35 protein-coding genes and 1 tRNA gene (1 of these 36 cut by a window edge) are annotated in these 40,854 nt (G+C 51.3%); 15 read left to right on the plus strand and 21 right to left on the minus strand.

The window, feature by feature from the left end; translation table 11 throughout:
- Both ABFD83_15095 and ABFD83_15100 read right to left on the minus strand, forming a co-directional pair.
- On the minus strand, window positions 1-46 hold the 5' portion of the coding sequence (locus tag ABFD83_15095; GenBank protein MEN6358398.1) for a hypothetical protein. The gene continues 383 nt to the left of window position 1, outside the view; only the first 46 of its 429 coding nucleotides appear in the window; it begins with the start codon at window positions 44-46; the stop codon falls past the left edge of the window.
- A complete protein-coding gene (locus tag ABFD83_15100) occupies window positions 43-552 on the minus strand; it encodes a CBS domain-containing protein (protein ID MEN6358399.1) in 510 nt (169 codons plus the stop codon). The genes ABFD83_15095 and ABFD83_15100 overlap by 4 nt, the downstream gene beginning before the upstream one ends.
- A 216-nt stretch (window positions 553-768) precedes the next feature.
- On the opposite strand from ABFD83_15100, the gene ABFD83_15105 reads away from it, so the two are divergent.
- Window positions 769-2,133: a phosphomannomutase/phosphoglucomutase gene (locus ABFD83_15105; protein ID MEN6358400.1), complete on the plus strand. Its 1,365-nt coding sequence runs from the start codon at window positions 769-771 to the stop codon at window positions 2,131-2,133.
- Between the two features lie 61 nt (window positions 2,134-2,194).
- On the opposite strand, the gene ABFD83_15110 is transcribed toward ABFD83_15105, so the two are convergent.
- On the minus strand, window positions 2,195-2,386 hold the full coding sequence (locus tag ABFD83_15110; protein MEN6358401.1) for a ferredoxin: 192 nt from the start codon (window positions 2,384-2,386) through the stop codon (window positions 2,195-2,197).
- 19 nt (window positions 2,387-2,405) lie between these two features.
- Entirely contained in the window at window positions 2,406-3,461 is a 1,056-nt protein-coding gene (gene selD / locus ABFD83_15115; protein ID MEN6358402.1) for a selenide, water dikinase SelD, read from the minus strand.
- A 243-nt stretch (window positions 3,462-3,704) separates the two neighbouring features.
- Between selD and ABFD83_15120 the strand changes: the two genes are divergently transcribed.
- Both ABFD83_15120 and ABFD83_15125 read left to right on the plus strand, forming a co-directional pair.
- Window positions 3,705-4,712 (plus strand): HD domain-containing phosphohydrolase, encoded by a 1,008-nt coding sequence (locus tag ABFD83_15120; protein ID MEN6358403.1) that lies wholly within the window; start codon window positions 3,705-3,707, stop codon window positions 4,710-4,712.
- Window positions 4,713-4,928: 216 nt separating this feature from the next.
- Window positions 4,929-7,130, plus strand: a complete 2,202-nt coding sequence (locus ABFD83_15125; GenBank protein ID MEN6358404.1) for an alpha-amylase family protein — start codon at window positions 4,929-4,931, stop codon at window positions 7,128-7,130.
- Between the two features lie 70 nt (window positions 7,131-7,200).
- Here the strand turns inward: ABFD83_15125 and ABFD83_15130 are convergent, their stop codons facing one another.
- The 9 genes from ABFD83_15130 to ABFD83_15170 all read right to left on the minus strand — a co-directional run bounded on the left by ABFD83_15130 (window position 7,201) and on the right by ABFD83_15170 (window position 17,949).
- Window positions 7,201-7,779 (minus strand): hypothetical protein, encoded by a 579-nt coding sequence (locus ABFD83_15130; protein ID MEN6358405.1) that lies wholly within the window; start codon window positions 7,777-7,779, stop codon window positions 7,201-7,203.
- 321 nt (window positions 7,780-8,100) lie between these two features.
- A complete protein-coding gene (locus ABFD83_15135) occupies window positions 8,101-8,883 on the minus strand; it encodes a hypothetical protein (GenBank protein MEN6358406.1) in 783 nt (260 codons plus the stop codon).
- 52 nt (window positions 8,884-8,935) lie between these two features.
- The gene (locus ABFD83_15140) at window positions 8,936-9,676 is read right to left on the minus strand and encodes a C39 family peptidase (GenBank protein MEN6358407.1); all 741 of its coding nucleotides are present in this window, start codon (window positions 9,674-9,676) and stop codon (window positions 8,936-8,938) included.
- 204 nt (window positions 9,677-9,880) lie between these two features.
- Window positions 9,881-10,285, minus strand: coding sequence for an STAS domain-containing protein (locus ABFD83_15145; GenBank protein ID MEN6358408.1), 405 nt, complete (start codon window positions 10,283-10,285; stop codon window positions 9,881-9,883).
- Between the two features lie 53 nt (window positions 10,286-10,338).
- A complete protein-coding gene (locus tag ABFD83_15150) occupies window positions 10,339-10,935 on the minus strand; it encodes a methyltransferase (protein MEN6358409.1) in 597 nt (198 codons plus the stop codon).
- A gap of 111 nt (window positions 10,936-11,046) precedes the next feature.
- Window positions 11,047-14,550 carry an efflux RND transporter permease subunit gene (locus tag ABFD83_15155; protein MEN6358410.1) on the minus strand — a complete coding sequence of 1,168 codons (3,504 nt, stop codon included), beginning with the start codon at window positions 14,548-14,550 and terminating at the stop codon, window positions 11,047-11,049.
- A 170-nt stretch (window positions 14,551-14,720) separates the two neighbouring features.
- Window positions 14,721-16,178 carry an efflux RND transporter periplasmic adaptor subunit gene (locus ABFD83_15160; protein MEN6358411.1) on the minus strand — a complete coding sequence of 486 codons (1,458 nt, stop codon included), beginning with the start codon at window positions 16,176-16,178 and terminating at the stop codon, window positions 14,721-14,723.
- Window positions 16,179-16,229: 51 nt separating this feature from the next.
- Window positions 16,230-17,633, minus strand: a complete 1,404-nt coding sequence (locus ABFD83_15165) for a TolC family protein (protein ID MEN6358412.1) — start codon at window positions 17,631-17,633, stop codon at window positions 16,230-16,232.
- Between the two features lie 49 nt (window positions 17,634-17,682).
- On the minus strand, window positions 17,683-17,949 hold the full coding sequence (locus ABFD83_15170) for an AbrB/MazE/SpoVT family DNA-binding domain-containing protein (protein MEN6358413.1): 267 nt from the start codon (window positions 17,947-17,949) through the stop codon (window positions 17,683-17,685).
- Between the two features lie 287 nt (window positions 17,950-18,236).
- Between ABFD83_15170 and ABFD83_15175 the strand changes: the two genes are divergently transcribed.
- Together ABFD83_15175 and ABFD83_15180 are read left to right on the plus strand one after the other, a co-directional pair.
- A complete protein-coding gene (locus ABFD83_15175) occupies window positions 18,237-19,523 on the plus strand; it encodes an IS66 family transposase (GenBank protein ID MEN6358414.1) in 1,287 nt (428 codons plus the stop codon).
- Between the two features lie 81 nt (window positions 19,524-19,604).
- Window positions 19,605-21,731 carry an O-antigen ligase family protein gene (locus ABFD83_15180; GenBank protein ID MEN6358415.1) on the plus strand — a complete coding sequence of 709 codons (2,127 nt, stop codon included), beginning with the start codon at window positions 19,605-19,607 and terminating at the stop codon, window positions 21,729-21,731.
- On the opposite strand, the gene ABFD83_15185 is transcribed toward ABFD83_15180, so the two are convergent.
- Entirely contained in the window at window positions 21,732-22,253 is a 522-nt protein-coding gene (locus tag ABFD83_15185; protein ID MEN6358416.1) for a glycerol-3-phosphate acyltransferase, read from the minus strand.
- A 135-nt stretch (window positions 22,254-22,388) separates the two neighbouring features.
- Here ABFD83_15185 and ABFD83_15190 point away from each other — a divergent pair, with 135 nt between their 5' ends.
- The 5 genes from ABFD83_15190 (at window position 22,389) to ABFD83_15210 (ending at window position 25,517) form a co-directional block, all read left to right on the plus strand.
- Window positions 22,389-23,282: a dihydrodipicolinate synthase family protein gene (locus ABFD83_15190; protein ID MEN6358417.1), complete on the plus strand. Its 894-nt coding sequence runs from the start codon at window positions 22,389-22,391 to the stop codon at window positions 23,280-23,282.
- Between the two features lie 12 nt (window positions 23,283-23,294).
- Window positions 23,295-23,762: a hypothetical protein gene (locus ABFD83_15195; protein ID MEN6358418.1), complete on the plus strand. Its 468-nt coding sequence runs from the start codon at window positions 23,295-23,297 to the stop codon at window positions 23,760-23,762.
- A complete protein-coding gene (locus tag ABFD83_15200) occupies window positions 23,759-24,199 on the plus strand; it encodes a hypothetical protein (protein ID MEN6358419.1) in 441 nt (146 codons plus the stop codon). Before ABFD83_15195 ends, ABFD83_15200 begins: the two co-directional genes overlap by 4 nt.
- A complete protein-coding gene (locus ABFD83_15205) occupies window positions 24,196-25,347 on the plus strand; it encodes an amidohydrolase family protein (protein MEN6358420.1) in 1,152 nt (383 codons plus the stop codon). Before ABFD83_15200 ends, ABFD83_15205 begins: the two co-directional genes overlap by 4 nt.
- A 94-nt stretch (window positions 25,348-25,441) precedes the next feature.
- Window positions 25,442-25,517: transfer RNA gene (locus ABFD83_15210), tRNA-Gln, on the plus strand.
- Between the two features lie 144 nt (window positions 25,518-25,661).
- Here ABFD83_15210 and ABFD83_15215 read toward each other — a convergent pair.
- The 4 genes from ABFD83_15215 to ABFD83_15230 form a co-directional block, all read right to left on the minus strand.
- Window positions 25,662-26,882 (minus strand): hypothetical protein, encoded by a 1,221-nt coding sequence (locus ABFD83_15215; GenBank protein ID MEN6358421.1) that lies wholly within the window; start codon window positions 26,880-26,882, stop codon window positions 25,662-25,664.
- Between the two features lie 31 nt (window positions 26,883-26,913).
- Entirely contained in the window at window positions 26,914-28,404 is a 1,491-nt protein-coding gene (locus ABFD83_15220) for a fucose isomerase (GenBank protein MEN6358422.1), read from the minus strand.
- Window positions 28,398-29,963: a xylulokinase gene (gene xylB / locus ABFD83_15225; GenBank protein ID MEN6358423.1), complete on the minus strand. Its 1,566-nt coding sequence runs from the start codon at window positions 29,961-29,963 to the stop codon at window positions 28,398-28,400. Before xylB ends, ABFD83_15220 begins: the two co-directional genes overlap by 7 nt.
- A gap of 67 nt (window positions 29,964-30,030) precedes the next feature.
- On the minus strand, window positions 30,031-30,399 hold the full coding sequence (locus ABFD83_15230; protein MEN6358424.1) for a HEPN domain-containing protein: 369 nt from the start codon (window positions 30,397-30,399) through the stop codon (window positions 30,031-30,033).
- A 223-nt stretch (window positions 30,400-30,622) separates the two neighbouring features.
- Between ABFD83_15230 and ABFD83_15235 the strand changes: the two genes are divergently transcribed.
- Together ABFD83_15235 and ABFD83_15240 are read left to right on the plus strand one after the other, a co-directional pair.
- Entirely contained in the window at window positions 30,623-33,640 is a 3,018-nt protein-coding gene (locus ABFD83_15235) for an extracellular solute-binding protein (protein ID MEN6358425.1), read from the plus strand.
- Window positions 33,641-33,650: 10 nt separating this feature from the next.
- On the plus strand, window positions 33,651-35,663 hold the full coding sequence (locus ABFD83_15240; GenBank protein MEN6358426.1) for a carbohydrate ABC transporter permease: 2,013 nt from the start codon (window positions 33,651-33,653) through the stop codon (window positions 35,661-35,663).
- A 56-nt stretch (window positions 35,664-35,719) separates the two neighbouring features.
- On the opposite strand, the gene ABFD83_15245 is transcribed toward ABFD83_15240, so the two are convergent.
- A complete protein-coding gene (locus ABFD83_15245) occupies window positions 35,720-36,010 on the minus strand; it encodes a GlsB/YeaQ/YmgE family stress response membrane protein (protein MEN6358427.1) in 291 nt (96 codons plus the stop codon).
- Between the two features lie 179 nt (window positions 36,011-36,189).
- Between ABFD83_15245 and ABFD83_15250 the strand changes: the two genes are divergently transcribed.
- The 3 genes from ABFD83_15250 to ABFD83_15260 are packed head-to-tail and all read left to right on the plus strand — an operon-like array spanning window position 36,190 to window position 38,766.
- Window positions 36,190-37,173: an ATP-binding cassette domain-containing protein gene (locus ABFD83_15250; GenBank protein ID MEN6358428.1), complete on the plus strand. Its 984-nt coding sequence runs from the start codon at window positions 36,190-36,192 to the stop codon at window positions 37,171-37,173.
- Window positions 37,170-37,961, plus strand: coding sequence for an ABC-2 family transporter protein (locus ABFD83_15255; GenBank protein MEN6358429.1), 792 nt, complete (start codon window positions 37,170-37,172; stop codon window positions 37,959-37,961). The genes ABFD83_15250 and ABFD83_15255 overlap by 4 nt, the downstream gene beginning before the upstream one ends.
- Before the next feature lies 1 nt (window position 37,962).
- Complete coding sequence (locus ABFD83_15260; GenBank protein ID MEN6358430.1) at window positions 37,963-38,766, plus strand: ABC-2 family transporter protein; 804 nt, start codon at window positions 37,963-37,965, stop codon at window positions 38,764-38,766.
- Window positions 38,767-38,835: 69 nt separating this feature from the next.
- Here the strand turns inward: ABFD83_15260 and ABFD83_15265 are convergent, their stop codons facing one another.
- Together ABFD83_15265 and ABFD83_15270 are read right to left on the minus strand one after the other, a co-directional pair.
- Window positions 38,836-39,843, minus strand: a complete 1,008-nt coding sequence (locus ABFD83_15265) for a lipoprotein (GenBank protein ID MEN6358431.1) — start codon at window positions 39,841-39,843, stop codon at window positions 38,836-38,838.
- A gap of 27 nt (window positions 39,844-39,870) precedes the next feature.
- Window positions 39,871-40,641 (minus strand): FliA/WhiG family RNA polymerase sigma factor, encoded by a 771-nt coding sequence (locus ABFD83_15270; GenBank protein MEN6358432.1) that lies wholly within the window; start codon window positions 40,639-40,641, stop codon window positions 39,871-39,873.
- Window positions 40,642-40,854 lie beyond the last annotated feature (213 nt).

Below are 40,854 nucleotides of genomic sequence, written 5' to 3' on the forward strand. Positions count from 1 at the left end.
TACTGCCGGGATCTATTGCAAGGACGGTTTTTACTTCGCCGCTCATAGTTCTATAAGCTGACCTTTTCGCGGTTTGCCGGGACATGCGTCGAAGCCGTTTGACTCCTTTGCCAACGCTTGTATGATATCTTTCCGGCTTACAATACCGACCACTTTGCGCTCACGCAGAATAGGGACTCTGTTTACCGCATGCTCGATCATCTCGCGCGCAATGTCGCTTACAATCGAGTCCTCCATGAAAGTAAGCACCTTTCGGGTCATGGCATCCTCGACAAGTTTGGCCTGCGAGCGCCGATATGCCTCCTCCACTCCATCGGGATGCGGCGCGAACAGGCTGTTCTTGTACGCCACGGCGTCCGGCAGAGAAATCTGACCCTTGAGAAGCAGGTCGCTCTCGGTAATGATCCCCTGAAGATGGCCATCGGAATCAACTACCGGCAGGCCACTGATATTGTTGCAGGCCATCAGCCTGAGAGCCTCTTCTATAGAAGAGCCTTTACGAACCGTAATGACATCTCGCGTCATTATATCTTTTGCAGTGAGATTGAGCATTTACTTCTCCAAATGTTAAGACTACCCGTCTAGTATACCATGCCGCTGTCCGGCCGGAACCCTCGGCTTTCATGATGAGAACAAAGGTATCTACGTTCAGTTACTTGAACCGGCAATTTGTCGGTCTGACCTCAAATCGCCGGATTGGAACAGCAATGTCTTTAGCCACCGCTGCCGACATGGTATAATCTTTTGGCTTTGCAAGGAGGTTAGCAGATGACGCTTGGACACAAGGATATAAAAAAGGGTATTTTCAAAGCATACGATATCAGAGGGCTATACCCAAAGGAGATTGATGACGAGGATGCATATCGCATTGCAAGGGCTTTCGTTTCAGCCCTGAATTGCAAGAGGGTTGTGATAGGCCATGACATGCGTGAGTCCGCCGAGACATTTGAGGCTGCGACAATTAGAGGCCTGATCGACCAGGGCGCGGATGTCGTGCCGGTCGGCCTTACTTCTACGCCGATGTACTATTTTGCGGTCAATCATCTAAACGCCGACGCGGGGGTTATGTGCACGGCATCGCACAACCCGGCTGAATATAACGGCTATAAAATGACAGGCAAGGGAGCAGTCCCCAGCATTGCAATCATAAGCAACGAGGACCTTTGGAAGCTGGCATGTGAAGGCAACTTCGCCGAGCCGGCAAAAAAAGGCACCGTTCTTGCTCAGGAAAATGTTCTCGATGAATATACGGAAGCCGTGCTCAACAATACCGGAATCCGCAGTTTCGGAAACCTAAAACTGGTGATCGACTGCGCTAACGGTATGGGCGGCTATATATTGCCCGAGATTATGAAGAAGGTCGGCAGCGAACCCATAAAGCTCTACTGGAGGCTGGACGGAAGCTTCCCCAACCATGAGGCAAACCCGCTCAAGACGGAGACGCTGCTTGCGCTGCGCGACCGAGTGGTGGATGAAAAGGCCGATATTGGGATAGCGTTCGATGGCGACGGCGACCGTGTGGCGTTCGTTGACGAAAAGGGACAAATCATTTCCGGCGACTTTGTCACTGCTCTGATCGCACGCGAGATGCTTAAGAAAAAGCCAGGCGCGGAGATTCTCTATGATCTCAGGTCGAGCTGGATAGTGCCTGAAGAGATAGAAAAAGCGGGCGGCAAGGCAACAGAGTGCAGAGTCGGCCATGGCCTTATCAAGAAGCAGATGCGCGAGGAAGGCGGATACTTTGCCGGAGAGCTATCGAGTCACTACTATTTCAGTGATTTCTATACTACCGATAACGGCGACTTGGCGATGCTCAATATGCTCAAACTGTTGCTCGAAGAGGGCAAGCCCATGTCCGAGGTCGTAGCTCCATTAAGAAAATATTATCACAGTGGAGAGATTAACTCCGAAGTGAAAGATATCCCCGCTGTGCTGGCTCGCCTTAAGGCAAAATATGGCCCGGTCGCAAAGCGGGTGACCGAGATAGACGGCTACAAAGCCGAGTTTGACAACTGGTGGTTTAATGTCCGGCCGTCCAACACCGAACCTCTGATCAGGCTCAACCTTGAAGCCAAAACCAGAGAGCAGATGGAAGAGAAGGTCAAAGAACTGCTGGGCGAGATCAGAAGTTAGACAAAATACATTTAAGCATTGGTGCTGCCCAAAATATTACGGGCAGCATCAAGCTTTTTGATCATTCTTCAATTGTAATGGCGTCCACCGGACAGTCCTCGCACGCTTGGCGGCATTTTTCCTCTGCCTCCGGCGGGACTGGGTCGACTTTGACATGCGCAAGGCCATCATCGCCCATCTCAAAGACTTCAGGACATATATCGACGCACGTTCCGTCACCAATGCATTCTTCTGTTATAACACGTGCTTTCATACGCTGAGTCCTCCATCGATTATTCGACGATATGAATTCTGCAGTCCGAATCAGGTATGATTTCGCCAATAACGGCTGCATCCGAAACATCGGCTGCATGTAGCGCGTCAAGCATATCATCCGCCTTATCAGGCGAGACGCTGATCAAAAGGCCGCCGGATGTCTGAGGGTCGGCTAGAGTAAGCTGCCGGCGCTCGCCCAAATCATTCTCCCACTCAAGGCAGCAGCCCTGATTCAGAAAATCAAGGTTTCTGTAAGTGCCGCCCGGCACCATATCCTCATCCAGCAGACCCTGTATGCCGTCTATTAAGGGAACTTTGCTATAACAAAGGCGCGCACCCACGCAACTTGCGGCAGTCATCTCATGAAGGTGTCCGAGGAGGCTGAACCCGGTGACATCAGTGCACGCATGGCAGCCTATGCGCTTCGCCACTTCCGACGCTGTGCCGTTAAACCTGGTCATGACATCTATGCCGCGGGCCATTACTTCATCGGAGGCGGCATTGTGTTTGACAGCCGTAGTGATGATCCCCACTCCTATCGGCTTTGTCAGAATAAGTTTGTCTCCAACCTTTGCGCCTTTGTTCGTCATGACCTCGTTTGGATTTATCAGACCCATCACGCAGAGGCCGTATTTCGGTTCGGGGTCATCGACAGAGTGGCCACCGATTATGCTGACACCCGCCGCCGTCGCCTGGTCCGCCCCGCCCTTAAGAATAAGCTCCAGCTTGTCCAGAGAGCGCGTGCGGCCGGGATAGGCCACAATGTTGAGCGCGACGACAGGCCTGCCGCCCATAGCGTAGATATCGGAGACGGCGTTTGTCGCGGCGATCCTGCCGAACTCATACGGGTCGTCAACAATCGGTGTGAAGAAGTCCAGGGTGAGGACGGCTGCGATGTCGTCCGTTATCTTATAGACCGCAGCATCGTCCGATGTGCCCAGGTCCACCAGCACATTCGGGTCACTGACCAGCGGCATTTGTTTCAATATTTGAGCCAACTGCAGAGGGGCGAGCTTACAGGCGCAGCCAGCTCCATGCGAAAGAGAAGTCAGTTTGAAATCATCATTGCACATACGGTTGGTATCCTTCCTGTTTAATGACGGTTTAGTTATATTACCGCAACACCGGACTGTTGGCAATGCGCAGCAAGTGAGGCAATCGAGACAAAAGCCAAATCCCAAAAGCAGCAAAATCACGGCCTATTTGCCTAAACAAACAAGAAAAAGATAAATATGCTGTGACTGTCTGTGGAATTGCATACGACTCTCCAATAATCAAAATGGCTGACGCCCACAATAGATTATTGAGGAAAAAGAATGATATACACTGGCAACCTCTCTTCCGCCCACGTTCTCGTAGTCGATGATGATCAGGAGATATCGAATTTGCTCTCAGATAAGCTGAGAAGTTATGGCTATGAGGTAAGCACTGCTGATGACTCAAAATCCGCAATTGAAATGGTTAAGACACACGGTTATGATCTGATTCTTTGCGATCTCTACCTGCACGGAATCACAGGGCTGCAATTTGCCAAAACAGTAAATCGAATACATCCTCATGTGCCGGTGATAATGATCACGGCATTCGGTGATATAAATGCATCTCGAGAGGCTCTCGCAGCCGGCGCATCAGATTTTTTGACCAAGCCCATAGAAATGCTCAAACTTCCTATCGTAATCGAGAACAATCTCCAGCGCAAGGAAGTTGAAGCAAAAAGACTATCAGATGAGCGTGCGGATGTGCTGTTTAAGGCAATCAAGGCACTGGCTGCGGCAATCGACGCAAAATCCAGCTACACAATCAGCCGCTCTGCAAATATGGCCGAACTCTGCCTTGAGATTGGTCGAGAGATGGGATTTACCGAGGACAGGCTTAATACGCTCGAACTAGCTGCTTATATCCACGATGTCGGCAAAATCAGCACGCCGGACTCAGTGCTTGCAAAAACCGGCAAGCTCTCGGATGATGAATGGGTCGACATACTCAAGCATCCCGGAATGGGCGCTGACTTTTTGGCCGGAATAGACGAACTTGCCGAGGTTGCCGCCATAGTCAGGCACCACCACGAACATGTGGATGGTTCCGGTTATCCGGACGGACTGATGGGCGATGCAATTCCTCTGCTTGCCAGAGTCCTTTCTATTGCCGACTCATATGAAGCAATGATAAGCGAAAGACCTTATCGATCCGCTATGACCTGGCATAACGCACTGCAGGAGATATGCAAAAACTCCGGTAAGCAGTTCGACCCGGATGTTGTAGAGGCCACGGTAAGAGTTATAGAAAGAAAACAAGGTGGGCAAGACCAGCAGAAAGCGGCATAAATATCGCAAACAATTTGAATTGAGTGCAAAAATCCTCAGCACTGCAATTGGCTCAATTTGTGGGCTCACATTCTATGTGGACCGGGATAATAATCTCGGTCCATTTTGCCGTTTATTACGGCTTGTTTTTCGGGACTATATGAACGTTTTTCGGTTGCGCCCTGAGTTATGAACTGATATGCTGAGTTTTGGAATCAATCCGGAGGGTAATGCATAATGAACGAGTTGAAATGGCATCAACGTCCGGTCCGCATGATGCGTCTGGACTATTTTGGCGATGCTTTGAGCAGGATCAAGGATACGGACTTTGACGAACTGGCTCGCAGCAAACGCGATGAATGGCACGCTAACTGTGAGTGGATTGTTGGCACTCCGGGTATGGCTCCCGGTCTAGGATATCAGATTACCTTCAACTCACCTAAGTTTGAAAAATACCCTCCTCTTGGTGATTTCGACTTTGTGCGAGAGTATCTGCCATATGCAAAAAAATACGGCATTAACCTGATAGCATACATGAACATGCATTGGTTCGCATATGATTTTGCTGACCTCCACTCGGATTGGGAGCAGAAAACAGCAGACTGCGCATCATACGGCAGGCAGTTTCCTCTATACGGCAGCGGCTCCACATTCTGCGTAAACAGCTCCTGGAGAGACTGGGCGTTTGAGCTTATCCGTGAGGCCATGGCCACCGGCATTGACGGTGTTTTTCTTGATGGTCCGATATTCTTCCCCGGATGCTGTTATTGCGAGAGCTGCCGGGAGCAATTCTCATCTGAATATAAAACCGATATTCCGACCGTGGAGGATTGGTCCAACCCTGATTGGATACGCTTTGTTGGATTCCGCTCACGCTCACTTGCAAGGTTTCTGAAAGACTGCAGACAGGCCGTAAGGTCGGTAAACCCGGACGGAGTGGTTTTTCTGAATGCGGGCAGTTGGCAGGCCGGGACTTGGAGGTTCGCGCGCAGTATCGACAGCGTGGGCGATTTTGAAGACTTCAACGGCGCGGAGGCGTTTTTCCACCCCGGGCCTCACGAGCAGATGCTGCTGCCCTGGGCGGCAACTGCAAAATACATGACAGCGGGTGATAAACCGGCTGTAGTATTCAGCCATCATATGCTTGGCTCGTGGCACTACATTCCGCTTTCAAAGATTGAAGCCGAACTGGCGATAGCACAGACCGCCGCATGCGGAGCCAACCCGTGGTTTGCGACGGTCAATTATGCGCTGGAGCACAGCCGCAAGGCGGCGATAGAACCGATCAACGAGATGCAGAGCTTCCTTGCTGATCACGAAGAGTATTACACAAGCACGCAGTCCTGCGCGGATATAGCGCTGCTCAGTTCGTCACAGACAAGCGCATACTATGTATCAAGGCTTGCAGGATTCTATGGAGAAGCCGGTTCCGGTCGAGAAGAAAACCTACTGGTGGATATGGGTTCGGGTGATGAGAGCGTGGACTGGAAGAAGCGAAAGGAGATATGCGAAGCGACAGTCGACGGGTCATATCTGGGATATTTCCTGGCCATGACAAGATCGCATGTTCCATTCGATGTGGTGCTGGACAAGAACATCTCACTCGAAAAACTTGCCAAATACCGCGTGCTGATCCTGCCGAACTCGGCATGTTTGTCTGACTCTCAGATAGAGTGCATTAGGCAATTCGTGCATAATGGAGGATCGGTTGTGGCTGAGTTCGAGACAGGCGCGTATGATGAGACCGGGCAAGCCAGAGACATAAACCCTCTGCTCGGCCTATTTGGAGTAGGCGGCATTAAAAGCATGATGAAGCCGGTATCTATGGAGGAGTATGTTCGCATAAAGCAGACTCATCCGGCTATTGGCAAGCTCGCGCCGGGACAATTGATCGCCAGGCCTACATACAGCCTGAAGTGTGTCGCATCTCATGATACTTGCGTGCCGTCGGTATTCATGAACGAAGTCGGTGGTGTGTATTCGCCTCTCAAGGGAGAATCCGACAACCCTGCACTTATTGCAAGCTCATATGGCATGGGGCGGACAGTTTATATGCCATCGCTGGTGGGTGACTTCTACAACAAGTTCAAGCTGCCGGACTATGAGGACCTGATCGAGGGCATTATTAGTTGGGCGCACGTCAATCCTCTGATGGTCGAGACGGATTGCCCTCCCACGGTGGAGATAGAGCCCCGCTGGAATGCACAAAAAGACAAAATTCTTATCCATCTGGTAAATAACACCGGAGATATGCAGAGGCCAATCACGCAGATAATTACACTGCACGATTTAAGCATCAGGCTGAGATGCGGATCCAGTAAGAGCGTAAAAGCGCTGCGCGCGGGGATTGATTTGCCGAGCGTTTATCATGATGGCATAGCTGAATTCACGCTGCCCGAGCTTGGTGTGTATGAGTTGATAGCTGTAGAGCTTGGTTGAAAAATGCAGGCAGTAGAAATGTATTCTGCTGCCTGTAATCCAATCCTGGGTCAGGATTTACGGCTTTATGCTAAAGCGGATACGCAGTTGCGGAGAGGCCGTTGTTTACATAGTCTATCCGCACCCTAACATTCTTCGCTCCATCAAGTACCGGCAGATTAAATGTGTACGGCGGGTGATTCATCGTTTGGCTGCAAAGCTCCGCACCGTTAAAAGCAAGAATCGTCACTGTCACACATCGAACCCCGGGAATGTTGTTCGGCAGCCCCACCCTGATAGTGCCGTTTTTTACCTTTATCTTGGGAGGAGGGGCATTGTCGTATTCACCCGGAAGCGGGTCGAACATGCCCGGAGGCGGTCCATTTTTGAGGTCGGGATAAATATACGGGCCATAGCCCTTGCCCAGGTGTCCTGTGCCGTAACCATACATGCCCCATTGATCGGACGGAATGTAACGGTGAAAATAATCTGCGCCTATTTCCGCCGGATACCCCACTCCGGAACCGAAATGCTGCGTTTGTCCCCCGCCTGATAGGGCTCCATCATACGAGTTATAACCCAGATTGCCTAACTGGGAACTATCTGCCATGACCACGCCGGAGAGTGCCGGCATGATTATCAATGCGAGAACAGGAAATGCCAATTTCATCACCCATGTTCCCCCTTGTAATCGTTATAACACTAATAGTGTTGTACGATTCCCAGCTTTTTACGCCTCGGCGGTACAGGAGGGTGATGGGTGTTAGGTGTTAGGTGTTGGGTGCTAGGGGTTAGGGGTTAGGGGTTGGGGGATAGGGAAGGGAAGGCTGGGTTGCCATTACGGGCTGGCTGGTTGGGGATGAATGTGAGCAACTTCTGATTGTTTGCAATAAGCTGGATGTTCGGCGGCTTCGGCAGCGGGGCTTGTGGTGAATCGAGAGGCTATATAGAATTTACTGCTGCACGAAGCAACAAAATCCCGAAGCCAGCGCTACTGAATATAACCGTCATCCCGGCGGGCGGCATATATGCCGATTGCTATGACAACTACTACAATACCGGCTATTACAGAGATCAGCCATGTCGGCAGCGGCTTGTAGGAGCTGCGCTGAGCGGATGGTGAATCGCTCAGGCCGATAAGGGGGCGTGGGTTCACTTCGCCTGTAATGACCGCCTCGCGAAACCACTTGTTGAACTTTTTGTCTCCAGCCTTCTCGATCATAAAGTGGAAGCTTTGCAACTTCTGCTTGTATGTGTCGTCCAGTTCCACGGTTTTTCCGATCATAACGCCTGTCTGATCTTTTGAGGGCTGGCCATAGAATTTGCGATCCTTATCGGTGGAAAAGTGAACGGCGCTGCCCTCCTGGAACCAGAACGGCAGAGGCTTTGGAGAGGCAAGGCTGATATATGCGTGCACAAGCTCATGGCTGAGCACATCGTTGTATTCCTTGGTTAGGTCTGTCTTGATAATCGCAATATATCTGCCTGCAATGGTGACGCCTGAGACATTAGGATTGACGAATGCAGGCGCCAGCACAGGCGGAAGTGAGTCGCGTTTGAACGTCTTAACGAGCACAACCTGCGCGGGAGGAGGAATCTTTACGACATCGCGCAGCTTGACCACGGAGGGCACTTCGCTGGTTTGCAGATCGATGCGCTGGGCGTCCTTGAAAGCTTCCTGCAGAGCCGTTGGGTCAAAAGACTCGGCATCTGCTCCGCCCGCAGCAAAAACAACTAGAATAAGCAATATTCCAGACACGGCGATTCTGGCCATTGTCCCTCCTCCAACACCCTCTACGAGCCTGCCCGGTATTATGTTCCCCGTCTTATCCTTTAGTTCCTGCGCCCATTGCTCGCTCTATCTTGTCGAGCATATTAAGAGTGTATGAATTCTGGGGCTGGAGCTTCAGGGCGGCCTGCGCTTCTTTGAGCGCATCATCGTAGTTCTTGCGCGCATATTGGGCATATGCCAGGTCCATATGCACGACAGGGTTTTGCGAGCCAAGCTCATCTGCAAACTTGTCCTTATCGGACGGCACTATCACCAGCGCCCAATGCCCCTTGCTCTTCCAGAGGCTCTCGCATTCCGAATAGCTCAGCTCAGTGATGTTGTCGTAATATGGGTCGATGACTTTGAATTTTGAGCGGGAGTCGTCATAACCCGTGAGCACGCGATAATGGCCGGAAGTATCTATCCGGCTGTTTTGCTGAAGAACTATCACAGGCGCTCCTGCAGCAATCTTGTTCTTGACGTCGTCTATGCTCGTGTTCCAGGAATACGCAGCAAAGCCTAATGAACGCGCATAGAGGAGCATGTCGGCTCCGTTGGTGGCTCTGATAGTCGGGTCATATGTCTGCTTGCCGACAGCTTCTTGAGTGGTATTGACCCCGTAGTAGCGCAGCACCGATGTCAGGCAGGCGGGACCGCAGTAGTTTGTAAGCTGCTTTTGTCGGACAAGTCCGTCGACTGAGTGTGCGCTCGGAAGCTCGGCTCCTGCGAATGAGCTGAAGACAAACAGACTGAGCGCTAAGAAAATAGATGTGCTTGTGGGCTTGGTGTAACGCATTTAATTGTCCTGCTTAGAATTGCTCAGCGGCATTACTGGCGAGTAACGGCAGTGTATGATTTCATTATAGCAGGGATAATTTCGGGCGCAAGCAGAGCGACTTTGTGTTGCGGTAACTAAAGAAATAGAAGATTATGCGGCGGGTATAATGATTGCGGCCAAACAAGCCGATAATAAGAGCAAGCACAAACCTAATTCATCTTTTCACCTTCTCTTGGTGGCCCGTCTCAATTGAGGCGGGCTTTGTTTTATTGACTCCACCGCATCCTCTATAGATTCAAAACAGCGGAGTTCGGTATCGATGTGTGTAATATGGAGTATCTTGGAAAGCAGGCCATGACAGCCGACAAGCAGTGTTCGACGCCCAAGCGTTTCGAGAGCGGTTTTAGTGGAAAGTATGGCGGCGACGCCTGTGCTGTCTGTATATTCCAAAAGGTGGACATCCATAATCACATTGCGCCGCCGGGTTATCAAGGGCTGCACATCCGATATGAAACCCGGCACAGAGGAAGCGTCCAATTCACCGCAAAGGCACACGACCGACAGTTCACACTCGTCGAGGTCGCTTATCAAGGTTGTGAAGATGTCATTATTTTCGGACAGAGACATACATCGCTTATACCTTCATCACAAGATCAACCAAACCTGAAGGTATATCGCTATCAGATGTGCCAGTAAATATATGCAAACTTATCTATACGCAGGTATATCAAAGCCAAAACTACGATTATTCCCAGAGCCACTATCTGTTCATGGTTGGCGCACACCTGTGTCCACTTTGCACGTCTTGATTCGGACTTGGAATAGGGCTTGAGCCTTGGCAGCCATCTGTGTATTTCACTGCAGTAGTGCTGATAGTGAGGCGCGAATATCTCCTGGAGCCTGCGCTCTTCGCGTCTGACTCTGAGGTTGCCGTAAACGCCGTACAAGATTATAAAACCGGCAACGAAATACGGGTTCCAGGTCATAATGAATATGCCCAGACCGACAAAAAACCTGCCAAAATACATGGGGTTTCTGACATGCGAATACGGCCCGGATATGGTGAACTTGGTGTCCTTATGCAGATGAGAGGTCGCCCACATCTGAATGAGTTCACCCAAAATCGCAACTGCCGCGCCATACCAGAACGCATGCATGTTATGAATAAACCCGAGAATCCCAACAAATGCTATGGTCATCAGCGGCACCCGCCACCATGTCATAGTCCGGTGAATTTTATCTTCCAATGTAACGCGCGCTTCTTGCTGCACAGACACTACTTACCTCCTGAAACAATAAACCAAGGTGAAGTTTAACACATCGCACGATGACGGTCAAGGTATGGCCCGGGATCAAAAAACCGGGCCATATTGCATTTGGTCTGCAGATTACTGCTCGTCGCTGCCGACTCCGACAGGCTCCAGATCGAGATCGCCGGTATCAGCCGCATGTTCTTTTTTATATGACTTCGGCGCGAACCTTCTGAGAAGACCCTGCCATGAGTCGTCGACCACTGTGTAGACGACAGGTATGACGATAAGCGTTAGCATTGTCGATACAATCAGACCGCCGATAACAGCTATCGCCATTGGAGAACGGGTCTCCGAGCCTTGACTTAAGGCCAGAGCTGTCGGTGTCATACCGCCGATCATAGCCAGAGTGGTCATCAAGATAGGTCGGAGCCTGGTCGGGCCCGCCTCCAGAAGCGCCTCATGCCTGTTCTTTCCACGGCTGCGCAGAGTATTGGTATAGTCAATGAGCAGGATCGCGTTTTTGGTGACCAGACCAATCAGCATGATCATGCCGATCATAGCTACAATGCTCATCGATTTACCCGTGAGCAGCAGGGCCAACAGCGCTCCAATCAAAGCCATCGGCAGACTGAACATAATGACAAACGGCGTCAGGAACGACTCGAAAAGCGCACCCATCAACATATAGACCAGCACTACAGCCAGCATAAGAGCTGAGATCATATATCCGAAGCTTTCGGTCATCATCTTGGTGGAACCGCCGGTGCCGATTGTTGTGCCCGGGATGGTGGGAGTCTTTTTCAGAGCCTTGTCAATGGCCTGATTGAGATTACCCATTTCGGCACCCTGCGCAAGGTTTGCGGTCACGTATATGACCCTCTGCCTGTTTTTGCGCGTGATCTTTGTCGGGGCATAGTCATATTTGACGTCGGCGACATCACGCAGATAGATCGGCGCATTGTCCTTTGTTCCTACTATCAAATTGTCGACATCGGATGTCTTGTTGCGCTCAGACTGGACATAGTGCACGCGGACAGGATACTCAGTGCCGGAGTCTCTGAGCTTGACGTCATCGTTGCCGTCGATAGCGGTCCTTGCAGCTATTGCAATATCCGACACGCTCATTCCAAGCTTCGACGCCTTGAGTTTGTCGACAATGATACGGCGCTCAGGCATGATGGGCTTATACGACACATCGACATCCACCGCACCCGGCACTTTTTGCATGACTGCAGCCACGCGGTTGGCCTCTTTGAATATGTCATCCATATACTGGCCCTGGACTTCTTTCTGGATGTTATTAGTTGGGCCGGACGTCCCTGATGACGTTGAAGCGCTGATCAGTTCGGCTCCAGGTATATCCGCAGCTTTCCGGTTGATATCTTGAACTATTGCAGCAAGAGAGCGAGAGCGAAGGTTCTTATCGACCACCTTGCCCGAAACAAACCCGTATTGAGGCCCGGTGTCGCCACTCCCCGAACCACCGGAACTGCTGGTCCCGGATGCCGCGAAATAGAAACCTTTCTGAGTCTCGGTATGATGCTTAAACCATGTTTTCGGCTTATACCAAACCGAATCAGACACTTTATAGTGAACCGGCTTCATCTCAGGCAGATCGTCCAGAATCTTCTCCACTCGCCGGATTACCTTATCGGTAGCGACAAGCGAAGTGCCTGGGGCTGTCCTTACGGTGACGCTGAACTGGCCCTGGTCGACATTAGGGAAGAAGCCAAATCCGAACGGCAGGTATATCGTCAGCGCGATAGCCGCCATTACAATGCCGAAACCTATAGCGATGGTCTTGCTCCTGCGGTCTATGCCTGCGGCGAATGCCGCCAGACCCAGCGCGATCAATGCAATTATGATCCTCGGGGCCATCGCTTTCATGGCCGCAGGACTTGCGCCGATTTTTGGAAGCGGCATAACCATCGAGAAAACCACAAGCAGAGAAACAAAACCAATTACAATCGTCAGGAACCGGTTATGCAAAGCCCACTCAAGGATGCCCAGATATTTATTGTCCAGGCTCTTAAGGAACCGCTCAAGAATATCAAAGAGCTTGCCGGCCATAACATCGAGCTTGTCCTTGAAAGATCCGCTGCCATGCTGCATGCGGCGGAGTATGGCTTCTTCATCTCGCTCCTTGTCCATCTCGCTCTTCATCCACCTTGAAGCAAGCATAGGCGTTAGAGTAAATGACATAAACAACGAGAACGCCGTGGCGACCGCGACCGTGACACCAAACTGTCTGAAGAACTGGCCGACAATGCCGCCCATAAACGCTATGGGCAGGAAGACGACTATATCGACCATGGTGATGGCGACAGCCGCCGCCCCGATCTCAGAACGTCCGTTGAGCGCCGCTGCCTCAGGATTCTCACGCATACGCAGGTGACGCTCTATGTTTTCCAAAATAACAATCGAGTCGTCGACCAGGATTCCTACAACCAGCGAGAGCGCCAGCATAACCATCTGGTTCTGCGTGAACCCGAATGCGCTGACAGGGATATACGTCGCCATGATGGACGTCGGGATCGCAATAGCTACGATAAATGTCGCCCTGGCTGTGTGCAGGAACAGGAAGACGATGATAACGACCAGCAATATACCTTCCAGAAGGCTCTTATTTACATCATGAAGAGCATCCTTGACGAATGTTGACTGGTCTATGGCTATAACAGGATGCACACCCGTAGGCAGTTGAGGCTGCAGATCAGCAAGCTCTCTTTTGATGCCGTCGGCCACATCGACCGTGTTTGCATCGGACTGCTTCTGAATCGCAAAGATGACCGTAGGTTTGCCGTTGAGCCTGATTACTCTGTCCGGTTCAGCTACGGTATCTTTGACATCGGCGATATCGCCGACCCGGATAGTCATTGCCGGATTGCCGTTCGAAGCCGCCACATAAATACGGGTATTCTCTATCTCTTTGGCGCTCGTATATTCACCGACGGTTCTGACGGAGTAGTCTCTCGAACCCTCCTTGATCGAACCTGCAGGCACATTGAGATTGGCGCCCTTCAACGCTTCGACTATCTTGCCTATGCCAATGCCGTATGCGTCCAATCTGTCTTTGTTGACGGCAACCGAGACCTCACGCTGATCGCCGCCATGCACGCTGACCGACGCTACGCCGCCGACCTTGGCCAGTTTGTCTGAAACGACGTCATCAGCCAGGATGCGCATCTCTTTTGACGGAAGATTTCCTTCAAGCCCTATAATCATGATAGGACTTGAAGAAATATCGAGTTTGACGACCTTGGGGTCATCGGCATCATCCGGCAGGTTGTTTCTGATCGCTGAGACTTTGTCCCTGACATCAGCCGCTGCCGCCTCAAGGTCCGTCCCCATCTCGAATTCCATAACTACGGAGGACACACCGTCCTGAGATGTGGATGTGATGTTTTTAAGGTTACCGGTTGATGTAACAGCCTTTTCCACAGGCTCGGTGACGAGAGTTTCGATCTCGTTGGGACCTGCGCCGGTGTAGACCGTAGTTATTGTAATATACGGAATATCGACCTTCGGATTATATTCCTGCGGCATACGCGACCGGGACTGAATGCCCAGTACGATCAACGCCAACACGAACATTGTTATGAATATAGGCCGCCGTATGGATACATTGGTTAGCCACATAATCTAATATTTCCCCATACACTCTATGCACATTGCGCCGGGCAGCGCCCAAACGCGAAAGTATTCATCGTTGCAACTAAGTAATTCACGGTAGATGACTTGTATGCGTAAGCTTCACCTCCAGGTAGGGATACCTGGAGGTATAAATACAAGTTGCTCGACGTATTTACTTAGTCGTGATCCTCGACCCTGACCTTTGCGCCGTCCTGCAGGTTCTGGCGGCCCGAAGTGACAACAACATCGCCGATCTTGATATCCGTAGGTGTCTGCACCTGCGCCATGGTCGCATCCTCAAAAATGACATTGACTACATGTCGTTTGACTTTCTTGTCTGGACCGACGGTAAATACCGACTGCGTGCCCTTTCTCTCATCAATTGCATCCTTTGGAATCAGGAGCACGTTGCGCGACATTCCGGTCACGATATTTCCGCGTGCAAACATTCCCGGACGAGTGTCTTTGCCCTCGTTTATACGAATGCGCACCGGGAAGTTCCTGCTTAAGGTGGAGCCGGACGGATAGATGTCGATGACGCTCCCGAATATTGCTTTCCCAGGCAGCGCGTCAATCGACACATCGACTTTCTGGCCTTTGCGGACACTGTCGAACTGCTTCTCGGATATCTCTCCCTTAAAGTAGAGAGTCGATAGATCGACCACACTGGCGAGAGCCTGTCCGGCGCTTACGACCTGGCCGGGCTCAGTGGTGCGGGAGGCAAGTTGACCGGCTATCGGCGATTTTATGTATGTATAGGAAAGCTGCTGCTTTGCCAGAGCCAGCGAGGCTTTAGCCTGCTGCACGGAAGCCTTGGCGGATTTGATGTCCTCTTGCCTCAACAAATTTTGAGAGGCGTTTGCTTTTGCCGAACGAAGCTGCTCGCGAGCGACGTTTACGTTTGACTGAGCCGCCTGGACATCCTCAGTGCGTCCGCCTTCTTTTATCAAGGAAAGCTGTTCAACGGCTGACTTATAGTTTGCCTGAGCGACTTTATAGGAAGTCTCGGCCACGTCATACTCAGCCTGAGATATCGCGCCCTTGTCGAGAAGCTGCTTGTAGCGTCCGAAGTCGGCCTTCTTGTTGTCAAGGTTAGCCTTCGCGGAGGCAACCTGGTTCTCCGCGACCATTCTCTCCTGGGAGCGCTGCGGAGTCTTGGCGACAGCCAATCGCGCTTTCGCAGCTTCCAGAGAAGACTGAGCCTGTTCGATGGCGGCATCAGTCTGGATCTTGGTGACCTTGGCATTAGTTTTGGCTTGGGACAGGCGCGAAATCGCTGATTCCAATGCAGCCTGGGCCGCCTGCAGGTTGCTCATAGCATCATCCTGATCCAGCTTCGCTACTATCATGCCGGGAGTTACGGGGTCGCCTTCTCTGGCGTATACGGCGGCCACTCTGCCCGAAATCTTTGCAGAGAGCACGACCTGATCAAGAGCGTTTATGTCTCCGGTAACCTCCACCGTCTGCTGCATGTTTCCCATGCTTGTTTGGTCGGTACTTACCGGAACGCCTTCTTTGTTCCATATCTGCTGAGTTGTGGGCGGCGGAGCCTTATGCGCGCGCATCTTCATCGCCAGACCCAGTCCTCCAAATATCAACAGTATTAATATTGCTATAGTTACTATCTTTTTCACTACCAGACCCCCTGGATATTAAATTTTGAAATGGAAAGCACTCTGTAAAGCCTATGGTTTGGTCTCTACAGGATTAAGCAGCGCCAGATTCGCCAGTTCGGGTATGCAGGAAGTGGCTCTCTGCAGTTGCGCCTGCGCCGTGGCATAGTCATACTGAGCGTTGACGTTATTAAACCTTGCCTGTGTAAGCTGACTTTCTGCATTAGTTACCTCGACCAGGATTGCAATCCCCGCAGCATACCGAACGTTAGCCAGCCTCAGGGCCTCCTCGGCGAGATCGACGTTTTGTTGGGTAGTCGCTACTCGCTTCGCAGCCTCTTCCAAACTCAGAGCTGCAGTGCGCACATCAAGCGAAACGCCGAGCTGCAATTGATTTAGGGTATCTTTGGCATTTTCAACGTCAGCCTGAGCCTGCTCAACTCGCGCTCTGGTGATGCCGCCGTTCCAGACTGGGATACTCAGTGTGAGCATACCCTGATAGTTGGAATTGGCCGTATTCAGACCGCTTGTGGCAAAGGTATATCCATACAACGCCGAAAGGGAGAGTGTCGGAAAATATGATGAGCGTTGAAGCTTTACACCTTTCTCGCTGAGCTTGACCACATCCTCTTGCGCCTGCACCTCCGGACGTTCCAGATAGGCTGTCTGGATGGCGGCGGGCACATCAACCGGAACACCCTGAATTGCCGGTACTTCTTTGATTACCTGTGTGGGAATGTTTACATCCACACCCATCACGCGGTTCAAAGCAGCCTGGGCGACCAGCACCCGGTTTTTCGCCTGGATAAGTTGCTGGTTCAAGTTGGCAAGATCGGTTTGAGCAGTTGTAAGATCAAACTTGGCCACAGTGCCGGCTTCAAACATTGCCTGAGTGTTGTTCAAACGTGTCTGAGCCACGTCTACGGCGGCCTGTGCAACATCCTGCTGGCCGCATGCGCGCAGCAAGTCATAGTAAGCCGTTTTGACGCTTAGTATAAGGTCCTCGGAAGTTGTCAGCAGGCTCAGATACCGGATTTCAAACTGATACTTGGCAATATCCCTGGTGTAGCCCAGCTTCTTATTTATATCGAGTGGAAGTGCGGCATTGAGCGCCCCATTAAGGCTTGATGCCCTCTGCAGTTGGAATGACTGCCCACTAAAGCTCGACTTCACCTCATTTTGTCTTGAATAGTTACCCTGAGCGCTGAACTGCGGATTGAACGCTGCCCTTGACTCTTCCACAACACCCCTGGACTTTTGCAGTTGATCGACTGCTATTTTGATGTTTGGGTTATATCGAAAAGCCAGCTCCAGCGCCTTATTTAGCGTTATCGGGCTTGACAGATCGGACGGGCATGGCGCCTTCAATACCCCACCCGGATTTTGAGAAGGGGCCTGAGTTTTGGCCTGCCCCTGCGCAAATACACCCGATGCACAAAATGCCAGAACGGCTATTGCCGCAATGATTTTCTTCAAATCCCTTTCCTCCTGACGCTATCTATCACATCACTGACGTTCCATCTGCTCATAATGTTTCATGTTCATCTTCAGAGACTGCCTGTGATTCCACACGCTTTATGCTCTCAAGCATTGATCCAAAAACTTCACTCATAACACCGATCTTGAATATAGCCAGCACATCGGTAGTCGGATGCTTAGCAACCAGCACCTTATCCCCAGGGTTTATATCAAGCTCTTTTCGAGCCTCTGCTGGAATCACAATTTGCCCACGGTCGCCGACAGTCGCGGTGCCGTAAAAGAGGTCTTCTAATGAATGACATTCCTTTGACACAAAATCACTCCTTTATGCAATGTTTGCAAAATCACACAAATCACACATGCATATTATCGCTATAGCATGTACATGTCAATAGGGTCCGGATTGATATTGTTGGGATAGACATAAATTTGTTGAATGCAACGCTTGTCGCGATTGCCAAGTTTCGCGTATTCTGTAACAGCTCAGTCTTGATGAGTATTTGCAAAAAATCTTGTATTTGTGCAGGTACTTTGAGGGTGATTGTCTAAGCGGTATGCATGGACAAGCCTGGTTATGAGGAATTAGCAGCTGAGAATGCGATGCTGAAAGAACAGGTTACTGCATTGGAGGCCGAAGTCGAGATGCTGCGTAATATGCTTACTGGCGACGGGTCCGGCAGCAGTGCGGCACCATTTGTAAAGCCTAACCGTCAGCAGCGTAGAGAAGCACAGAAGCAGGAGCGCAAAAAGCGGACGCAGTCTTTTTCCCGCAAGCGAGAGGTTGCAACTGAGGTAATCGAGCATTCTCTGGATGTGTGTCCTGATTGCGGTAAAAAGCTTTCCGGGGGTTGGGTTCACAGCAGTCGGCAAGTGATAGAGATTCCTCAGGCTCCGGTTCGGATCATCGATCATGTGGTTGTTGCCCGCTATTGCGGTGTATGCGGCAAGCGGGTGATTCCAAGTCTGGAGCTATCCGGCGAGGCGGTTGGCAAGAGCCGTTTTGGAATAAGGTTAATGAGCTTGATTGCCGATATGGCAACGAACTGTCGCATGCCCCATCGGACAATTCAGAGGATGTTGGCCGGCCTCTATGGCCTGCGAATCTCGCTTGGAGAGATATCGGAGGTGCTTCATAGGGTAGCGGATATGGGCAAAGGGATCTACAACGATCTGCTTTGGGAGATACGCGGTTCTCCGGTTGTGAATGCTGATGAAACCGGTTGGCGCGAGGACGGAGTCAACGGTTATATATGGAGCTTTTCTACAAAGAATGCTCGCTATCTACTGCGTGATCAATCGAGGGCAAGTGCGATAGTGACACAGACGCTTGGTGACGAGTTCGCCGGGGTCCTTGTAAGTGATTTTTACGGTGCTTATAATGCATACGAAGGTGTCAAGCAGCGCTGCTGGGTGCATCTTTTGCGCGATCTCAAGAAACTGCGTGAGAAACATGCAAGCAATGAATCTGTCGAGTGCTGGGCAGAAGCCATCAAGTCAATTTACGATGAGGCGAAAACTGCCGCAGCAGGAAACTATTCCCAAATTGACCGCTGTCGCTTACGCCAATGGTTTGAGGAGCGAATGCTGAAATTGGCTGCGCCATATCGTGACGCGAAGAGCGCACCACAAAGAGTTCTTGCCAAGCGAATTGAAACCTTCTTAGGGGAGCTGTTTTCTTTTGTCGACTGCGATGGAGTGCCCCCTGACAACAATGCAGCGGAGAGAGCTGTGCGTCCGGCTGTTATTGCACGTAAAGTCAGCGGTGGAACAAGGTCGACCAAAGGTTCTGATACTCGTATGGTTTTGCTGAGTCTGTTCGGCACTTGGAACCTGCAAGGCAAGGACCCTATTAGCACCTGCGCAAACATGCTCGCCGCTCGCATTTAAAACGTACTCATCGAAAGTGAGCTGTTACCGTATTCTTGACATAGAACGTATTGAGCCTTATTCTAGTAGAGTAGCTACATTATGCAAAGGACGGCACACATGGTAAGCACTGCGCTGCTCCTGGCCGCACTGATTCTTGCTCCTGTCATAGGCGGCGGGTTTGGTGAGTTTGACTATGCGACTATCGAGGTTCTGGTCTTGGCTGCGATTGTCGCATATATCCTGACGTCCATGCGCAACCGGACAAGTTGGGTGCGAGTTCCCGGCGCGATACCGATGATTGTCTTCCTTGCGCTTGTCCTGATCTCCACTCTTTTTACCGAAGCAATATACCCCAGTCTGCGACAAATTCTTTTGATATCGACTTGTCTGGGCGCGTATGTGCTCGCGTCTTCACTTGCAGTTGACAGCAAGGCCGCCGCGGCTCTGGTTGCCGGTGTGGTTGTTTCGGCTCTCGGCATATGCGCCGCAGGTATCAGGCATTACGCGATATCGACCGGCGGTGGAGCGAATTTCTGGGCTGCGCTGATGAGCCCGGGAGATCACATGCGGCTCTTTGGCTCATTTATAAACCCCGGATACTTCGCCGGGTTTATAGTCATTGCGCTGCCGCTTACCCTGGGAGTATATCTGGTAGCCAAACGACCGGTATTGGCAGTCCTCACAGGGCTGGCGTTTATTGTCGAGACGATCGCGCTTATGCTGACAGGAACCAAGTTCGGGATCGTATCGGCGGTAGGCGGTCTGCTGATATTCTTCCTGCTTGCAATAGGCACCAGGTCGATCAGACGCTCCAAGTTTACCAGACTATTTGTATTGGCCGTGTTATTGACTCCTCTTCTGATCACGTTTTCCGCTCCGGTAAAATCGCGAATAACGGCAGCGGAGGCGGGCGGTTCGCAGGTGCACTCGACTTCGTTCCGTATCAGCACATGGCAAGCCACTGTAAAGATGATTAAGGATCACCCGCTGCTCGGGGTCGGACCCGGGGTCTTTGCAACCGCATATCCGCGCTACACCATAGCCGGGCCGACAAAAGCCGCGCACCAGTCCTATTTGCAGACGGCATCCGAAAGCGGCGTGATAGCGATGATCGCATTTGTGCTGATTGTCTTCGCTGTCGCTCATCAATCGATTAAGGGAATCTTAAACCATCAGGCCGAGCATGCGGAATACACTGTCAAGGAACCGGCACAGACGCAGAACATATCTTGGTCCGATATCGTGCCGTTCAGCGGGTGGAGGATGGTGAACTGCGCGATATACGGCTCTCTGGCAGGCTCTGTTGTGAGAAACCTGGCTGATTCCGACTGGTACATCATAGGCATTGCTCTGCCGTTCTGGGTCCTGATGGGCGTGTTGGCGGCACAGTCGGGAGCCGTGAGAGCAATTAACAACCCTAAGCGATGGGCAAAAATTACAATATGCGCTGGTTGTGTGGTTATGGCACTGCTGAGCGGTTCGTTCGGGCTGGCAGCCTATATAGCGCCGGATCAGTTTGATGAGTCTCAATCGTTGCATACAGCTTTCAGAAATTATGAAACAGCCAGCCGTATATCACCGCTGGATCCCGTCTATCACCGTGAACTGGCTAAGTTCCTGGCGATGAACGGCGATCCGGCCGCTGCGAAAAAACAGATTGAGAAGGCTGCCTCGCTTGCTCCGACTGATGGGGCCACTTACCAGATCGGCGGAATGATAATGAAAGCAAACGGCAGACCAAAGACTGCCATTAAGTATTTTAAGATGGCGCTGATGTGCAGCCCGCACTCCACAAATACGCTCTATGAAATGTCCGAAGCCTATGGCATGTTCGGCGATACAAAAGACCGAGAGCGGACACTGTCGAGATTGTTGGATATCGAATACACCGATTATGAACTGCTAAAAGGCGCTCCCGAGCTTGTCGATACGACATTTGCGCGCGCTCATATATACTGCGGCAAGAAATATAAGGCCGAAAAGAATTACTCGCTTGCGGCAAATGAGTTTACTCAGGCAATAGACAGGCTGGAGCGCTGGAAATCAAACAGGCAGATGATCGATGTCGCACTATATGCCGGAATGATGAGCGAGCAGGAGAAACTTGATCTTTTGGAACTGCTGCGCGAGAGCTACTTTGACCTCGCCGAAGCTTGTGATGCGCTTGGGCACAAGCAATGGGCAAGTGAGGCAAGAAAAAAAGGCGATGCCGTTAAAGTAGAGTAATTAATCGCGTGTTCTAAACCGCGGTTCCGTGCCGTCTATCAAATGAGCAATACTGCCGTAGTGAGAGATCATTACATAAGCGCACCCTGCCAGGCCGAACCAGATGAAAGCTGTCGGCGCTCCTACAATTTTTAGTGTGACAGGAGCGCTGATGCCTGCGATTATTGCAGCGAGCGAGAGTCTATTGAAGGCCAAGAGTGATATCACATATATCGCCAGCACAAAAACCCCGGCAGTAATATTCACCCCAAACAGCACACCTAAAGCAACCGCAATGGCTCTGCCGTTATACTTGAACATCAGCCAGTATGGAAATGAGTGGCTGAGCATTACTAATATGCCTGCAAGAGCAATAAAGAAATAGGAATCCAGGCTTGCTGCGGCGAAGTACATTGGGACAAAACCCTTGATGACATTCAGAGATGGAACGAGCAGACCTCGCGCAGCTTTTGCGGGTATGAAACGATTGAAAGGAATTGACCCCAATAAAACGGCAAGGGCCAACAGTTGTATGCTTTTCATAGATACTATTATAGCGAATATGGCAAGCAATTTCAGATTGTATACTCGACATCAGACAATGAATGCTGTAGTATAAGGTATATTATTCGGGCACACTGTTCGACCTGGATACAAAGCTAACTCAAAGGATTTCAAATGAAACAGATTATCTCCGCTGCTATTACTCCATTCTATGATGACGGACGCCCGGACATGGAGTCCGCTCATAAACTGTATGAATTCAACCTGGCTAACGGCTGTGACGGTTTTTTCGTTCTTGGGAGCATGGGCGAATGGGCACTGCTGACACCGGACGAAAAAAAAGCGCTTGCAAAGTGCGCATGCGATACAATCGGCAATAAGGCAAAGGTTCTCCTGGGCATAGCCGATACGGGGCTTGCTAATATTTTCAGAAACATGGACAATCTGAGCAGCCTATCTCACTCTCACTGGGTGCTGATGCTCCCGGGCAACTGGGCAGGACCCGCTGATCCGGTGAGCTATGTTCACAAGATAGCCGATAAAGCCGACCGACCTATGTATCTCTACTACATTCCGGGTTTTAACGGCGTCACGATTACAACTCCTCAGTTCAAAGACATCCTCGCTCACCCGAAAGTAGCGGGGCTTAAGAATTCGTCAGGCTCGATCAGGACACGCAAAGAACTGCTTTTCCTGAAGCAGAGCATCGACTTCGATCTGTTTGAAGGCGAAGAGTGGGGTATCGACGAAGCCTTGATAGCGGGCTGTGACGGTGCCGTGGCAGGGTTTGCTTCTACTGCAACCAAGCTTATAAAAGAGATCGCTCGCTTGGTCGATGCAAATGATATTGATGGAGCAATAAAGGCGCAGTTCACTCTGGTCGATATTTTCCACAAGGTGTACGGCGAAAATGTTGAGTGGTGGACCATTGGTCAAAAATATGCGCTCCAGTATATGGGGATCATATCGTCAACAAAGTCGAGGATTGAGAGCCAGCAGAACCTGCCTGAAGATCAAAAAGCGATTATCAGAGCGTGCATTGACTCATATCGCGACCGGCTGATGTAGTTGGAGATAGCAATGGCAAAAGAGACGATGACGCGCAAGGCCGCCGACAATGATTACCTGCACAAGGACTTTCACGGCGCGCTCAGCAATGGTATAGAGTATCTGGACCGGCAATACGGCGAAGAGGCCGTAAGAGATTATTTGCAGCAGTTTGCAAATTCATTCTATGCACCCCTCAAGCAAGAAATTTGTAAGCGCGGGCTTGCGGCTCTTAAGGAGCATATCGAGCAGACATATAAAGTTGAGGGCGGAGAGGTCGACATCACTTTCTCTGAAGATGAGATGGTCGTGAAGGTCAAAGCATGCCCGGCAGTTACTCACATGCGCTCGCACGGCTATCAAGTGGCACGGCTGTTTGTGGAAACTACCAGGACTGTAAATGAAGCCATCTGTGAAGGCACCCCGTTTGCTGCCGAGCTGCTTGAATATGACGATCAGACCGGAGCGAGCGTGCAGAGGTTTGCAAGGAGGCCGCTATGATATCGTGCACCGAGTTTATCCCCGCCTACAGCGAACTATTCAAGTTTCTGCACGAAAAAGGCGGCGAGCAGGCTGTTAACGATTTTTGGAACTATCTGTCGGATAACTTCCTGGGTAACTTGAAAGACCTGGCCACCGAGCATGGGATTAGAGGATGCTGGCTCTACTGGACGCACACTCTGAATGAAGAGGCTGCCGATTTCACTATGACTCTTGATGAGGAAGAGGGTGTTTTCTCGATAGATATGCACTACTGCCCATCCAAGGGCAGGCTCCTCAAGCTCAAACACATAAAGCCTTACGATAATTACTGCGGCCATTGTCAGGTGCTCTATAAGCGAGTGCTGGAGCCGCTCGGCTTCGAGCAAGTCTATGATACCTCTCACTGTGATGAAGCGCGGTGCTATCTCGAATTCAGGTCAAAGGCGAAAAAATGATTATCAAAAACGCAAATGCTCTACTTGCCGATGGTAAACTACAGGCAACCGATCTCCTTATAGAGGACGGCAAGATCACCGGCATAGGTCAATATGACACTGCGGGTGAGATTATCGATGCCAAGGGCGCATATGTCCTGCCGGGGATTATGGATATCCATACCCACGGGATAGAGTGGCAGGCGGCAAAAGCAGGATCGATATTTGAATTCGCCAAGCTGGAGGCAAAGTACGGAGCAGCTACGTTCCTGCCTACATTCTTTGGCCCTCCCGAAGAAACAGTCGGGCGGATGCGCAGTATTCGCAGTGAAACGGACGAACTGAAAGCTGTCCCCAATGTGGGCGGGTTCCGGTTGGAGTCGCCTTATATTTTTCAGGCCGGAGGAGGCGCTTCAGGCGACCTTGCGCCTATCAGCCGGGAGCTTACTGATATGCTCCTTGAGGCGGGAGGCGGCCACATTAAGATTTGGGATATTTCTCCCGAACTGCCGGGAGCGGCTGAAGAGATAGAGTATCTCTCGAGCAGAGGTGTCATTTGCAGCCTGGCTCATACGCGCGCGTCAATCGATCAGACAAGGGAAGCAATCGATGCAGGCGCAAAGATGGTCACGCATCTTTTCGATACTTTTGTAATGCCCGAGTTTATCGAGCCGGGGGTTTATCCTGCCGGGTTGGTGGATTATTTGTTAATTGAGGACAGAGTCGCCTGCGAGATCATAGGTGACGGGACTCACGTCTATCCGATGCTGGTCGAGAAAGCGATTCGCTGCAAGTCAATAGACCGAACCATATTTGTAACCGACAGCAACTACGGAGCCGGTGTTGAACCTGGTGTTTTCGATTTACCCGGCGGCTGGGGACGCGCGCGTGTAGACGGCCCGAACAATGGTGTCCGGCTTATAGACAAAGGCATGACTCTCTCAGGCAGTGCGTTAACGCCCATAGATTCGCTAAGAAATGCGATACGGCTCTTTTCTAAAGATATGGCGACCGCATCCCGGCTTTGTTCAGCCTCTCCTGCCAAGCTGCTGAACTTCAACAAGGGTGAGATTGCTGTTGGCCGTGACGCCGATCTGGTCATACTTGATAAAGACCTTGAGGTTGACCTGACCATTGCTTCAGGCAAGGTCGTCTATAAGAAAAGCTGACCTGCCAAGCAGCAAAATTACTGAGCCTGACGCTTATTGAAATTGCATTGATATCTTGACGTTCAAAGCGGCATATGCTACTATAAACTGTCGCTGCCGGGTAGCTCAGTTGGAAGAGCGACTGACTCTGGATCAGTAGGTCCAAGGTTCGAGCCCTTGTCCGGCAGCCATTTTTCATTTTTCAGAATTACGCGACCCTGTCTAGACTATAGGCAGGGTTTTTTTGTTATTACGTGTCATCCTTGCCGCGTAAAAAAGGTGGCGCATTCTCCTGGAATGCGCCACCTTAGTAGATAATAAATTGTTTGTCTTTCTTATTGGTCTTGTTTTATCAGGCTCAGCAGAACTCCCTGACCCGGAGCGAGCCAGTCTGCTTCGCCGCCTGCGGGGAACTCTGCGCCGGTGTATTGGTTGACCATCATAACCTTGCCCGGCCACTTGAATATAATGCTGAAATTGACCGACTTGTGGATGTCTTTGTTGACCAGCATTACATAAGGTCGACCATCCGGGCTCTCGAACTCGCCGACCAGATAATTGCCGTTACGCAGTTCTTTGATGTATTTGCTTGTCTCGATACCTGAGCAGCCCTCCGGCACATTCGGGTAATGGAATACGTTTATACTCTTGAGCTTAAGATATGTGGGAGCCAACTGATGCACTTGCAAATTGACGTTCCTGACCATATCCCACGTGGGTGTCTTGTTGAGAAACGGGTCAAGCGGCGCATCACGGAAGTTGCCGTGGCTGGGAGCGATATAGGTAAAGTAGCCTAGGCCGCGGACACCATAAGCAAGTGAAGAGTACACCTGTATATAGAAACCGGCCTGAGAAGGAAGGGCATAGTTAAAATGAGTATTGCTCAGTATGATATTCCAGTAAGGAATATTCTGCTGCATCGCCTTCTTGCGGATTATCTCCAGATTTTGGTAGAGAGTGTCTCTCACGGTGCCGTCATCGAATAGGGCGTAGTGATCGTAGCAGAGAAACTCCGGCTTAACCATAGAGATGTACTTATCGACGTACTGGTCATAGTTGCCTATTACCATCGGGAAGAGATCGATATACGCAAGGGCCTTGGGATCTTCTCTGGCAATGGCGTTTCTCCAGTTGGCAAGTGTCTCAAACATGTCAGCGGTAGGCTCGTCCCTGAGATAATAGCCGCGCACAGTGGAGTTGCCTTTGAACGGGGCAATCACATCTTTGGCTCGCTGATCTATCTCCTCTTTTGAAAGACCGCTGGTCTGATTGGACATTCTCTTGTCATAGACGATGCACTTGAGGCCGACCTTCTTTACGACGGGGACATCCTCAGGTGCAACAAAGCCAGCCATGTTGAATCCGCAGTCTTTGAGATCGCTAAGGACCTTCTCGTCTCCAGGCAGCCATGTCCAGGGCATAATCACAAAATCATCCGGGGAAAGATCGTAGATTTGCGGACCCGGTTTCTTTGAATTTTCCGCGGCCTGCGCCGCACACAAACATAAAGTGACCAATAACAGCGTGATTACCAGAACCATAATCTTCTCACTCAAGTTACACTACTCCTTTGTCGTATCAATCGAACTATGCTGCATCAAATGGGTTTTCACCATGATACATCATCATCTTAGGCAGAGGAGTATTGATATCCTCCACACCTAAAAGCTTTAGTGCGTCGAACAGCGCTCCCGCGCAATGAGCAAATGCAACTGCCCCATGGTGAGGGAAGTGCTTAGTGATAAGAACATGCCGGTAGAAACGCGCGAAATCGGGGATAGCAAATACACCAATTGAGCCAAAGCTCATCGGGTCGATATCCAGAACATTGCCCTCGCAGACATAGCTTTCTAGTGAACACTCAGCGGTGCCCTGCAGGCGGAAGAGAGTAGTCGGGCCGGGTTTGATCCTGCCCTCAAGCGTCCCGCGAGTGACATCGGGGCTGGGAGCGTCGGGCTCGATAAGTCTGTTCATAATAAGCTGATATTTCATAAAACAGCTCTGCATCTGGCAGCTCGGTGTGTTGCCGCAGTGGAAACCCATAAACAAATCCTCGGCCAAAGCGCCCATAAGGTCGGTGCCCTGGATCATATCACGCGGGACGGTGTTATTGATATCTAGAAGAGTAGCCGGGCTTTCGCTTGCAAGATAACACATATACTCACTCAGCGCGCCATATAAGTCTACTTCGCATGCCACGGGGATGCCTCTGGCGGAAAGCCGCGAGTTTACATAGCACGGCACAAACCCGAATGCGTTTTCAAATGCCGGCCAGCACTTGTTTGCAAATACGCCAAACTCACGCGAGCCGAGGTTGTCTTGATAAAACTTCATCAATGCAAGCTCGAACTTGGCAATCTTGGGCAGCAGATCGGGATAGGTGTTGCCCTGACCCAGTTCTCCGGCCATGTCCTCTGCAATAGGCATAATTTCGGGATCGGTGTCGGGAATTTGGTTATAGAACTGCAGCAGGTCAAGCTCGCTGTTTTCCATTACTTCAACGCCGAGGTCGTAGAGCGGTTTGATGGGGGCATTGCATGCGAAGAAGTCCTGCGGCCTTGGACCAAAGCCGAATATCTTGAGGCCCAGCACTCCCAGAACTACTCGCGCAACCGTTACGAAGTGTTTGATCTTTGGAGCCAGGTCATCCGCCAGACCGACCGGCATTTTCGGAATATGCACCGGCAGGTGCCTCATGCCAAAGCTGTATGAAGCATTGAGCATGCCGCAAAACGCGTCACCGCGGCCGTCAATGAGCATATTTTTGCTCTCCTCGGCTGCCGCGCAGGTCATGACCGGACCGTTGAACTGCTCCGCGAAGATCGACAGCGGAGCCTCGGGACCGAAGTTGCCCAAATAGATCACGGCAGCGTTCGCGCCATATTCATATACCTCCGCAAGCGCTGCCATGGTGTCGTTTTCATTCTCGATCATAGTGCTACAGATATATGCCCGCACGCCGATCTTTGTCAGCGCATCGGACAACTTGCCAAGGCGGGTGCGGGTCAGCTCGATAGGAAAACAATCTCTACTGACGCCCACTATCGCCAGCTTGACTTCAGGCGCATTGCCTAACATATACAGCCTCCTCCTTTATCTTTGTTATTGACTATGTTCGACACTGCCTCAAAGCTGTCTTTGAGTGACGCATAGAGGGAGCGGTAGACATTATAGTAGTCGCGGTAAGTTTTATTGGCGTCGGTATCGAATTTGGTAGTATCCACAACTTGGATAATCGACTTGCAGGCATCTTCCACGCTCGGGTATATGTCCGTGCCGACTCCTGCGAGCAGAGCAGCGCCCAGCGCCGGGCCTTCATCTATATTTATAGTGACGTGATCGTAGCCGGTTATATCCGCCTGTATCTGACGCCACACACTGCTTCTGGCTCCGCCTCCAGATGCTCTGACCTGAGTAATAGGAACGCTCATATCCTCCAGAATGCCGAATAGGTCCTTAAGGCCGTATGACACCCCCTCCAGAACTGAACGCACGAAGTGCGCTCTGTCGCTGCGCAAAGTAGCACCGAAAAACACCCCGCGCGCATTGGGGTCGGCGTATGGCGCGCGCTCACCGGTCAGATATGGCAGAAAAATCAGACCCTCACTGCCGACAGAAACACGAGCCGCCTGATTGCACATTATGTCGTAAGGATCGATGTCAAGGCTTTTGGCGACCGATTGCTCTGCGTCGGCAAAGGTGTCGCGATACCACCTCAGGCTGCCGCCCGCGGAGAGCATTACACCCATCACATGCCACTTACCTGGCACGGCATGGCAAAATGTATGGAGCCTGAGTTTGGGATCGACCACAGGTTTTTCGGCAAACGCGAAGACCACACCCGAAGTGCCGACTGTGCTGGATATGATGCCCGGCTCGACTACGCCGTTGCCGACCGCGCCTGCAGCCTGATCTCCACCACCGCCGACTACCGGAGCGCCGTCTTTGAGACCTGTAATCGAAGCCGCTTCGGCGCTGATGCGTCCACTGACCTCTACACTCTCATAGCACTTGGGCATCCACTGCCGTGGGATATCCACGGCATCGAGCAACTCGTACGCCCAATCGCGCTTTACTACATTAAAAAGCGCCGTGCCGCTGGCGTCCGACACTTCGGTCGCGAACTCGCCGGTCAGCCTGAACCTGATATAGTCCTTCGGCAAGAGCACTTTCCTGACTCGAGCGTATGACTCAGGCTCGTTGTTGCGCAGCCAGATGATCTTACTCGCGGTGAAACCGGTCAGCACGGGGTTGCACGTCATCTCGACGATCCTGCGCTCGCCGACTGTTTGAGTTATCCATGCGCACTCGGTTTCGGTCCGTTGATCACACCAAAGGATCGCCGGTCGAATAACCTGGTTGTTCTCATCCAGAAATACCGAACCGTGCATTTGGCCCGAGAGCCCTATGCCCTTGATCCGGCTCGGATCGACTCCCGAGACTTGAATCACCTCTCTGATACCGGCTGCGGTCGCCTGCCACCAATCTTCAGGCTCCTGCTCGGACCAGAGCGGTCTGGGGGTATATAGAGGATAAGTCTTTGCGGACGTTGCAGCAACCTCGCCGTCTCTGCTCGCGTTTATAAGCAGGACCTTGACGCCGCTGGTCCCAACGTCTATTCCCAGCAAATAGTCCATAACGTCTCCCCGTTGGATTTTCTTGTGTATAGACTAGCGAAATTGTGTCGGGAAGTCAAAATGCGGGTCAGTACATCGACTCTTTGATCCAGTCGACTATTGTCTGGGCACAGCGCAGATGCAGACGGGCGGATTTGCGATCATAGTTTTGAGAAGGCACGCCTGAGACGGCTTCGGGGCTGCGAGTGGCGAGAAACTCCGGGTTCAGTTCGGCGGCGGCATTCATAACCTCCAGCGGAGCTTCAAGCGCATTGCACATCTGAATCAAGTTGTGGCCGCGCGGGATTTTCTTCTCCTGCTGAATTGTGGCCGCCCTGAGAGCCTGTTCAGCCGCCTGCTGCGCGAAGAACACGCTGGCGAAATACACCCCCGCATCCAGAAGCGTTACGGCAGCGGCATAATTCGCACGTGCCTGCGCCCAGCAAGCCTCCGACATTTTTCTCATCCCTGTCCAGCCTTCACGTTCCACTTTGCGCACCCTTTATTTGATAAGTGTTGATACCCTTAATTTAATGCAGCAAACGCATCAACCATCTTTCACCTTATCTTTTCCCGTTTCGAACAGACTTATAACGCAAGAAGGATGACTATTGTTGAGTATAATTGTGCTATACTAAGATAATAATTTGTTGCGCTTGCATTGAAGGATACCACAATCAATGAGAAGACGTTCATCAGCGAAATCCGTTTGTGCGAAATTGTGCTTTTGCCTGCTTATTCTATCAACAACGATCATGCCGCAATCGGGCGTATTTGCGAATGAGAAGGTGGAGCTCCGGTTATGGAACGTTCCGGAAAAGTCTAATCCCGACCCGCGCCTGGTGGCAAAAAGAAGAGTGTTTGAAGCATTTTGCCGCATGCATCCCGAAATTAGAGTAAGAGTGCTCTCACCTCTGGCTGTTCAGGAAGGTCCCGCTTACGAGAGCAGTGAGTTTTTGGCAATGGCAGGCGGCGTGGCGCCGGATGTGCTTACCCCCTACGTCCGCAAAATTCCAGCATATCGACAGCAAAAGTTCTGTTACCCCTTAAATGGTTATATTTCCCGATACCACAAAAGAAACGGAAGGCCTTTTGCCGGAATAGCAGCCCCAAGCGCGGCATGGGAACCGGCCATCGACGGAAAATCGGTTATTGCAATACCCCAGATGTTTTATGCTCTTGCCCTGCAGTGTGACAAAGCCGCTTTTGCCAGAGGCGGGCTTGCAGGCCGCGCTCCAAAAGACTGGGATGAGCTCTATAGATATGCGCGCCATATGACAATTGACCCGGCCAAGGAACCCAATTCCAAACCAGGCGACCGCCGTCAATACGGGCTTTCAATGCTTACGGGATATGCAGCAGGATGGCACTTTATCGATTATGTGTGGTCCGGCGGCGGAGATGTTGTGCACTCCTATTATCGCAAAAATGATACTCTTATTCCGACACCCCCGCCCATGGCAAATTACAAAGACTTAGGCATTGCCATATCGGATGCGACAGCATACTACCCCAAGCTGCAAAACGCCGACAATACTCTACACAAGCTCGGCGTGCCGACCGGATCCTCAGCCTATGACCTGGAATGGCGAATGGTTACAAATGAGCCAAAAGCTATGCGCGCATTCTACTTTTATCGAAAGCTGATCCATCAACCATGGCTGCGCAATGGAGACCATGAGTTTGATATCACCCCGGCAATGCTCAAATCGGGCAAGGCGACAGACCCACAGACAGGCAAGGTTTTTAACCTGAATGACAAGGCTGTCCGCAAACGCATTTATTGGGGAGTCACTCAGGCAAAAGATAATCAGTCGGGCAGGCTCGGAGGGGTAAATGTAGCCTACGCAATGCAAATTTCCGCTCTCAGTGACGCCGACATAGTCGATCAGAACCAGTTTTTTATTGCGCCGATACCTTCATACAAAGGCGAAAAACATGTGGCGTATGTCGCTGGCGATTATCTGGCAATAAGCGCAGGAATCATGGCTGAGGACAAACCCGGCAGGCACAGTCTCAAAGCTATTAGAGACGCTGCCTGGACATACATTGAGTTTTGTACAGGTCCGCAGGCGCAGCGCATAACGGCTCAAACACTCATCGGTTACGGTTTGGGAGAGTATGTGCGCCCGTCCATTCTCAAAGAAATCGGATACACGGACCTGCTTGCGCGACAGTCACAGGCGACAAAACAGCTCTGGAATGACATTGAGACCAACGGAAGAGTCGAGCCATACTGCCCAGGCTGGACTAATGTGCAGACCCGAGAGCTCAATATGCCTCTCGAAACCCTTATAAACGATACTCCAAACCCAAACACCGGCAAGTTCAAGTATGACCCACAGCGGATTATGGATGACACCGTGCGCAACGTGAACACCATGATATTGGGCAAAATGCCCGATTCGGAGGTTACGCGCCGTTCGAGAATAGGCTGGATTATCTTTGCTATTATGGCTGTTGCTCTGACGCTGGCCGCCCACAAAGTAGTCCGGCTGGCAATGGGCAGCCAGGCAAAGGTAGATGACAATGAAGGCTTTGGAGTCGGCGGCAATAAAGCGCGCAAGCGGCTCTATGCGTGGCTGTTTCTGATCCCCGCTGTCGGCACGATTGCCGTCTGGGCGTACTACCCGCTCTTGCGTGGATTGCTGATGGCATTCCAGGATTACAAAATACTGGGCGGCTCAAGCTTTGTCGGCCTGAGAAACTTTATAGAAGCAGTCAGCGAGCCTAAGTTCTGGCAATATCTGCTGCAGACTCTACAGTATATGATAATGCTTGTCGGGCTTGGATTCCTGGCGCCTATCGGGCTTGCAATACTGCTCACGGAAATACCAAGGTTTAAGGTGCTCTTCCGCACTATTTTCTATCTGCCTGCCGTAACGACAGGAGTTGTAACACTCTTTCTCTGGAAATGGCTGATCTACGACCCTACGGAGTTCGGCGTCATCAACAGCCTGATTCTCTGGTTTAACAAAATACCAACGCCGCTTGCGGTGTTCATAAAGCTTGCCGTGCTCGCGGTAGGTATATTGATTGCAGCCTCACTACTGCTGCAGGCAGGTGCAAAAACAAACTCCAGTCGAGAGAGATGGCTTGCAGGCATACTCGGCGGCGCATTGGGAGCTATGATAGTCGGCTACATGATTGGCCTGCTTTCTTCCGGTGGAGCGCATGCCGTTTGTGCGACCTTTGGCGGCAAGTTCAACTTCAGCATTCAATCGTTCCTGAGAGACCCGAGTCTGGCGATGTTGTGGCTGGTAATCCCGGTTATATGGGCGGGAACAGGGCCGGGATGTTTGATATACCTGGCTGCCATGAAGGGAATCCCTGAGGAGCAGTATGAGGCCGCTGACCTGGATGGCGCAGGCTTCTGGCAAAAAATTATAAATATAATGTACCCGAACCTGCAGGCGCTCATTATCATCAACCTCGTTGGAGCAGTTGTAGCCGGGTTTAAAGAATCCAGCAACATCTTCCTGATGACCGGCGGCGGCCCGCAGGATGCCACGATGACCACTGGTTTGTATATATGGTACAACGCATTTATGTTCCTCAACTTTGGCCTATCCACGGCCATGGCATGGATTATGGGCGCAATACTACTCGGGTTTACATTAAAGCAGCTTCAGATACTAAATAAGATCCAGTTCCGCAACACATCCGTGGATCAGGAAGCAAAAGGCGCGAAGGGATAAGGCAGAATATATGTCGCTGGTAAGTGCAGTGGGACGCAAGTCTCCAAAAGTAAGACTGATATTTTTGGCAATGTATCTGTTGCTGATAATCGGCGCTGTGACGATGGTCTATCCGTTTATGCTGATGGTGTGCATGGCCACGACAGGTAAATCCGATACCGTGGAGCTAAACCCCATACCGGCATATTGGGCAAACGATGAGATCCTCTTCAAGAAATATATATTTGATGCTGCGCCAATAGAGTCGCTGAGCGTTTGGTTTGACAAGGACAACTGGTTTACCGTCCGCGATATGCAGGCGTCCGATTTTGATCAACTGCAAAAATTGCCTACTCGCCAGCGCAAGGCTGCTGCCGCGGATGTGCGCTACTTCATAAAGAATATATGCCCTGCCGACTTCAAGCAGGCACTGTTCTTGGACAGGACCAACAGCGACAGCCCGCTCGCTTTGCAGAATGAATACTTCAAATGGCTGGAAGCTAAATACCACACGATTTCTACTGCGAACAAGGCTTATACCGACACTGCGCAGACATGGGAAGACTTTGGGATTCCGATGGATTTGGACCATCGTAAACCTGACGGCAGCCGCCGATCACAAGATTGGCGCGAGTTCATCGAGACCCGCAGCCCCGAACGCACGACGCTCTTTGATGCGGACACCGTACTTTATAAATTCCTGCGCACAGCCGACATACCGAAGAACCTTACGGCAATCCCCAGAGATGCAAAGGGTAACCCCATACTTTCGGAAATCACATACGATGACCTGGTTGCCGGTAAGCTGGGTTCTGATATCGAACATGATTTCATAACCCATTATGCCTGGGCAAAGTATATAAAGATCGACACCAGTAAAGCAATGCCGGAATGGCACATGTTCCTTAGCAAAAACAAAAAGCCGATTTCTACTGAGTTGAAAACAACAGAGCCGACAATAGAGGCAGACGCGGCTCTCTGGAACCGATTCATACAGGCCAACTGCCCTCTGGGAGCGATGAAGCTAATGCGGCCCGAAGACAACTGGCGTAGGTTCTTGGAGCACAAATATGCCGGCATAGAAGATGCCAATAGAGCATACGGCACCAGTTATTCTTCATTCGACACCGCCAGAATACCATATGCCATCTTTCAATATGACTCTTTCCTGTCGCATAAAGACACACTGCGGCGGCAGTATTTCATCTATAACTTTGTCACTGTTCTCAATTATATCTTGCTTCATGGTCATGCTCTCTGGGTCACCATCATTTACATCCTTTTGACTATAGGCACGACGCTCACTGTGAACCCACTGGCGGCTTATGCAATGTCACGCTTCAGGCTGAAGGAGACCTATCATATATTGGTGTTCCTGCTTGCTACAATGGCGTTTCCTGCAGAAGTGCTGATGATCCCAAGCTTCCTAATGACAAAAAGTTTTCCTGTCGGCGGGCTGATTGTGGTTGCAGTATGCATGCTGGGTTTTGTCTTTTTCCAAAGGAAGTTCGGCTCAAAAATGCCGCTGATACTGAGCGCATCACTGGCTGCGATAGTAACGGGGCTGCTCGCAGGCTGGGCGCTGCCGCGTGCTGCCTCCGCGCTTCATCTCAATATATCTGCAAGTCTGATGAACTCATACTGGGCTTTAGTCCTGCCGGGACTTGCTAATGGATATGGAATATTCCTGCTGAAGGGCTTCTTCGACAGCCTGCCTCCTGAAGTATATGAGGCCGGCCTGATAGACGGAGCGGGAGAGATGCGCATGTTCTGGAGCATAACTCTGCCGCTGTGCAAACCGATATTGGCGGTCATTGCGCTTGGCGCATTCGGCGCGGCCTATGGAGCGTTTATGCAGGCATTTCTGGTCTGTCAGGACCCCAAGATGTGGACTCTTATGGTCTTCATATATGAGTTCCAACAAAAGCATACGCTGCCTCTGGTCATGGCCTCTCTGGTGGTGGCTGCCGTGCCGACATTGGTGGTATTCCTGTTCGCACAGAATGTGATCCTGCGCGGCATAATTATCCCGACATATAAATAAACAATAAATGCGGCGGCATTGCAAATGCCGCCGCATTGCAACGCTCGGGATGAGCGTTATGCCGGTCCCGCGCCACGGACTCCACGATGGCTGTATTTGCTGATTGCTCGCCAGATCAGCAGGAAGATCACGGCGCCTATGAACGCAACTATTATGCTGCCAAGGTTGATCCCAGTGACTCCTGCCATGCCCAGCGCGCGGAATATCCAGCCGCCTATTATAGCGCCGACTATACCTGCTATAAGATCGCCGAATATCCCACGCGGACCGGGTTCTTCACCCGGCAGCGCAAGTCTGGCGAGAAAGCCCGCAATGAGGCCGACTATTATCCAGGCAAATATGCTCATTGTAGTCACCCCCTGCAGATACCATCTTCGACCCATGTTTAGGTTACCCGTTAGATAAGTGTTTACATCAACACCGAATTTTACTACAAGAATAATTTGGCTTTCACGAAGGAATATTTTGCGCACTGATAGAAGCCGTAATTTCGTCTCTACTTCTATCTCACTTCAGGAACAGTCAGATGCCACAGATTATTGCCGACAACATTGTCAAGACTTTTCGCGTCGCCCAGCGCACCTCCGGCACATGGGGAGCATTCAAAGGGCTGGTGCGGCGAAAATACAAAACCATACGTGCGCTCGACGGCGTCTCATTTCAAATTGAGCCGGGAGAGCTGGTGGGTTATGTCGGGCCGAATGGGGCAGGCAAATCGACCACAGTCAAAGTAATCTCCGGCATACTCGTGCCGGACTCAGGCAGGTGCGAAATACTCGGCAGGGTGCCCTGGAAGCAGCGCGTGGCGCACGTGCGCGACATAGGTGTCGTATTCGGACAGCGCACACAGCTTTGGTGGGATCTGCCTGTGATCGAGTCTTTCGATCTGCTCAAAGAAATCTACCGAGTCCCTGATAAAGCTTATTTGCAGACAAGAAATGAACTCATTGAGATACTCGGCTTGAGCGCGCTTATAGACACCCCCGTGAGGCAGCTCAGTTTGGGGCAGAGAATGAGATGCGATCTTGCCGCCGCGCTGATCCACTCGCCGTCTATCCTGTTTTTGGACGAGCCTACCATCGGACTGGACGCGGTCTCAAAACTGGCCGTTAGAGATTTTATCAAGCAGATAAACCGAACTAAGGGCACGACTGTTATCCTCACCACTCATGACATGGACGACATAGAGGCGCTGTGCAGCAGGATAATGGTAATCGGCAGCGGGCGTATCCTCTCTGACGGCACGCTCGATGAACTGCGCGCAAGTGTCAGCACTGAGCGCAGGCTTATAGTGGACCTTGTAGATGAAAAGAGCGAGATTAGCGACCCTGACGCCGAAGTAGTCAGCCGTGAAGGCAGCCGGGTCCATATGCGGTTTTATCCTGATCGAATCCCGCCTGCGGAGCTTATATACAGGATCGCAGGCAAGCATGCCGTGCAGGACTTGTTTATAGAAAACCCGCCGATTGAAGAGATAATTGCGCGGCTCTACAGGAAGATAAGCCGATGAGGGCATACTGGGCGATAATAAGCGCGAGGTTTCGCACGCTGCTGCAGTATCGCGCGGCTGCGGTCGCAGGGTTCGGGACTCAGCTTTTTTGGGGACTGATCCGGGTGATGATATTTGCTGCGTTTTACCGTTCTACAAAGTCGAGCCAGCCGATGACATTCCCGGAGGTGGTGACATACATCTGGCTGGGCCAGGCGCTGTTTGCCATGCTGCCATGGAGCATGGACGGTGACATCCGGGCAATGATGCGCACAGGGACAGTGGCTTATGAACTGCTTCGCCCTATGGACCTCTACTGGACATGGTATTGCCGGGCGATAGCGATGCGTATTGCCCCCACCCTGCTCCGAGCCATTCCGCTGGTGATTATCGCAATGCCGTTCCTTGGAATGAAACTGCCGGCATCGGTCGGGTCGGGAATTGCATGGGCCGCTGCGACTGTCGGGGCGCTGGCTGTCGGATGCGCGATTACCAATCTAGTATCGGTCTCGCTCTTTTGGACGATCTCGGGTGAGGGTGTGAGCCGTTTGATCCCGGTAGCCGTGTGGGTGTTTTCGGGCGCGATAATCCCGCTGCCGCTGCTGCCCGGATGGGCTCAAAGCGTGCTTTATGCGCTGCCGTTCAGAGACCTGGTCGATACACCTTTCAGGCTCTACCTGGGACACATCCCCGCATGCGATATATGGTATGTGCTGGCGCGCCAAGCCGTCTGGACGGTTGCAATGGTAACTCTGGGGCGATGGGTTATGGCTCGCGGCACTCGTATGCTGGTGGTGCAGGGGGGCTGATATGACCGGCACAATTGGACTTTATATTAAATATGTGGCTATTGCGATACGCGCCCAGATGCAGTATCGATTGTCATTTGTTATGAGCGCTATCGGGAACCTCTTGGGCACTGCAATGGAGTTCCTGATGATGTGGGCTCTGTTTGACAGGTTCAAAACCCTAAACGGCTGGAGCTTGCCTGAGGCGGCTGTAATATACGGGATAGTCCATGTAGCGTTTGCTATAGGCGAGACAATTCCGCGGGGATTCGATGTATTCCCTGGGATGATTAAATCGGGTGACTTCGACCGCATCTTGCTCCGTCCACGAAACACTGTGCTTCAAATACTAGGCCAGGAAATTCAATTTAGCAAAGTAGGACGTCTTGCGCAGGGTCTGTGTGTACTCCTCTGGGGCGCAAGCGCTCTGCATATTATCTGGACACCTGCGAAGATTGCACTGACAATTGGCGCTATTATCGGCGGGGTATGCTTCTTCTTTGGACTCTTCGTGCTGCAGGCTACCATGGCATTCTGGACCATAGACAGCCTGGAGATTATAAATACTCTAACAGACGGCGGGGTAGAGACTGCTCAGTTTCCTATCTCCATCTACAGACCATGGTTCAGACGGTTTTTCACTTTTGTGGTGCCGCTGGCATTCGTTAACTACTTTCCCTCACTTGCCATATTGGACCGGCCAGAAAATGCGACGCTGCCCGCCCTGCTGTCATGGATTGCTCCAGGAGTCGGGGTAGCTTTCTTGATTGTATGTCTGCAAGCCTGGAAGATAGGGGTCAGGCATTACTGCTCCACAGGCAGCTAAAATAAAGGGCGCGACCAGTCCGATCGCGCCCATTCTCATATTCGCTATATCTATCAATCCAAGGAAGCCTTACTTGGCAACCGGCGTTTTGCCGGTAGTCGGATTGAGCTTTTCTTCCAGGCTCTTAGTGGCTTCCTTCTTGATATTATCTACTATGCCCTTGTATCTCTCGGCATTGACTACGATATCCGATTCCTTGGTGAACTTCTGCAGGTCCTCGCGGAATGTGCCGGTCTGCGAACCCTTGGCAACGGCTATCTGCTCGCGGATCATGTCCTTTACGTCATTGTATTTCTGAATACGCTGCGGTCGTTTGCGCTCGGCCCTAAGAATAACCCACTTGTTGTCATCCTTAAATGGCTTCGTAGTTTTTCCTATATCCAGCGAGAAAGCATATTTACGCACCTGTGTACCGAACATGGTATCATCTCTGCTAACCCAACCTAACTTGCCCTGGCTCTGCTTTAACACTGGAATATCGTTTGTCTGCATGGCAACTGTATTGAAATCAGTGCCGTCGGATATCATCTTGTATGCCTTATCAACTGCGTTCTTGTCGGAGCTGACTATAACGCTCATAAACACCTGAGCCGGGCGCTTGAACGGTGAGTTCTTAGCGGCAAGAGCCTGTTCATATGCCTTCTTGACATCAGCATCGGGAACCGTGACGCCTTTGGAAACAACATTCACGAGCGCCTGCTGAATCGTAAGCTGCTTCTTGAGATCGTCCATTGTCATGCCACGCTGGGCAAGGACTTTGGCAAGATCACCGCCGCTCTCTTTTTTGATCGCTGTAATCTTTTTCTCGATCTGGTCCTCAGTCGGCGCAACGCCTTCTTTCTTAGCAAGTCCCTGAACGAGCTTCTCGCCAATTATCTGTTCGATCACATACTGGCCCGCCATCTTTGTGCCCTGCTGAGTCTGGACCGGCACTTGCTCGAGTCTTGAATAGAACTCATCTTTCGAGACTTTCTCGCCGTTTACCTTCACCAGGCCCTTCCTGCCGCAGCCTGCAAGTAAAGTGGTCAATATTGCCAGCAACACTATAGCGATCAGACTAAATCTAATCTTGTGCATTAAAATGCGCTCCTCTCAGTTTAGAAGTTAATGGAACAGCGCCAGATCGCGCTGCAGATAGCCTCTCAGCCTCAGGACGGCCTGCGTATGAAGCTGATAGACCCTGGATTCCGATACCTCGAGAATTTTGCCGATCTCCTTGAATGTGAGACCTTCATAATAGTAAAGAGCTATGACCAGTTTCTCTCTATCCGGGAGTCTGTCAATACCCTCACCGAGAGACTGCTTCATTGCGGACGATTCCACGTCGCCGGACGTATCCGAAGATTCATCGCAGACCACGTCTGCCAGATGTATCTTCTCATTGCCCTCGCTGGAAAGGACAATATCGTCCAGACTCAGCAAAGACGCGCGGCCAGTGTCGGCCAGCAGCACATGAAATGCGTCTATCTCCAGACCCATCTCATTAGCCACTTCCTCTTCGGTGGCGGGCCTTCCGAGGTGGCTCTCCAGCTCGACGTAGGTCCTTTCAAGGGCTTTAACCCTCTCGCGGACCGACCGAGGCACCCAATCCTGCTCACGCAGCATTTCCAGGATCGCTCCACGAATCAGCGCAATCGCGTATGTCTCGAACTTGACCTCGCGCGTGGTATCGAACTGGTCTATAGCCTTGATCAGCCCTATAATCCCCGCACTTATAAGGTCGTCGCGCTCTACATTAGGAGGCAGGCTCGTTACTACACGTCCGGCGGTTATCTTCACCAGATACGCATAATGCTGAATTAGCGTATCTCGCGCTTTTGTATCCCCGCCGATCTTGTACCTGTGCCAGACCACCTGTAAATTAGGTGTGCTCATTGACAAACTTCCCGGCTGTTGTAAAATTGTGGTACGAGCCTCATTGTACAAGACACACAAGTCCGTGTCAACAGATGAGCTTGCCGAGGGTGCGTGTCATATCTACGGAATAAACCCCGTTGTATCGGGACACCCCTGTCCCGATACCTTGCTGCACCAGGGGCGTTTCGGGAGAAGGGTCTCCCGAAACAACTCTTTTCCGCAAATTTGACA

Source organism: Armatimonadota bacterium (assembly GCA_039679645.1).
GTDB lineage: Bacteria > Armatimonadota > UBA5829 > UBA5829 > UBA5829 > UBA5829.

Coding starts and splice junctions, on each gene's coding strand:
- ABFD83_15100 (MEN6358399.1), bottom strand. CDS start 552: ATGCTCAATCTCACTGCAAAAGATATAATGACGCGAGATGTCATTACG.
- ABFD83_15105 (MEN6358400.1), top strand. CDS start 769: ATGACGCTTGGACACAAGGATATAAAAAAGGGTATTTTCAAAGCATAC.
- ABFD83_15110 (MEN6358401.1), bottom strand. CDS start 2,386: ATGAAAGCACGTGTTATAACAGAAGAATGCATTGGTGACGGAACGTGC.
- selD (MEN6358402.1), bottom strand. CDS start 3,461: ATGTGCAATGATGATTTCAAACTGACTTCTCTTTCGCATGGAGCTGGC.
- ABFD83_15120 (MEN6358403.1), top strand. CDS start 3,705: ATGATATACACTGGCAACCTCTCTTCCGCCCACGTTCTCGTAGTCGAT.
- ABFD83_15125 (MEN6358404.1), top strand. CDS start 4,929: ATGAACGAGTTGAAATGGCATCAACGTCCGGTCCGCATGATGCGTCTG.
- ABFD83_15130 (MEN6358405.1), bottom strand. CDS start 7,779: ATGAAATTGGCATTTCCTGTTCTCGCATTGATAATCATGCCGGCACTC.
- ABFD83_15135 (MEN6358406.1), bottom strand. CDS start 8,883: ATGGCCAGAATCGCCGTGTCTGGAATATTGCTTATTCTAGTTGTTTTT.
- ABFD83_15140 (MEN6358407.1), bottom strand. CDS start 9,676: ATGCGTTACACCAAGCCCACAAGCACATCTATTTTCTTAGCGCTCAGT.
- ABFD83_15145 (MEN6358408.1), bottom strand. CDS start 10,285: ATGTCTCTGTCCGAAAATAATGACATCTTCACAACCTTGATAAGCGAC.
- ABFD83_15155 (MEN6358410.1), bottom strand. CDS start 14,550: ATGTGGCTAACCAATGTATCCATACGGCGGCCTATATTCATAACAATG.
- ABFD83_15175 (MEN6358414.1), top strand. CDS start 18,237: ATGCTGAAAGAACAGGTTACTGCATTGGAGGCCGAAGTCGAGATGCTG.
- ABFD83_15180 (MEN6358415.1), top strand. CDS start 19,605: ATGCAAAGGACGGCACACATGGTAAGCACTGCGCTGCTCCTGGCCGCA.
- ABFD83_15185 (MEN6358416.1), bottom strand. CDS start 22,253: ATGAAAAGCATACAACTGTTGGCCCTTGCCGTTTTATTGGGGTCAATT.
- ABFD83_15190 (MEN6358417.1), top strand. CDS start 22,389: ATGAAACAGATTATCTCCGCTGCTATTACTCCATTCTATGATGACGGA.
- ABFD83_15195 (MEN6358418.1), top strand. CDS start 23,295: ATGGCAAAAGAGACGATGACGCGCAAGGCCGCCGACAATGATTACCTG.
- ABFD83_15200 (MEN6358419.1), top strand. CDS start 23,759: ATGATATCGTGCACCGAGTTTATCCCCGCCTACAGCGAACTATTCAAG.
- ABFD83_15205 (MEN6358420.1), top strand. CDS start 24,196: ATGATTATCAAAAACGCAAATGCTCTACTTGCCGATGGTAAACTACAG.
- ABFD83_15220 (MEN6358422.1), bottom strand. CDS start 28,404: ATGTTAGGCAATGCGCCTGAAGTCAAGCTGGCGATAGTGGGCGTCAGT.
- xylB (MEN6358423.1), bottom strand. CDS start 29,963: ATGGACTATTTGCTGGGAATAGACGTTGGGACCAGCGGCGTCAAGGTC.
- ABFD83_15230 (MEN6358424.1), bottom strand. CDS start 30,399: ATGTCGGAGGCTTGCTGGGCGCAGGCACGTGCGAATTATGCCGCTGCC.
- ABFD83_15235 (MEN6358425.1), top strand. CDS start 30,623: ATGAGAAGACGTTCATCAGCGAAATCCGTTTGTGCGAAATTGTGCTTT.
- ABFD83_15240 (MEN6358426.1), top strand. CDS start 33,651: ATGTCGCTGGTAAGTGCAGTGGGACGCAAGTCTCCAAAAGTAAGACTG.
- ABFD83_15245 (MEN6358427.1), bottom strand. CDS start 36,010: ATGAGCATATTTGCCTGGATAATAGTCGGCCTCATTGCGGGCTTTCTC.
- ABFD83_15250 (MEN6358428.1), top strand. CDS start 36,190: ATGCCACAGATTATTGCCGACAACATTGTCAAGACTTTTCGCGTCGCC.
- ABFD83_15255 (MEN6358429.1), top strand. CDS start 37,170: ATGAGGGCATACTGGGCGATAATAAGCGCGAGGTTTCGCACGCTGCTG.
- ABFD83_15260 (MEN6358430.1), top strand. CDS start 37,963: ATGACCGGCACAATTGGACTTTATATTAAATATGTGGCTATTGCGATA.
- ABFD83_15265 (MEN6358431.1), bottom strand. CDS start 39,843: ATGCACAAGATTAGATTTAGTCTGATCGCTATAGTGTTGCTGGCAATA.
- ABFD83_15270 (MEN6358432.1), bottom strand. CDS start 40,641: ATGAGCACACCTAATTTACAGGTGGTCTGGCACAGGTACAAGATCGGC.